The sequence below is a fragment of the uncultured Roseibium sp. genome (assembly GCF_947499295.1).
Lineage (GTDB): Bacteria > Pseudomonadota > Alphaproteobacteria > Rhizobiales > Stappiaceae > Roseibium.
The window spans coordinates 1-51,907 of the sequence record NZ_CANMNP010000025.1; the positions used below are offsets into that span (position 1 = coordinate 1).

Genomic DNA, 51,907 nt, shown 5'->3' on the forward strand with positions numbered 1-51,907 from the left:
CCACGAAGGATTTTAAAGCGGTATTTGGTCGACCAGACCAAGTGATAGCGATGATAGAAAACGCAGTGCTTTCCTTTGTCGTATTGCATGACCATACTCTCTGGAAAAAGGAGCCATAAGCCCCACCGGGCGGTTCCTTTTTCCAGAGAGTATGGTCATTCTTATTCACTTCACGCTAAAGCGGGCTCGTCTGAAGACGAGGGGTTTCCTCCAAGGCGTGGATACTAAAGTGTCGCTTCACGCCCACCACCGGGTTGTGGCGTTACCCAGAACAGCATTCAAGAGAATCCATGTCATCGCACAAATTCGCTTCGGCCCTTAAAGCCGACACCAAACTTGCCCATGCCGGTCGAGACCCCCTAGCATTTCACGGGTTCGTCAATCCCCCAGTGGTTCATGCTTCGACCGTTCTTTATCCCGACGCCAAAACTCTCGTAACAGGACAACAGACCTATTCCTACGCTCGAAGAGGAAATCCGACGACAGATGCCCTTGAAAGTGCACTCGCGGAGATCGAGGGAGCTGCGGGCGTAAAAATTGCCAACTCTGGGCTGAATGCCATCGCGCTTGCGATTCTTTCCTGCGTGAAGGCCGGTGATCATATCCTTATTGCCGACACCGCTTATGGACCGACACGGCATTTTGCAGACACTGTACTCCCCGGGCTCGGCGTCACCGTCGAATACTATGACCCTTCGGTGGGTGAAGAAATTAGCTCTCTGTTTCGAGCGGAAACAACAGCGATCTTTACAGAGTCTCCCGGTTCACTGACCTTCGAAATGCAGGACGTTCCAGTTCTCGTCGCCGCGGCAAGGACGATCGATGCAACTGTCCTGATGGACAACACCTGGGCAAGTCCACTGTTTTGCCAGCCCTTGTCGCTCGGTGTCGACCTGTCGATCCAGGCAGGCACCAAATATATCGTCGGTCACTCTGATGTCATGTTGGGCACTGTGGCTGCAAACGAGCGTGCATGGGACAAGCTCCACACTCTATATGGAGCCATGGGCTGCCACGCGGCACCAGACGACGTTTTCCTTGGTCTTCGCGGACTTCGTACGCTTTCAGTGCGGCTTGAGCGCCATCAGCGCAACACGATGGAAATATTGAATTGGTTGGATGGACGGCCTGAGATAGGCGTTCTCAAATACCCTGCCCTTGCGAGCGATCCAGGTCACGAAATCTGGCGCCGGGATTTCAGCGGCAGTTCAGGACTTTGCGCCTTTGATTTCGTAACAGGCACCAGTGAAGAGCAGGCGTTTAAGTTTCTGGACACGCTAACACTGTTCGGCCTCGGGTTTTCCTGGGGCGGATTTGAAAGCCTGGCCATTCCGGTTCGATTGAAAGGTCAAAGAACCGTTGCTTCGTTTGATCCGAACCTTCAATCGGTTCGTCTGCATATCGGATTGGAAGACCCGGAAGATCTCATCAAAGACCTGGAACAGGCTTTGACCCAGGCATTTGCCTGATCATTTGCATTGACCAAACGTCAAAGACGCCGTGAGCAAGTGCTCACGGTGTTTTCGCAATATTTTGCCTTCACTGGACACGCGCAGAAGCACCACTGATGCACTCGTGCTTCAGATCGTCGGGTCGTTGCGTTTTTCTTTGAAGATAAGCCAGAGATTTCGGAAATAGATCAGCAAGCCCAGCCCTTGCCCCGCAATGAAGACCGGGTCCTCACGCTGTATGGCGTAAACCAGGAGCAAGGAACCACCCGAAATGGAAAAGAACCAGAACGCGACCGGCACGATGGATCTCCCTACCCGCTCGGATGCGATCCATTGGATGACAAAGCGCATCATGAACATGAACTGGGCAACAAAACCCAGCACGATCCAGAAATCGAATTGCTCGACAAAAACGGCATTTAACCAGTCAACAAGAGCGTTCATGAGGCGGGTCCAGTCAGGTTCTTCATGCCGATTGCCCGGCAACTTGGTCTATTTGAAGCCAGAATGCGGTAAGGATCAGGTCAGGGGTCGGACTTGAGGAATTTTTTTCCTGCGGCGGCGCAACCACCAAACGCCAATGAGGTCCAGAACACCGACCAGAGCGCGATCGAAAATTCCATAATTTGAAGTTCCATGACGACGTTCACGGTCCTGAACATCGATATGCGTGACCCCATAACCTTCACGGATCACGAGGGCCGGCAGGAAACGGTGCCAACTGTCAAAATATGGAAGCTGCAGGAAGACTTCCCGACGCAGAGCCTTGAGGCCGCACCCGCTGTCGCGTGTGTTGTCCTTCAGAATGCCTCCACGCAGCTTGTTCGCAAACTTTGATGCGTAGCGCTTGGCAAGACTTGCCTTGCGGCCAAGTCTTTGTCCGGCTGCAAGAGCAACGGTTGGGCCTGCTTTTTTCAAGGCATCCAGAAGGTCAGGAATATAGGCCGGATTGTTTTCACCATCGCCATCAATGGTGGCGACGACATCTCCGCGTGCATGCAACACGCCCGTGCGGACGGCACAGCTTTGACCGCAGGACGTTTCGTGCCGAACGGGCCGCAGCCAATCATGGGTCGCTGCATAATCCTGTAGAACGATGTCTGTGCCGTCGGACGATCCGTCGTCGATGACGATCACCTCAAATGAATGGCCAGACAAGGCCGCTTCGATTTCATTTAACAGGATCGGCAGGTTCTCGGCTTCGTCCTTGGCAGGCACCACCACCGTTACGGCCAGCGCCCCCTTGTTGGCGGCGACGGCTTCCAGATAACTCTGTGTCATGCGTTTGTCCGTTCCGTCTGTTCTGCCGCCGGCTGCTCCATCAGAACGCGATCAGCTCCGCGTTGACCGCGCAGAACCTGCCACACCGCCCGCACGCAAGCCTTGGCAGACCTTACATTCATGTTAGGCTCAATTTTTCCGGCAGCAGAAAGATGAAAGCCAATCCTGCGCCGCGCCAAGGCCCGGACGGTGAAAAATGTGAACGTCATGCCGAGCAAGGTTCCCGCAATAACATCGCTTGGATAGTGAGCGCCAACCATGACACGGCTGAAAGCGAGCCAGAAGGCCGCAGCAATGATCAACCAGCGATAGGCTGGAAAAATGAAAGCCAATGAGGTTGCAAGAGCTGCGACCGTGGTCGAATGACCGGAAGGAAAACTCGTGAAGGTTCCATCGAACGCCAGGAAATCAAACCGGACCGGCCCAACTTCCTCATAAAGCTTTGGTCTTGCCCGTCCGAGCGACCATTTGAAGGCAATCGCCAATAGGCCGGTTGCGGCAACAGAATAAAATATGAAGGCGCTGTAGGTGAAAATCGACCCGATCGCCATTCGTAGCCGGAAGGCGTAGCGACCGGCTTCCAGAGCCAGGAGTAACAGACACGTCACGCCAGTGCTGATCAGGATCCAGTCTGCTTTGCCGAAGTCGGTAACAGCGCGGAATGCAGATCTGTATTCTCCGGGCAGAGATTGAAGCCAGGGATAGGTCGGAATATCAAACGCCACCACTGCGATCCCGACGGTCAGCAGCAAAACGGCCAATATATCCTGAGGCCTTTGTCCTGGTGGCAAGGGGTCGCGGTTCTGCATCGCCCGGCCCTTTCGACCGGAAAGCAGGATCGCAGCCCGACGCATGTTCCCCCGCATGCGCGCAAGAATATGCCGGACATGGTTACTGCTGTTCTGCATCGCTTTCTTCTACACCTGTGACCGCTTTGACATTCTGATAAAGCGCGATATCGACGTCATCGCCACCATTGATATTGAGGCCGTCTACCCTTTTTCGAACCTCGGGCACAAGACCAATCTCCTTGGAAGCCGCCAAAAACGTTGCTTCTTCCCGGCTTTCTATGACTGCGATCCGACAAGATCCCTTTTCGGCAGAGGCTGTTTCATTCAAAAACTCCGCTGCACTTTTGGGCGAGATGATCTGTGTCCCGGTACCCTCAAGGAAGATGAAACTTGGTTCGTGGAAGCCAGAAGTGACCACCTGTCGGCGAGAAGCGTCTGCGCAGCCCGGAATCTCGTCAAGCGCTGCCACAAGACGCGGGCTCACCCAGATCGGAGTGAGTGCCGGACCTACGAAGCCCCAAACACCGATGGCCGCACACACACCAGCCATTGTGACCGCCGGCAAAGAATAGAGCGCAGGACCACGAAGGATCCTCGAAGCCGCCGCAAAAGCGAACATTGCGCCAAGAGTGACAATCACGGCGCCAGGTGGCGACGGCCAGGTACCAAGCACGAAAGGTCCAGCAAATGCGGCAACTGCCAAGCCGATCGCGGGTGCTGCAAGCAGTACCGCCGCAATCCAGCGGACGGTTTTCCTGGAATTCGTCCCAGCCCCCTCAATCAAGGCTGCGGCAACCGGCAGGGCAAGTGCCGGCAAGAGCGGCATCGTGTAGTGAGGCAGCTTTGTCGCGACCAGCTCGAAGATCACCCAGCTTGGCAAAAACCATGCGGTTGCAAATACAACCAGCGGGCTTTTCCGTTCCTGCCAGATCAAGGGCAGTGCAATCAAAAAGAACGCGGGCAAGGGCCAAAACACGCCCAGCATCGCGCCAAGATGTGTTAGCGGTGGCGCTCCGTGGCTTTCCTGTCCTTCACGAACCTTGCCGAGAAGGTCCTTGCCGATCGCTTCGGTAAAGAACGCCCCGTCTGTCGCCATCCAGATGGCAACCAACCAGGGTGAAACGAGCAAGATGGTCCATACAATGCCGACAAGTGGAGAAGCAGCCTTGAACCAGGCGACCTGACGCTTCATGGCCATGAGACCGACAACCGTTAGCCCGACGACCATCGGGCCGACAGGCCCCTTGATCAAGATGCTGCCGGCAAATGCAGTCCAGAACACGAAACTCAAGGTCCACAGCCGTTCATTCTGCTGCTTCAGCCAAATCCGGGCAAGAGCCCCTTGCGCGATAATGACCGTTGCCAGCAGCACAGCGTCGGTCTTCGCCAGCCTGGCTTCAACGCCTACAATAATGGCAAGAGCTGTAAACCCTCCAACGAGCAATGCGCCGGCTGGTCCCATGAAGGCCCGTGCAAGCCAAAAGGCAGCGAGAACGCTCATCGTCGAACCGATAATCGACGGCAAACGATAGACCCACAGCGGGGCTTCGGCATCCTGTCCGGAAATCTTTGCAGCAGCGGCCTGTAACCAGTAGATGCCAACAGGTTTCTTGTGGCGGGCCTGCTCCTGAAAGCGAATATCGATATAGTCTTCGGTCTCAAGCATCTGCTTTGTTGCCTGAGTAAAGCGCGGCTCGTCACGATCAAGCGGCGGCACCGTCCACTGGCCAGGGACAAAAAGCACGAGAGACAGAAACAGAAACAGAAATGGCGCGGTGATATCGTGACCGAAAATGTGCAGCCAAACCGGCTTCTTCGGTTTTTGAAGCGTGGTTTGAGTGTCTTTTTCCAGGTTCTCGTTCACCGGCGGGTGTCCAGACGACACATCTTGCCCGTCAGAGGAGGCCTCGTCCTGGTCCTTCGGCTTTACAGTTTCATCTGCCATCTGGTTTCAATTCCGATGTCTCTCTCAAGCCACGCCCGCCTGCCCGTTGCCATAGAGCTTCTCCTACATGAGCTTTTCAAAAAGGGAAACAAGAGCTTGCTCTGAGCGGTGCGTTCGCTATCGTCCTTTTTGTTTTTTTCCTCACCTGAGTTCCAAGGTTTCCCATGACTTTGATTGCCCATATGACCGACCTGCACCTGAGACCAAGAGGCCTGGCCTGCTATCGGGTTTCAGATACGAACATGTTTGCCGAGCGTGCCATAAGATCCTTGAAATCTCTTGACCCGCAACCGGATGCTCTCGTCATCACCGGGGACCTGACCGACCGCAGCGATCCTCGGGAATATGCCGTTGCACGAGAGCTCCTTTCGCGTCTCGACATGCCGGTCTTCCTGTTGCCCGGAAATCATGACAGCACCAGCGGAATGCGGCGCGAAATGAGCAATTTTCCGGGTATTTCCGAAACAGGTGACGGCAAAATTTGCTACACGGCAAAAGTTTGCGATGTTCAACTGATCGCGCTGGACAGTCATTTGCCTGGCAGCCCGAAAGGTGAGCTCGGCCCCTGGCAACTGGCATGGCTGGATTCCCGATTGAAGGAAGCACAGGTTCCGACACTGCTTGCCCTGCACCACCCGCCCGCACTTTCCGGCATCGCTCACATGGACAACATGGGTCTGGTTGACGCGGACGCTCTGGCGGAGGTCATAGCGCCACATGCACATGTTGAAAGAATCATCTGTGGTCACCTTCACCGGCCAATCATTGCCAGTTTCGCCGGCAAGGTGATGACGCTTGCCCCCAGTACCGGCCATCAAGTTGTCCTCGACCTGACAGAAAACGGGCCCGCCTTGTTCAATTTCGAACCCCCGGCCTATTTTCTTCACTACCATTCTGAAGCGACGGGCGTGGTTTCTCACATGGCCTATGTTGAAGCGTTCCCCGGGCCCCATCATTTCTTTGCCGATGAGGGTGTCGTATGGCCGGGTGACGAAACATGATGAGAAATGCCCGTGCGAAAAAAAACAGCCTGTTGCCCGGCATGTTCATCGTTCTGGCTTTTGTTCTGACGGCATGCGGCGCTTTGCCAGGCGGCAACGAACTTGAAGACAAGACCGTTCTAACCGATCAGGCTGTCGACAAATCTCAGATACTGTCGATGATAAACGCCTACCGGCAACAGAACGGACGCCCTCCACTGCGTCACGATCCGGAACTTGATTCCGTGTCACAGGCCATGGCGCGCCACATTGCCGAGCGCGACAGCATGGACACATGGGCACACAGTGCTTTCGGCCTGTCTCAAAGACTGGATAAAGCCGGATACGCCAATTATGCGGGGGCAGAAAATCTCGGCGCTGGATATGCGGATCTGAATGCCGCCTTCCGCGGATGGCAAGGGTCTGAGGGGCACAACAAGAACTTGCTCAATCCATATGTGACCCGTGTCGGCATTGCGCGAACCAATCGCAACACCGGGAAATGGCGAAATTTCTGGGTCATGACACTGTCGCGCCCAAATGAGGATGGCCGACCAACGGCGCGTTAGGATTCAAGACCCTGAACCCTAATCCATGAAAGAAAAAAATGGCGGGGTTACCCCCACCATGAGTTTCTTCCAGAGATTGGACAACTAAGAAGCCGCCCTGACGCCGCACTAAACCTGAGTGCAAATGTCATATTTTAAATATCCTCAGTGCACTGCCCTGTCAATCGAGTATCTCAAGTCGGTTTAAAACGGAAAAGGTCGCGAGGCGAACTCTGCTTCAGTTGCCGGTACTGCCCGCAAACCACGCTCAACAACGCCTTCAAAGAGGCGCCTTTTGCCAAATCGTGGTTCCCACGTACACAGGTCTGGTGAAACGAGCTTCACACAGGGAATTTTCAGGTCCTCACGCGTGGCATCGAATTCGAAGATACGCAGATTACGGTCAAAGCAGCTTTGCAACAGGTCGTCGCTGGAAAAACTTAAAACGGCCTGGCTCTCATCTGCTATCGCTGCACTTTCCAGGGGCAGATCGTTGAAGATCGACCGATTGCGGGCATAGGCCAATTGGCGGGGCACTCGCGAAGCCGAGCCGATTTTTTCTGGTTGAACTGGATAAGCCCTATCCATCAGGGCAAGTGAATTCTCGGCCTGGAGCATTTCCTGCAGCGCGCTTTCGCTGGCTTCGACAAGCGTACCAGCTGCTGCCGAACCAATCACGCAGTGCTCACCCGAACCATTGTGCGAAACGGCCAAGGCGACGTGGACCTCCAAGTCGGTTTCAACCGAAAAGACACACCAATGCCGTGATCTTTGGTTTAAAAATTCGAGCAACGAACCACGCAAAATCTCACTCAAAAAACCTTCTCTCAAGAGAGTTATCCCCAGGCGGTTGTACCAAGCCTGAGCGATAGCATCTCTTTCCACCAACTCCTTCAAAGCCCTTTCGCGAGCGCCTTTCAAAGTCGGCCATACAGCGCAGCCAGCGCTGGAAGCGAAGGACAAGCTGCAACCAGTTATTTGCTCCAATTCCTTGAACAATATTCCGATACTGGGGAACGGAAATGTGTCGTTGTTTGCAAGGTTTCTAAGCAATACACGCTTCCGAGAAAGACCTTCCCAGCACATTGCGTCATGCGTCGAACCCCGCTCCTCCATTTGCAGTCTCTCCCTCGCCGCACGCTCCTGACTGTCACTGAGCCCGATCACGTCCACAAACGCTACTTTTGGTTGCTCTTCATCTCCTAAAAAAACTCTTCCGTCTTTATACCCACGAGTCCAAAGACTTACCCTCTCAGCCAATTCACCAATGCAACCCATGGCTGCATCTTGATGCGTCCAGCCTTGACCGCCACCGGGGAGAGCTAGAGATGCCGCCTTCTCCTCACCTTCAACATCTTCAATCAAATTCAACAGTCCTGTGCAGAACGCTACAGGACAGGACTCTATGTCCATCGGGACGAGTTTGACGTCGTGAGAAATCAGAAACGGAAAGAATAGGGAGAGGCTTTGGTTGGCAATTTGGAAATCGGCATTTTCAGCACCAGACCCGCGACGCAACAACCCGACCCGCAGGAGACCGGAGAGAATTTCCTCCGGCATGTCTCGCCACTCAGGCGGGTTTTTGGACCCGTCCAACTTTCCTTCCATACACACCCACCATCTAAATTTAAGTATCCGAAGGATACTTTGCTTCACCCTATAATTGCAGCACTTGTAGATTATTTGAGTTACTATTGAGCCATTTCTTAAAATCGAATTTAGTAATTCTCGAAATCAGTCAAGCGTTAGTAAAGTTAAATTACCCACCAACTTTTACTAAAGTTTGACTGATTTTCAAATAGCCGCGTGACCATCCCACCATTTAACGAAACGCGGTGCAATTTTAACTTCAGGAGGCTCACTATGCACGCCAAAACTACTTTTCACAGAGACCTGGAATTCGGTGCTAAACTTGGTGCAATCATTCAAAATGCCGATGAACGCGCCAAGTTGATTGATGATCCGAAGGCCGTTCTTAGCGAACTGGGTGCCGCTTCAGACGTGCAGCTGTTTGCGGACACCGCCGACACGGTTCACCTGGTCATTCCGGCTGAAATCGACGCCGCCCGAGTTGCTGCAGGCGACGAAACCTATTTCGAAGAGCTCGGCAAAGCTGCGTTGGGCAGCTGCTACTATGAAGATTTGCCTGAGTAATATTTAGTCCAACAGCGCTGTTACCCGGGCAATAGTGTCCGGGTGGCTGCTGGCAAAAGGTTAGTCTAATGGCCAGGTTTCCACACTATAAAAGAAATGCGAAGGCTTTGGGTGAGTTGCTTGCAAAGGCGTCACTGGACCCAACTCTCAAAAAGAAATTATTTGAAAATCCTAACAAAATGCTTTCGGAAATCGGGCTTCCTGCACAAGCAACTGAACTTCTAAACTTCAAAGTCGTGGAAGGCAAAGCCGACCTGCCGACAATTGCGCTGCCTTTCCGATTAAACAGCAAAAAACTGGCGCAATCCAATCCTCAATATCTTTCTGACCTGGGCAGATTGCTGCAGTAGGTTTTTCTACCCTGTTCCTTCAAATAGAAACTTTTGAACAAGAGCCGCCCCCTTGTCAAAATTTTGGCGAACAGTTTTGTCCTGGAAAAAATTTACTCTTGTTCGCCATGTGACTGGGTCTGCTGTGAATTCAGGCGCACTGTCCAGCAAGGCAGATCTCTGGTCTGTGAAACGTTGAAGTGTCTGTAACGCTTCTTCCTCTCTTCCAGAGCAAATCAGCGCCGCAACACGAGTCGTCAAACCACCGACACTGATGCCAGCACCGCGTTCAATTTGCGTGATTGCGCTCTCAAAGTCATCCGACGCAAAGTAGATGTTAGCGAGATACTCATAGAAGACACGAGGCACAAACGAGAACAGGTTAAAGGCCCGTTCAGCAGTCGCGCGCGCCTCGTCCACGTCACCAGAAAACGCCAGGCCCTCGGCCACCGACATAAGATTGGCGGGGTCAGAAGACCGCAAACGACCTGCGTTTTGGAATGCACGCCGTGCTTCAGCGGGCATGTTGGACAATATCAAGGCCCACCCGTAGACTCGTTGGTTCGCAGCCTGCCAAGGATCCAGGACGATTGCCTTTTCAGCCAAGTTCAGCAGACCACCCATTCCATCTTGTGTTGTTCTGTCATTTAGCGGGAAATGCAATTCCTGCTTCATGATAATTGACGCCTTACCAGAATAGATCAGCGAGAATGAACTATTTGACCGTTCCAAATCATTGAGCAAGCGCATTGCCTTCTCATCAGATTGAGGCGTGAAATCCCAAAGCAATGCTTCAGCTTGGCACCAGCGCGCAAAAATTGAAGTGTTTGTAGGGTTTCTCAGTCTCATCGTTGCGACGGAATGGACCCTGCTCACAACCTGACTAGCTGCCGGAGCAATACCGTCCCAGAGACCGAGGTCAATGATTTCATTGAAGACAATCTGCCCATTGCCGCGATCTTCGAACTGGATTGCTATTTTACCACTGCGTTCGTCATGCCTGAATCGCAGTAGGTAACTGCCCAATTCATGACCACGAACCAGTGTCGGTTTTGGAAAGTTTTCTTCGCCAAAATACTCTGATTCATAAAGGTCGAAAGACTTGAAGGAAGACAGGCCTGAAACAATCTCCTCGCGAAGATGAACTGCGTCGTTCAGACCCTTTTTATGAAGCGATGAGGAAATGATTGAGATCTCTGGAAGCCTGACGATCTCTTCGTTGTTAGAGAGTACGCTATGGGTCGCGCCTATGTCCCCAGGACGGTGCGAAAATCCGGCTCTTTGACCATCGGGTTCTTCCGCGACCAAAAGCGCTCTGGTTTCTTCATCCGGCTCCGCATCTAGATGAAGGCGCATTTCGCGTTCACAGGTCTTGAACTGCTGTTCTGCGCGTTCAGGCTGTCCGAGCTTCTTGTACAGCCGGATGAGCAAACGGTGAGCAGCTTCAAACGCAGGGTCTATGGTAAGGAGGAACTTGCCTCCAGCCTCGATTTTCTGTCCACCGTCGTCAACGGACAACTCGTCGAGATGCCGAAAAGCGGCTGTCGAAACTTCAGAACGAACGCGTTCGCGTTCGACTTGGATCCAGTCGTTAAGTTCCGGATCAATGTCCTCAAAACCTGCCAGAAACTCGCCTCGCCACAAATCTGTGGCTTCACGAAAATCAGAAGCGCGCCCCTTTTCGAGCAGGCCCATGACTTCATCCAAATCGGTGTAGAAAGCGGAAGGCTCAAGCTGAACATGCCCAGGCGAAGAACGCACAACATCGACGCCTGCGGCTTCCTCAGCGGTTTTGAGCTGTCTCAACGCCTGGCGCATGGACTGCATGGCCTTGTGCCTGTCGGTGCCACTCCACAACAGATCGGCCAGGGTTTCACGGGGTGCAGTGAGGCCACTCATTCGGCTCAGGTAAGCCATGATTGCCAAGGCTTTACGGGTCTTGACTGCAACCGGCTCCAAGTCCTTGCTCATCAGCAAGGGCCGTCCTAGGCAAGCGAAACAATACGCCTTTGCCATCAATTCCCCGTATTTGATCATCAGCATCGGTTTTGTCGTGGCCACGCAACCGCGGATAATACGCAACCGCAAACACAGTAATAGCTTATCACGCTTATTTCACGCCGCAACAGCATGATTTATATGGATGGTCACCGCAGCGCGAAGCTGCAAACGGCGAATCGAATACTGGTGGGTAGTAAAATGTCAAAGACAGTCAGCAAACCGGACCTTACCGAATCCCAACAGGAACCGGCAGTTGAAGCGATTAAACGCATGATCCGGTACACCAAGAAGGAATCGGACAAGGACGGGCGGACTTTCTGCTCCTACTTCCTCGACATGGCTCTGCAGTCGCTGGAAGATGGAACTGAGGATCTCGACAGCCTCCTGAAGACGAAGATCACACCGCTTATGGTGGGGCAACAAAGTGTGGAAACGTCCAAGTCGGAAAACGCCTGACGGGTCCACCTTGGAAGCAGCAACATCTTGCCGCGCGCCTTTTCGGCGTGCGGCATTTTTTTTTGGTAAAATTGTTCTAAAAACAAAGATTGGGACCGGAGCGGAATACCGCCTGGCATGTCCCTTAAAAGTAGAATGAAAAGTGGCGACCCCGGCAGGTATGTAAATGCCATTGATTTTATTGCACTTTTCCTCCCCGCACCTTGGTCAGATCCAAAAATACGGGTATTGATTCTGCAATAGAATTTCGTCGGTGCCCCGCACCCTAAACGGGCTTGCGTCTTTTCATTTTGGTTTTTCTAAGTCTTTTTGTTTCCGTTCCCGCTCATGCATACGACAAGCGCATCGACGGTGCCCGATGGGACCCGCCTGCAAGGTTCGTCGGAACCTACAAAGGGGCTCTCTATGTAAAAACCGTCCATCCTGACAAGGTGGGTGAGGAATGCAGAAAAATAGATATGCCGCCTAAAACGGATAAACCGCGCGGCTGTGCCAGATGGTGGCCCAATCCTCTCCGATGCACTGTCGTGGTGATTGACCGCCCTGCATATGGGACATACCCTGAGGCTGTCCTATTCCATGAAGTTGCGCATTGCGGTCCTACCGGTTGGCCAAGTCATCACCCCCACTAGATCCGATCTCCATCGCCTGGGCGCGTGAAAACTGCACTAGAATCGAAATTCACTGCCTTGTGTGTCAGAACATATCGCCAGTGAGCTTTGATAGGTTCCGGGATATCGATCTGGTTCCAGAGCTTCCGAAGCTCTACAGGTTCAAATGTGCGCGGTGCGGAAATTCAAACCGATCCTACATTCAGGCAAGACCAGTCTATCCTTATAGAAATCACAGAGAGCAGTATTTAGGGCTTATGAAGAAAAAGGATTAGTCGCACCAATCGGCTTTGTATCCAGGCGTCCAGATACGGGCATGACCTTCTGCAATAAGAATTTCACCGGCTGTTCGCCCATCAGGCAATTCAACCCAAACCAGAGGGCGTTTGTACCTCGGAGTGTCGATCTCTCCAGAATCCCAGACCTTCACACCTGAGGTTTCCAGAAGCTCTTGCATGCGGGCTTTTGCTGCCCTGGCAAGTTCAAGCTCTTGCTGACATTTGGGTCTGTTCATTTCCGGCGTATCAAAACCGGATACATGCGGAGCACCTGGGCCCATTGCTCGCATGTTCACGCCGTCACATTTCACAGAGTCGCCGTCCACGGCCACCAGTGAAGCACACATCAATAAAACTGCGCCGTTCATCTCTGTAAGTTACCCCTTGCCCCAAAATTTCGGGGATCTTTCTCCCCAACGCCAGTACTGCCACCATTTCGGAGGCTCGTAGCCACTGGCCTTTAGCATTTTTCTCAAAGCTTGGTTTGCCTCTTCCATGGTTGAGTGTGGGCCTGACCCGAACGCACTATAACCGCCTGGAACCGGTGCCCAATGGTATCCATTGTAATAGCGGGGGCTACTATCTGCCATCACATCCGCTCCTTCGTTTCAGTACAGATTTTCCGAATACAACTCTACACCCCACTCTCCCGCGTGCAGCATAGGTTGTCCGGTGGTCGCCATAATCTCGAAAGCCTGGAGCCTGCTCCACCAGCGGTCATATTGGTCAATGAAACCATCTTCCGTCTCGTGGTATTGAACACCAGCAGCTTGCATCTGGGAGAACATCGCATTGGATGCATGCCGGGAGCCGCAGAAGATTGTGCCGTCTGCCGCCTTGTTGGCAGCACATACGATCCGAACCGGGTTTTCCGGGTCCGGCACCCAGCCATGAGCGTCGGGAGTTTCGCGCCAGTTTTCCGGCAAATGGCTCATGCATCGGCTCCTTATGAGTCACGCTCTGTAGGTGACTTCCCTCTCAAGGTTTGCAATCACTTCATCTGCATGTTCTTGGTCACGGATACCAGCTTCCTCTGCAAAGTAAGTCTCGAAAACGGGGTTCCATTTTTCCAGCATGTAGGTCCCGTCCGCCCTCGGAGTAAGCCGCCATTTCTTCGGCTTCTCGAACATGGATTTGAACCAATCAAACACTGTTCTGGCTCCTTATGAGTCACAGTTTTTCGGCTCGAAGGCGTACACATCAGCCGGTTTATCGAGCGGTTTCCATGCCACCATGTAAGGCCACTCGTGCTTGATCTTTTGCTTATGGGAATAGTCCCGGAACTCGTCACCATCCCACCAACAGATATCAATCTGCGGCCCTGCGGTCGTGATCAAGAACGCCTCACCGGTTTTTGGTGCGGTCGATATGTCTTGCCAATCACTCACGGCGTCCGCTCCTTTGTTAAAGCCCCAATTTCCGAAGTCTATCCTCGCGTAGATTGAAATCTATCTTTACTCCTTCCGACATGATCGCCTCTTTGTTCAACTCAAGAAACGCCGGGACCCAATCGTTACCGACGGACGCGCCGGGGTGCCGTTCACGGTAGGCAATCAACCATTGAGCGGCCCGTCGCTCCCATCCATAGAACCACGTTCGCGGGCCAAGAGGGTTTTCATAGGCGCGCTGCATTTCTGTCGTAAGCATTTCGCCCAGGGCCTCAGCAGCCTGTTTTTCAATCTCAAATTCCACGCATCCGCTCCTTACTTTTTCTTTCGTCTACCACCTTGGCGACCAGATCCGCCGAACCGTTCATTGGCCTCAGCTAGGTTCCAATCACCACCCGGCATCGCTGCAACCGCCTCTTGATTGGAAGCATATTTGTTGCTTTCCCAAATCGCTTTAGCGGCTGCAATGTCCTCGTCAGAACGGGCTTTCTTCGGCCTGCCCCGCTTCCGGCTAGTGCCTGTATTCCCTGCCAACCGGTCAACCGCATCAGCATAGATCAGATAGACGCCGTTTTCGTCTTTGCATGTCCTGCCGCTGTCGATTTCCTCAAGGAACACGCCGATTTCAAGCAGACGGTCAGTTGCTTCCTTGAGCACCTTGCGCGGTGTCCGGTCATATTTCTCAGACCGGAGCGGCGCGATCAGATCGTATCGGTAGATACCAAGCTGATACCCTCGTCTGAGCAGTGGCGACGCACCGTCTGGACCAGCAGGTCCAATCAGCGCCTCAACGCCATCCTTGTCCAGGCGAACGAAGAAGTCAGGGTCATAACCCTTGGCCCTTCCCGCCTGTTCTTGTGTCTTCACCTTCACCCGTCGATCCATACGAATGGCGAAATATTTTGGCCTGTCAGTGTTCTCCATTCGCTCACAATGCCGAATTTCCAAATTGAATGTCAAATTATTTGCATTCGTTAACGAAGTGTGTATATTAATAGTGTGAAAAATACAAGTTAAGTTTTTCAAGGACTTTATGATGCGGGTTTTGATCGGAGGCGAATTCACTGGAAAAATCAGGGATGCATTCATTCGTTACGGTCACGATGCGATGTCCTGCGACATGAAGCCGTCACTTGTTCCCGGCCCGCACTACGAGGGTAATTGGGAAGACATCCAGCACGATGGTTTTGACCTCGCAATATTCCATCGGACCTGCACATACATGGCGAATTCAGGCGCAAAGCACCTGTTTCTCAACATGTCGAAGAATGGCGGACTGAACGAGGATCGCTGGCTGAAAATGGGCCGGGATGCATGGGCTTTCTGGCAACACATGGAAACCTGCCCGATCCCGTTTGTCGCTTGGGAAAACCCGGTGATGTTGGGCTATGCGCAACTCATGATCGGCAAGCCAAACCAGACTGTGCAGCCTTGGCATTTTGGCACTGATGAGAATGGTCGAGACAACACCAAGAAGGCAACTTGCTGGTGGCTCAAAGGACTTCCTAAGCTGGAACGCACCGGCACGCTGGACGGCTCAACAGCACGCCCGGAAGTCCACCATGCCAGACCAACGAAAGACCCTGAAGAGCGCAGAATGAAACGCTCTGAAATGACGCCGGGAATGGCCGATGCAATCGCCTCTCAATGGGGCAGATACGTCAAGGAACAGATCGCGGCGAAAGCTGCGTGACAAAACCGGGATCTGATCGAATTCAGACCCATGAACTGTAACAGCAATTAGAGGCCCCTCGGGCGGAAAGGTTATTGATATGGTTACGAAATATGACATCAGCGTGTTTGAAGCCAAGCTCAACATGACGCTCTACGCTCACACGTATTACTACGCTGAGCCGCAAGACGCCGAGTATGTCAAAGATCGCTTCATCACCAACAATCCACGTTACAAAGCGATACCGCAGCACGTGCATGTAGACCAACGCACAGACTGAACACGGAGACCCGTCATGCGCGAAGGCTATGCAGTGACCGTCATGAAATGGGGTGAGCCGATCCTGACCATTGAGCACGAATGCCTCTCTGGTGAGCCAAACCTCACGACCGAAGACGAAGACGCAATTCGCTCAGCTGGCGAGCACCTGAAAAGCTTTGTAGGCGATGGTGCGCCTGGAGACTTTGACCCTTGGTTCGAACGGAGGCGTTGCGAGACCGGAGACGGTGATCCGCAGAACATGGAATGCATGACTTGTGGTGCTGCTCTTGGTGAGCAATGCCGTCAACCGAAAGCGTAAGCGAAAAGGCCCGTTGAACGATGCAGCGCACAGACCGTCAGCAGATAGCTAACAAGCTCGACCTCGACATGTTCAACCTTGCAGGCCGCTTGCGGTCATTCGGCGAGAAGGCGAAAGACCGCTCAATCATTGCAGCTGCAAACCGGCTGGAAGCAAATCGAAATTCGGTGCGTGAATACATGCACCGGAAGGATAGAGACGAAACCCCAAACTGAGGCCCGCTATGGAAATCCTTAAACGCGGCGTGAAACCCGAAGATCAGTTCTATCTCGGCACCTGTCACAAGTGCGGAACCGAGGTCAAATTTCAGCGTTCTGAGGGCGTCGTTACGCAAGACCAGCGAGACGGTAATTTCATTTCAGTTAATTGCCCCGTCTGCGGGAACAAGATCCACGCCAATCTCTGACTCGAAAGGCCCGGCAGATGAGTGAAGAGCAGAAGAATTCAATCCGGCTGGTGAGTGACATTCGAGACAACACTCGGGTTCACGTCCGTCGTGTAGCGGAGCTTGAGGCTAAAATTCTCTACCTTGAAAGGGAACGAGATCACGCTTCGCAAGCGATCACCGAAGCTGTCAAAGAGCTACAGAACGGTCAGCCTATCCAGCTACGTGATGAATGGGGCGACACCGCAGTCGCCTATCCCTCAAAACAGTGACTCAATAGGCCCGGTTGATCATGAGCATTGCAGCAAAAAAGCACGATTGCCCAACCTGCCGGTGCACAGAGCCGGTCGACATTGATGCGATGATCAAAGATGCCAAGCTGCTTGAACGGGCACGCGACATCCTTGCGACGCATCACAAGTGGCAGTGCGAGGCCGAAGGGCTGACTATGGAATATGAGCACGAGGGAAAAACAGAGCGCGTCGATATCTCTCAAGAATACGGGGACAGCACGCTTTGCGAAGAGACTGCCGAAGTGCTTTCCGCCCTCAATCGCAAACTCAACAATTAGAGGACCCTTGCCATGAAAACATGCACTGGAACGGACCGAGCGAATAGCGCTGCTGACCCGGATTGGTGGGCGCAACTCGAAATCCAATTGCAGGCGGTATCCGATACCGTGAGCGAGATAAACGACCCGGATTTGGAAGAGGCTTTCGAAGAATTTGACAAGCTTGCCGGGGGCCGTTTTCGCGCTTCCCGAAAAATCGAAAACTGAGGCCGTCATGTCCGACATCGACTTAGAAGAGGCACCGGCCACGACACGGCGCGCGCTGCTTGACCAAGCCTACAAAGAGCTTGGTGCGGTGGTCTGGTACGGGCTTCACGACATCAAAGACAATATCGACCGCGAGCATCTGAAGAAGGCGCATGACCTGCTTGCACTCGCGCTTAAATAGGAGGCTGTGATGGATTGGCGAACTGACATGGAGAATGCGCCGATAGAAGAAAAGGTTCTTGTGATGCATCACTCCGATAACCATTGGCGCGGCAAGGTCGTGATTGCGTATCATCATTCTGACTACAACGGGCACGGACGACGGTTCACCGAGAATGGGCAAGCTGGCTGGGTCATTGACTCCATGCCGTCCCACTGGATGCCGCTTCCCGCCCCTCCCTCAAAACAGTGACTCGAAAGGCCCCTCATGCTTTGGAAGCCCAAAGAGGACGTGCCGAAAACAGATTTCGTGCAGCGTCTCCACAATTGGACAACGAAGAAGCTTATTGACCGGCTTTTAAAGCGTTGGGGGATGATCCGCCGTTGCCCGTGGTGTCATCAGTGCGTTGAAACTGACGGCAAACACGAAATGAAAACGTGCGAGGAAAACCCATTCTTCGACACCTTCACCTGCGGCGTTTGCGGCGGTGAAAGCCACTGGGAATTTGGCCCTGCGCCGCTCTATCGCGGACACGGCAAACCACCCGAACCGAAACAGTAAGCGGAAAGGCCCGTCACACCGTGAACACAAGAGGGGAATGTGTCGAACATCTGGAAATTAGTTGCAGAAGATACGCAACTTATTACGGGTTTTGTTCTCGTGCTTTTCTCTCACGATGCTGCCGTAAGTTTGCACGCGCTTCCTTGCTGCCAAATTCAATCCCGGTTCCGCTCTTCAAAATCCCGTAGAATGCTGATTCAGCCAGTACATGTCTGTGTGGACCAACTGTCAGCTCATATGTCTTCGTACCGGAGATTTTGCGGATAGTGCCAAATTCGTGTGGCTCGCTCATAGTATTTCGACCTCACTGCGGCCTGTAGATCCCTTATCCTTATGGAAATGAAAGCCATACATAGACCTGCCAGACAGGTAACCTTCTGCGCTGTGCCAAGCGTCTGAGGGTATCGGCGCTCTCAGGGAATAAACCCTTGTTCCGTCCTTTTCCGTGCACAGCTCATGATGCACATGGCCGGTGAAGGCGTGGCATGACTTACTCGAGCCCCACATCTCCCGTTTGTAGCTTGCCATGATGCCTGGAAGGTCTTTGATCTTCGCTCCGTCTCCATGTGTGCCACACAGCATATTCACGCCGAACCCATGCCACCAAAAGGGCGATGGCGATGTGTTTACGGTCATATGCTTGTCATTGCGGTAATAGAGATCGAGACCCGTTCTGATGGCAACGGTTGAGGCTGGGTCGTGATTGCCCGCCTTAAACTCGGCCTCCACTTCAGCATGCTTGTGACGGACGAACTCGGTGCATTGGATGATGATATCGCAGAGTTTCGGCAAAACCTTCTGGTAGCGCGTATCCACGTCCATGATGTTGCCTGAGCCTGGGGTTTGGTTTTTGTGGCTATCAGCATGCATTAGGTCGCCAAGACCCAGGATGACAGCCTTGCGGCTTTTGGGCGCTCGTTCCACAAGCTCTTGAAACGTTTCTGTCAGTACTCTCTCTGCAATCTTGAGATCCCAATCCGGCCCTTCAGTTTCCTTCGACCAAGCGAACATACCGAGATGGAAATCCGCGAGAGGGTACACGGTCAGAGAGTCCTCATCGTGGTCTTTCAAACGCCAGATGTTGGGAGATTTAGCTACGAACCCCTCAAATGCTCCGCGAACCACTGATGCGACTTGGAGCGGATCTTCTTCGCCTTCTTTAGTCTTTACCCATCTTGCGCGAATTTGGCCGTCAGCATCCGTGAGGACGCTTTCGCCTTTGATCTTGTATCCGTCGGGAACTTCAAACTGACCGCCGCCCTCAGGGGAGTATTTGGTCGAGCGGCTTTTTACCTCTCCATTCTTACCAATCTGTTCGGAATATTCTTTGACCTCAAAGCCATCCAGAGCTTTAGGCATTGGACCAAGCATGCCTCGACGCTTGGCGACCTTCAATCGGTGTTCGAGTGTTGATCTGGCGATGCCTAGTTTCTTGGCTGAATCTGTCCAGCTACGCATAGATGCAATGTAGACATCGATAGTTTTCTGAAGGACTTCATTTGATAGAGGGCGTGTCGGCATCAAGCGCTCTCCTGATCTGCAAGGAGACGTAAGGCCATCCTGGGCGCGATAGAAAGCGATATGAGACAGCAACTATCTGAGTGCCTCAGCATGACGCCACCGCCATCACGAACGCCAAATAAAACAAAATTCGAGTCACTTAAATAACGACCGGTAGAGAATGGATGATGCTGGGCAATTCGGAGAGCTTTTGCAGAATCCCAGAACGTAACGCAGCCTTTAGGCTGAGGGATTGGGAACCCGAGTGCATTGGCTGGGTGAATCCATAGGCCAATGATTGCGCCAGCGATGATTGCGGCGCAGAAACGCAGGAATAGCGGGGGCATGGTCAGCCTCCTATTTTGGAATATGGGAAAGCAGTGGGGCTAGTTTGACCAGAACGCCACCAAACAGACCTGAGATACCGGCTAATATCGCAAGTGTTTTCCATCCTCCCTTTGTCTGCATCATCAGATCGTACATTTCAGTCTGCCTGCGGGACATTTTCTCCATGTTTTCGCGCAGGTGTTTGATTTCGTTTTCCAGCACAGCAATGCGGGACTGCTCGTTGTCCGTCATCGGCGCATAACCCTCCGCACCACAGTGTCAACGAAGTAGCCGCCAATTACGATCATCATGATTTGTGTGAGGTCAGCAGAGAGTGGGTCAGTCGCACCAAGTCCTAGCACCTTGTCCCAGAGAACTAGCTTGTTGATGTAGACAACAAAGGGGAAGGCAAAGCCGATGCGAACCCATCTCTCATACGGGTCTTTTTGGGCTTGGAGAATACTCTCCTTTCGAGCCTCAAGCTTTCGCACCCGTTCGTCCCAACGAATGCGTTCCCGCTCAGTCTTAGCGGACTCCCTGGCCGCGTAGGCATCGGCCAACGCACCCGGAATATCAATCAGGCTCTTAAGCCACCACATCAATCCACCTCACGACCCAGAAGCTTGTTGAGGCGAGCGGCGATAAGATCGCGGTTGCGCCAACCAAAATACAGAAGAACCATCACAAAAACAGTTGGAACAACCCATTGCCAAGGGGGCCCGGAGAAGAAGGACAGCACCCCGGAGCCGATGACAGTTCCGCCGCCCTTCTGCATCGTGTCCTTAACCACCAGAGCGTCACGACGGAGCTGCGCCATTGTGGCCGGGCCAAGAATGCCGTCATTGGTCAAATGCGGGTGTGTCTTCTGATATTCGAGAAGTGCACCCTTAGTATTCCTTCCCCACCAGCCGTCGATTGCGCCTGGGTTGAACCCGCGAGCAGTTAGAAGCTCCTGCGCCTCTTTCACCATCGGGTCCTGTTCTCTAGGTAGGATGTCGAGCGGCTCAGATCGGCGCTGGCCTTCTGCATGTTTTATGTGGCCATAGTCTCCATAGAAGATCAGCCGACGCTCCGCGTTACGGCGATTGACAAGCCCGCGAATTTTGCGGCCACCAGCTTTCACCCATAGCATTATGGATTCTTCAGCTCTAGTTAGCTCACCTTCACGGAAACGCTTCACCCAAGTCGCGTTGTGAATGCGCCCGGTGTTGAAGTCGAACGAAGTCGCGCCGTCGAATGAATGTTGGTTATCAAAGCAAGCCTGCTTTCGCACGCGTCCTTCAAATTTCCTAAGATCCGCTTCGAGCTGATCCATGGCCTGCTCATGGGTGATCTTCATTCCTGGCTTGGGCTTTATGCCCCCTGCTCGCGCTGTGTGCCCTACGCCGATGGTCCAGATGCCAACCACATCCTTGTATGCGCGCAGAACAACGCCTTCGTGCGTGGCAATAAAGTCTCTGCCACGCTTACTGGTCGTAAGCATGTTTCACCTATTTCCGGCATTTGCGCCGGTTGTCAGATATGAAAAAACCGCCTCAAAGGGCGTATTGGGGAGATTTAATTCAACGCAACTAAGCTTGACGTTCTAGGACTTCTATTCGGTCCTTTAGGTGCTGCGCATATTTTATGAGATGAACAACTAAACGGTCGTACATCACACCTTCAGCAAAATGTTTTTCGCCTTCCTCCCGCCATTGAACTAGTCGAGGGTCAAGTTCGGCTAGTTCTTCAGCAATTAATCCCCAGAAAGACCAGTCCGGCTTATCCGCTTGACATTTTGATCGATAGTAAACTGGCCGCGCCTCCTCAACTACTCTCTTGGAGTAGCCAAATTCGATATCTTCAATTTCTCTTTTGTACCGTTTTGAGGAAGTCGAACGCTGTAGCTCGTTGCCGGACCCGGACGCGACGTAAACATTCGCTGACTGGCTTGTTGTTTTGTCATAGACAGGTGGTGCCCTGAATGAAGTGGAGCCATCCAAATCCACAACACCAGACGTGCTAATGTTCAAATACTCTGTAAAAACTCCAGAAACCCACTTTCCAACACGAAGGGCGTTGTTGTTGGCACCAATTAAAGCTGCGTTGTTGCCATCGTTCCCAAAAATCAGACAGTTCGTGGGGCTGTTCTGACGTGTAATTGAGGAAACAACATTTCCTGTTGAGCCCGATGTAGTGTGATCATCACGAACCCGAAAAACTTCTTGCTCAGCAGCGATGCTGTCTTTCTGGATGAACACGTTGTTCGAAAAAGAGTTTGTGCCGGAGTGGGTGTTGTCGCCATCTAGAAGCGGTATCTTTGTTCCAGAAGTTCCGGTGTCTTTTGTTGCAGCAGTACCAAGAGCTAAGGTTCCCCAAGTCGCTCCGTTTCCAACAATAGCGCTTCCGTTTGTAGGAGTGAGAGCGAGTATATCGTCAAGAATGGGCGGTAGAGAAATCGAAATGAACGCAGACCCATTACAGTAAACGAATGCATATGACCCATCTGGCAACACTTTAGTATCTGCGTCATCAATTTGCTCCGAACTTGCCGGATCAATCGTCACATCGCCGCCATTCGCCTTTACAATACACATCCAACCGCTTGTTAGCGTTGATGCGGTGGTGAGGCTTAGAGTTGCCGTAGCAGTGAACTCAATGAGCTGACGATAATCAGCCTTCACGGCAGTGTATGCCGCTGCCTTCGTTACATAGCGGGTGATTGAAGATGCCGTGTCCGCCATTATCTGGCGGAGGGCATCATCGAAATTCTGAACAGCGTTAGAGCCCGAAATTCCTATACCATCAATCGCGGTATTGGAACTTCGCGTTTCTGAATAATCAAGGACGCTCATTCACGACCCTCCATAGAAAAAGGCCGCTCCGAAGAACGGCCTTCATTTATTGACACTGCACCCCTAATGCGTGTGTAGTAACGCTATTATAATCAACTTAAAGGAGTAAAACTGTGTCAGATCATAACACGGGAAATTTTGTCGCCCTCAGGTGTATGTACACTCAGTTATTGATTTACGTCGCTGAACGCCACGATGACCCTATCGGCTTCCTCAAGGAGCAGAAAGAAAAGTCAATCATTATGGCGTCCAACTACACCATCAGCATCGACGGTATGGAAACGGACGCGGGTAGAAAGGAAGCGATACAAGCGATAGAAACTTTGTTTGAAGGCATTAAAGCCACACCTATCAATAGCTAATTCACCTGAATTGGCTTCGAGCTTAACTTTCATGTCTGCTCTCCTTGAAACTCTGCGTTGATTCCGGTAGTTTTCTGCGGCGGCAGATCTGAGGACTTATGAGCGAAAAACCAACCGAAGAGCAAAAGCGTCAAACAATCTTTTGGGACTTTATAGGAGCCTTAATCGTCGGCGCTGGTTTTCTTATCTACAAGTACGTTACTGGCTAGCCGCCACTAATCCGACAGTCGCATTTCTCTGGAAACCTGGGCTTTCCAATGCACTACGAATAGCTGCTTCCAATTGCCGATGGGCTGAATGATCGCCGGATTGAGCCTTTGAGAGCAACGCCTGAACTTTTGTCGGATCTGTCTCCACCAATATCTCAGCCATACGCTTAAGCTGCTGCGGCGGTAGTCCTTTCGCAGGATTTACAAATCGACCGCTAAACGAGATTAGAGCATCAACGGCGGCACCTTTGACATTCCCGACCATAAGGTTTCGAGCAGCCCCACCTAGTCCACCACCCAATGCGCCACTATCAGCTAAGTCTTGCTGCGTCCGGCTGTTGCCCTGGACATTCTGTCGGAAAGCGGAAAATTCTGAAGCGTTTTCCATCTGCTTTCTGAACTTCTCAAAGCCAGCTTTGGAAGGCCATAGGGCTTGCAGGGCACGCCGCTGCCGCTCTGAGCCGAATACCTGCCTAACCGCGTCTCGATTTAGATGCCCTCGTTCAATTCGATGCTTTAGATCGCTGGCAAGACCCATTCGGAGCGCTTCGATTTCGTGCTTTGATTTTGTCGAAACAATGTATTCAATTTCATCTGCGGATTTATTCAGCAGACCAAGCCCTTCATCTGCCGCCTCTTGAATCTGGGACGCAGTTGCATACGATTTACGAACGCTCTTCAATGCCGGTGAGGCATCATCGAGAATACCCCTTATTTCTTGCTCAAGGTTCCGGTAAGCAGCTCCTACACTGCCGTCTCCAGATCGGAAGTTCTTGGAGGCGGCTGAGGCAAGACCTCTTCGGATTAGTTCAGTTTCTTCTAGAGACGGAAGGCGAGAGAAAGTTGCCGCGCCGGTCGCATCGTCTATCGACGCGACTAACTGCTTGCCGAAGGGGCGTCCCTCAGCCTGCGCAATTTTCTGAGCGGATCGAAGTGCTTCAGCCGGGATGCGGCCTGATTGAACAATACCATCAAGCGCAAAAGGAGGGCCTTTCGAGCCCCAATTTTGTTTAAAAGCCGAACCGTAAGCAGCCTTAGCGTTTTTACTCTTCGACCGTGCAAAGCCATCGCGCCATTTATAAAAATTATCAGCCGCATTAAGGCCAGACATGGCGCTGTCTTTAGTGGCTTCGTTATTTGCCGTATATCCTTTATTCAGCGCGTCATTGATGACCTTTCGGCCCTCTCCTGGTTGGCGTTTCACTGCCCTTGTTAGATCCCCGAGCATCACATCTTGCTGCCCGATTGATCGCCCCTCTCTCACACCTTGGATAAGATCATCTGCCTGTAAGCCCGCTTTATTGGCATCAGACATAATTCTTTCCGCCGCCGCACTGTTTTGCGCGCTGATAGGATTACGGGCTTTGCCGATTTTATTTGCGATAGGAGCGGCAAGCTTCCTCGCCCCAGCCCCAGCGACAGGAATAGTTCCCCCGAGGACAGCGCCGGTTGCTGCGCCGCTCAAAGCTCCTTCAATACGGGAATTTTCATCGGCGTTTCCAGTGCCGTATGCCGCGCCATAAGCACCGCCCTCTACGACACCCGCGCCAATACGCCTCTTGAGTGGCTGGCCTGCCATCCGGCCTACAATCGTCGCGCCACCCTTTGCCGCCCCGACGCCTGTGGCAAGCCCCCCAGCCAACTCCGCCGCAGTTGCGGTTATCGGATTCTCTCTCCTAAAATCGTCTTGCTGACCTCTTTCCGCCTTAAGTGCGTCGTCGTAACGCTCGCCAAAGGACTTGGAATAGTCAAACCAACCACCATCTGGCGTTCTTCCTAAGACCCCCGCCTCGATTGCTGTCAGCTCATCGCCAAATCCAAACGTCACGCCTTGCGTGAATGAATCCGCAGCGCCTGACACACGAGATTGGTCACTGTCCTTACCTGGCTGAGCACCACCCCCGGAAAGATGGCTCTGAAGTGCTTTAAAGGCACCTTCTGCATTCTCACCCGTGACCCGATATTTCTTACCATCAGGAGCCGTGATTTCGAATGATGCCATTACTCCACCTGCTGGATGGTATACCCGTCAACAGTCACCTGCTGCGTGGCAGTGGACTGAGGAATTGCGGGTTGATTTGGAGACACCCCTAACCGACTTTCCAAGGCCTGTAGGTCACGTTCCTTCTGCTGGATAAATGCCTTCAGGAGAGCTTGCTTTTCTACTGGGCTCTTGTTTGGGTCGCCTAGAGTCGCACGGAGAGTTTCGCCCTCTTTCTGAGTGAATTGAGCGCCGAAGGTATCTCTGAGAAGAGGTAGGATCTGGTTATCTACAACCGCAATGTACTCCGCGCGCGCGACAGCCGATTCACGAGGCTCCATACCAGTCTGCCTCATGCCCTCGTCTAGTGCGCGACCGGCAAGGGTGTATGTCGCGTCTTCGGCCAATTTATCGAGCCTGTCAACGACTTCATAAAGCCCAGGCATTTTGGAGGATATGCTGTCATAGGAAGACTGAGCTTCTGCTTGAGACTTTCCGCTCGCCGCTCCTAGCGCCTTTTGCTCCGAAGCACCGAAATTGTCCTTCGGCGTCACACTGATAACTTGGCCGTTTTTCTTGTCTCTGAGAATGATTTCTGTGCCGGTATCAAGTTTCTCAAAGCCGCTGGAAACATTGAAATCACCGGTATCAATCTGTTTGAATGAACCGTCATCCCCGAGAGTGCCGAGCACAGTATTGCCTTCAGCGTCCGTGCCATAAACGGGAGATTTGCTGTAAGTAGGCGTACCCGGAGTTTGAGCCCTCCTCTGAGCCAAATATGACTTCCAAGCCTCATTGACAGGCATACCACTCTCGACAGCCTGCGCCATCTCCGGGGAATTCTGACGCAGAAATTCCAGCGTGCGATTGCGTTGCTGCAACTGCTTTCGTTGACCAGCCTGTCGACCAAGTGCAGGGCCTGCCATCATCAGCGCATTTGCAACGTTTTGTGTATTGCCCTGATTGCCCATCAGTCCAGCGGCGACAGGAAGGGCCACTTCAGGCGCAAGAAAGTTCCTGAGCTGACTTTGACGCGCTTCGCCTGGAGCCTGTGCTTCATTCCGACCGCCGAAAAATCCAAGCATTAGAAGAACCCTCCACTAAGCAAAGAGGCACCTGTTAGCCCTAATCCAAGAGCATTCGAGAAGCCGTTATTTTGCACTGGCACCTGAGCTTGTGCGGTGCTCGTGCCATATCCGCCAGCACCACTCGCTATGCCAAGCAGAGCCTGCATGTTTGCAAGTTCCTCATTGTCCTGTTCGGACTGAATACGCAGATCATCATTCAACTCACGTCCTGCGAGGTCCTCATATGCACCACCAAGTGACGTGAGTGTTTGTGCGGGTGCCTGCATATTCTGGAACGCAGTTGGCAGATTGCCAAAGCCTGTTTGACCCATATTAAACATCTGTGATGCGCCCTGCATCTGTCGCCCAACATTCCCTGCCTCAATGTTGGCATCTGCAAGTCTGTTCTGGTCGAGAAGCTGAGTTGCCGCAACTTGGGCCGCGCGTTCCTGATTGTACTGGCCAGATCGAGCGCGGGTTTGCAGATCTGTTATTTCACTCGCAACATTTCCTGAATGATCTTCAGATCCATATCGACCGGCAGCCTGAGCGCCGCGATCAACCGCAAAGCGAGCCTCTTCCCCTGCCCGGTTCAACACCTCTTCAAAATACGGATCACCGCCACCAAGCATCTTTCCACTGGCGATGTCTGAGAGATTTTGAGATGCAAAGGACTGACCGGCATCCACATCGCGGTTACCAGCGGTCACATCGCCAAAGTATCCAACAGCGGTGCTCTGGGGAGCTGTGAAGCCACCGCTATTGATAACGCCTTGCATCTGCCCCGAAAGGCCCTTTGAGCCGATATTCTGGTTTGCGGCTGCTTCAAGAGCATTCATGCCCTGAGTTGTTCTCTTGTCGAACGGAACAACGGTAGACATGGTGTTCGGCTTGATAAGCCCATCATCATTGTACGCTTTGAGCGCATCACCCATAGCCGTGTTCAGCAATGGCTTTGCAGCGCTATAAGGCTCGTTCACCGTCTTCTGAGTTTGCTGTTGAGTTTTCTTAGAACTGCCGCCCATTATACCTTTTCCTCATAGAGGCATCTTATCCGCCGCGCCTTTGGAAATAGCCGCTTGAACAACGGCTCCCATCGCTCAAGCCCTTCCGCTACAAGGCTTGTTGCTCCACATTGATTTTTGAGTTGAATGACCGCCTCGCGAAGTGGCCTGATCCACTTCAGGAGCCTCACTCCATACAAAGCAAGGCACCGTAATTTCGGGCCGGTTGACCAATTTTCAGGACGCCAAACAGAAGCCCCGCAAGGGTTTTTCCCTTCATGGACAACAAGTAAAAATGCTGAACCACGCCTACATTCCTGCCAAAGCTCAGCGACTGTAATATCCCCACCCGTCGCCACACTAGCGCGTTTCAAACCTTCAGATATCAAAGGCCATACGTCATCAATCTGATGAACCGGAACAAGCGTGATATTCAACCGCCCTGGCCTTGCTGGCCGTAATCAGACACTGCGATGACTGTTACGGTGATCTGGTTTGCAGTCCCGGCTGTAGCCTTGATTTTTTGTCCCGAAACTTCGTTCGAGAAATAGAGCGGGATGTCCAAAAAGTTCGCAGTCGTTTCTTTCGGAATCGTCCCGACGAAGAACGTTTCATCAGCCGACCCATCAAACCACTCAAGCGTAACCTTGATGTCATTCGACGTGTCCTCATTGACCAAAATAAGGTTCTTGATGGTCTGAGAGTATTGCGCAGAATTCTCAAATACGTCGGTTTGCCCGGTAGTTGTTAGCTTCGTAGATACGGGAGGGTCTACCTGACCGAAGACAGAAGGCGTGCCTCTCATATTTTCCCCGTCCGTTTTCCACGCTCTTCGATGCCAACAGCATGATTCCAGGCAGCGCCCTCCGCGATTTTCAGGCGCAAGCGATGCAGGCGACCTTCATTGTTAAACCAACAAGCCTTCGTTGCTGCATATGGCGTGATTTCGGAACTCCAAGTGCGGTCCCCGCCATGAAATTCAGAAGTTCCGACCTGAAGTGTAAAGTCTGTTGCATCGGTATAGACACGCGCCTCTTGAAAGAGGGTCTTCCAACCCGGATTGAACTCAATGTCGGCAGTTTCCAGCGTTGCTTCACGCGCTGCCCCGGTGAACAGCCCAAGCTTATTATCGGTGTCAAAGGCCCCAAAGCGCGGAATTCCACCAGCAAACAACGGAGAGTCGAAAGGCTCCGTTACCTCGTCAATAGTCGTATAGAGCGTTGCCAAGCCGTCCCAGGAAACATCAGGCGTGGCCAAAGCAAGCATTTCCGTGACATCGATGTCAGCCGGACACCAACGATCAAGCTGCCAATTGTACCCAACCAAAATCTTGGATGACCCGACCTGATCAGCCTGCACCCACACAATTTTATTGAACGGATCTGCGACGGCGCGGATTGCGGTCAACTGCGAAGTGTCGACCTGATCCTTGAACCACTTATCAACGCGCTCAGCACCGATTGGGCGACCCTCCACACCAACCATGAAGCCGTCTGTTGAATAATAAAAGAACTGACCGGGACCAATCTGAACCAGCGAGCGCGGGGCAAAGACGCCTCTGTCAGGGTTTATCTCTCTAGTAGTGTAAGAATAGCCCCCGGAAACCGCGATGCTGAGCTGACGCCACTTGTTCAACTGAGCAATAATTGCCCCGTTCTCGGCACCAATAAGCCCCTGAACATCGCCCCCGTCTGCAAAAGTTTGACGGCTACAGCCACGCTTGCCACGCGTCCAAAACGTTGAGTCGCCCAGGCCGGAAGTCTGCACAGCACGCGGCGCACCATCCAAGTGACCTAGCAGAAGATATTCACCAGCGACGACAGCATATTTTGACCTGGGAGGAGAACCAGCCAAATCAGCGAATGCAGTACCGGAATTGATATTTATTACTTGCGTGTCAGTGCCGAGATTGCCGCAAATAAGAGTGTCGCCAAAGAGCACAAACCACCATGAGTCCCCTGATGGCACAGCAGGCGTTGTCGTACCTGTGCGGTCCGTCCAAGTGTAGTCCGTGTTATTGAGTTCATACAGCGCTGTCTCGGTGCCTGCGAATATCTTATAGGCACCAGTGTTTGTCCTAACAGAAACCGCACCCCGGCAAGCTGAAGGCAATGCCGACGTGAAAATCGAAAGATCCGCGAAAGGGCCCCAACCATCTCTCACAGGCAAAGCATTGAACACAGATGGGGAAGCAGATGGAGCGAAAGAAGCTCTATCCGGCTCAAATGGCGGCAACTGAATTGTCATCAGCCAACGCCGTTGAAGCTGTCGGAGTTAATGTTGTAGCCACCCGTCGTTGAAAGTGCTGGATCTACCCTTAAGGGTGCAACGGACTTAGACCGGCTTTCATTCCACGAGATACGTTTCTCCGCATCCATGTAGAGACTTTCATAAGCATCGGCGTCTTGAAAGTCACGGGACCAAACCGCCGCCTCTTTCAAACAGCCATATAGGTATGTGTTGGGATGATTGGTCAGAAGCCAATTTGGATCAGTCGTCGCAAGATCCAGCGACGTCATGCGATAGCGAAATTTGAAAGTGTGCTCCTGGTCGCAAGGAACATCGAAATCGAGCTTCGATCCGTTGATCATCCAAGCACGTGGAGTACCGTTTGTTGTTCCAAGTTCGTAATTCCCCGCGATAATTGGAGAGAGAAAATCCTCTGTGCCATAAGTCGTCAGGAAAACGGCAATAGGCGATGAGAAGTCGGCAGGTAAATCTATCGAGCGCGATCCAATCGCACCCGTCAGTGTCGTGTTTACTTCCGCCGTTCTAATTGGCAGATCGATATTGGCGCGAGACTCGAAAAGTGCAACAAAGCCATCAAGACGCTCCATGAATTCCGTGTCTGAACGACCGCGGTATTTTTGAAGCTCAGTCTTTAGATCTGCAAGATTGTCAAAAGCCATGCTTACCTCAGATCCTCACGCAGAAAGGAAAAGGGCGGCTGAAGCCGCCCCAATCCGTTAGTTATTGGCCCAACGGCAAGCGAGCTGCGGGCGAATTGCCTTGTAGCCGTACAAGACATCCAACCGGCAAGGGAACTGATCGTTGTTGATGTCGTAGGCGCGGACGATACGCATAGAAATCCCGTCCAGAACCTCACGGGCGCAGAAATCAACACCCTTAGGCTTGAGAAGGTCCGCAGTTGCAAAGGCAAAGGCATCACGATGGAAGCCCATCGAAATGTTGTGCACGGCAGAAGCGCCGCCCACCTTGGTCACAGCAGCGTTGTTTGCAGCGCCATTGGTGACGTTCTGAGAACCGCCAGTTGCCACAATCGCAGGAGAGATGCTGAGGGATGTTGCACTCGCACCCGCATCAGCCGTGATGACGAACTGCATCAACTGACCCGTGTCCACCTTCGTTTCAGGATGGACACGATTCACGCCATCAATGGTGATGATATCACCTTGCTTGAGGGTGCCAGTACCAGTGCCAACTGTCAGCGTTGAGCCGGTTTGCGCCGACGCGTCATTGGTCAGATAATCGCCAGTGCCGTCATCTGAGCCGGTCGTATGGGTCGGCAGAAGCGTGTTCTCCATGAAGGAGAAGCCGCCAGTGCGACCGATGTAGCCCTCTTTGTACTGTTTCGAGACTTCTTTGGAGTCATTGAACAGTCCTTTCAGAGCGTCAACCAGATCGACGTTGTCCTCCGTGTTGATCAACATTGAGAGATCATCCTGAGGGGTCAGGCTGTCTACCAACTTTTTGCGGACATTGGCCACACCGGCAAAGGTCGCGGACGAACCAAGGTTGCTAACCTGCTGGTAAACGTCCTTGTACATCGAGAGAGCATCAGCTTCGATGTTCGCAGCCAACACGGACATGGCAGGAGCAAGAATTCGCTCGCTGAAATCGTCCATATCCATTGTCAGATCAACGGACGTGAAATTCAGGTCAACACCTTTCTGGGTGGCAACCTGGAGCGTTGTGCTCGTTTCCGCAGTATCCTGGGAACTTAGCGCCGAACCAGTCCGCACTGTATATTCGTTCGGCAGGCGGATTGTCAGCGTGTCGCCAATTTTCGCGCCTGTCTTAGCAAAGCGATCATCGTATTGGCGGTTCACATTGCCAACAAAGTTCAGCTTCTGGTGAAGAATGCGCAACGCCTCTCGCGTTACGGCAGTACTCGTAAGAAGGGTATTAGCCATAATAAGGCTCCATCAGGCCGCAGTGCTCTCAGGCACTCGGCACGGGGACTGGGCGTCTCCCGACGCTCATGTCTGTTGAGATTAGTAGCCGCGCCTTGCAGCTACCTGCTTGTTTCGAGCTGCGACCCAAGCTTCTGGAGACATGTCATCGCTCAAGCCTTTCGGCGCAGAAGTGCGACCCTTCGCTTGCTTCTTGAGCGGCTTCACATCCTGTTTCGGCTTGGGTTTCTTTGCAGCTTTACGCTTCTCTTGAAGCTTGGTCTTCAACTGGCGTCCATCCATCGCCTCTCTGAGGATTTGCAACATGCGGGGATCACGCAGCGAGCCAACGTCGTCCTGCGTAAAGCCGTATGTTTTTGCAAAGTCCGTCAGTTGGAGGTTGAGTTGTTCCGACCAGTCGGGAATTACTTTATTGCGAGCCTGAACGTATTCCTCATCGCGCTTGGCGGCTTCCCGCTGCGCTGCCTGAGAACACTCGTGCTCTTTGTGGCGAATGCCTGCAGCAAGCTGCTGCTGACTGTCTTTCATTTGCTGAAAGGATCGCCAATGCCTGCCCGCTTCAATCGGGTCTTGTTCTTCGAGCGCGTTCCAGTCTACGTTTTTGTATTGGTCAATTTGACCTTGGATTGCCTCGAATTTTGCATACTCAGATCGCAGCTCCTGATAAACCTGAACTTGCTGCTCAAACGCTTCTTCGCGCTGTTCCAGTGTTCGCCTATCTTCAGCCACACCCTGAGATTTCTGGGTGTAATCAGCGTTCCTCATGAGCGCCAATTTCAGATCAGGGTGAACCTTGTAGTTCTTGCCCTCAAATTCGACCTCTTCGACTTCCGAAACTCCTTCGTCATCGTCATCAAGGTTAAATTCGTCTTCTTCATCCTCTGCGTCTTCCGTTTCCGCCTCTTCATCGGCTTCAACGTCATCGACTTCGGTTTCAGACGATTGCTCGTCCTCTTCGCTTGCTGAATCCTGAATGTCTTCAGTTTCCAGTGCTTCAATTTCGAGCATTTCTTCGTCTTGCATTTTGATCACTCCGATATTCGGTTGGTGACAATAAAAAAGCGCCCCGAAATGGGGCGCTGGTTAGCCGGTCAATGCCGGTATTTCTGATGTTTGGTTTAAGTTTTGGGTTGCCGCTTGCTCTTGTAGAGCTTGCACCAGCCCGTTGGTCCAATCCTGCCCTTAATCGCTTTGCAGGATATCAATGGCTCAAAGTGACAGCAGATATCGCACTTCATGCGCTTGTTTGGAGTTGCCTGATGACTGGCTTCAGCTTTTGTCTTTCGCGGATCAATCAAAGCAACACCTATGTGTGAGTTATGGCGGCAATTCTGCCGTTTTTCGGGACTTGAATTGCTAAAAAGCCACCATCCGCAACAGAAATCGAATTCGATGCGGAAGCGTCCTCGATATGTCCCTTGTTCGTCACGTAGTGAGCACTATCCAGGCAGCGAACGAAGGCATGCGTTGCTTTGTCCGGGCGAATTCCTGAAATGGCTGACGACAGAGAGGTTGTGACTTCCTCAGCCGAAACAATCTCGTTGACTATTGCTCCTGGATCTCTTCCAGCGGCAGCTTGAGCAGTAATCCAGGCGACATGCAAAGTTGCCATTCGGCGCTACCTCGCGAAACCATTCTGAAAATGAGGTTGCGCAGGAGTGGCACTGTACTGCATTTGAGGCTGAAGCGATCCCGTCGCCTGCATTCGATCTGTTATCGCCTCAAACTGACTCGTGCGTGCGCCCATCAAATCCACGATTTTCTTTAGCTCAAGTTCTTGCTCTTCAATCTTGAGCTTCATCGCATCGAGCGACTTATCAGCCTTGAGGGACGCATTCTCTTCCTCGAGCTGCTTAATGCGGCTCATACCTTCTTCGATCTGCTTCTGAATCTCAGGCGGAATAGCTTGCTCCTGAAGCTGCTGAGGCAGCATTTTCTGAAGGCGCTTAGCGATCTCATCGGCTCCGGGCCAATCCATGTTCTTCGCGATCAAATCACCAATGACAGGTGCGATATCAGGATAGGCCCTGATCATCTCTGTCATTTGCGTTGCAGCTTCTTCACGTCGCGACGTGAATGATGGGCCTGCGTTGACAACCAAATCGTACTTGCCCACGGTCAGGTCGAAGACCCGTGTCAACGGCTGCATGACTGGTTGGCCTGCGTCGTTAAGCACCTCTTCCATCATTGGGTTGCCATCCGTATCGATTTTCGGAACAGCCTGGTTGATTGCCTGCTGGCTTTCTGTGCCATCCTCACCAAGAACACGAATAATCCGCTCTTCATTGTAGACGTGCGGAATGAGATCCAGAACGACAGTGCCAGTGTGACGAATTGAACGTGTCAAATTGTCCAGGAAGTGAAATGTTGATACGTCCCCTTCCCTCTGCCGGGCCATAATTGCTCGACCGCTGGTTTCATTGGACCGCGCACCGAGTGAAGCATCGTAAAGGCCGATAATTGATTTCATGTCATCGGCAGCATTCAGGGATTCCTGCAAAGCGCCAGCAGCAACGCCAGAATCAAGCGGCTGGCGCTGAGGGGGCGGCATAATGTTCTGCCCCTCCTTCACAACATCATATTCGATGTGTGAATAGCTGACAGAGTTAGCTGACTGCCACTTATTGGCGTCGGTTACAAACGAGCCAACAGGCCCGATGAACGGAACACGAGGAGCAAGTGCGACCAATTCAGCCCCGGCAGTGCGCCAGAAGTTGAACATCTGCTGAGCGTCTTTGCCGTTATGGATCAAAGACCGGCGGTATACTTTCCCCCCAATGTCGAACTCTTCGCCATACACCGGAATAATCGGGATGTATTTGCCGGGCCACTCATCGACAGAAAGCACCTCAGCGCCAGTCAGTTTGTTGCGAGTTACCTTATGACTTTTAACGACGCGGCTTTTAATTGGGGTGATGTTTCCAGCGACAATCCAATCCCAGTTGTCCTCTAGATCATTCTCGTCTAGCACCGTTCCGTCCGACAAAAGCAGGATAGTCTTATCTACCTGCTCACGTCGCCACCAGTCTGCAACCATGACGTAGTCGCCATCAAACCAGGACTGCGAAACGTCTTGAAAATCAAACTTCCAATCAACCCGATCAGCTTCAGGATAAAGCTCTTTGAATTTATCTTTCTTCAGTCGTTCAATTCGAAAGGCTGTATTCCAGTCGGAGGACTCTGCAGCTGTTGAATTTGGATCGCCGTAAACGGTCAGTGGGTTTGTAATTCGTTCAATCAAAATATCTAGATCAAACGTATCATCGAAAGCGTAATCGATATCGACTTGCCAATAGCCGAAACCGCCGCCAACTGCACACTCTACGCCTGTGTCGTACGCGACATCAGCATTGGAGATATGTTCAATGTTACGGATAAGTCCGTTGATGACCTTTGCTGTATCTGGGTCAGCGCTACTATCTACCGCGCCAACCTTCATTGACGGCTTATTCTGGCGAGCGTCATTAACAACCTGCCGCAAAAAAGCAGGCATCTTGTTGATTGTCAGACAGGGGCGACCATCAGCTTGACGCTGCTCTTTAATCTTTTCCGGCCACTGCTCACCCAAACGGGCGAACTTGTTGTCCTCAATGTAAGTATCTCGATTGTGCTTCTCGAATTCTTCCGCCTCTTCAAAGGCGTCTTGCGCCTCCCTTAGAAGGCCGGAATCGTCTGACATGTATTGGTTATCCCATCCAAGAAGTAACAGAGCGTGGAGCAGCTTTGCGGGGCTGCTTGTTTGGCTTGATTAAATCCGGGAAAAGCTCTGAGAAGCCCCAGACCAAAGCGTCAACGCGATCCGGCGAGCCGTCGCCCTCGTATCCCGCGTTTGTCATGTCCGTCATTTGCGTTTCAAGTTCCGGGAACGCGCCAATGTGATGCACTCGGCCTGTCTCATAAATCGCCGCTATAGGCTCTGCCCGAACGTGCTTTCCACGGCTGGCTCTGACTTCAATGATATTCAGCGTGTCACGAACACCGCGAAGAGTGTGCGCCACCATGTCGCCACCCTGGTTGGTCTCAACAACAATCCCATCAGCTTGATGTTTATCATGCAGGGCCACAGCGCGACGTGCCCATTGAAGCGGCGAGCCTTCCGTCGAACCATCTTCGATTACGAACCCTGTATCGCCTCGCATCCCAACAACAACGATTCCATGATCATTGCTGTCTTCGTTGTTTGTCGTCGCCGGGTCGACTGCGACTAAAATGCGCTCGATGTCATCTGGCGCTTCGGTTAAGCGTGATGCATCAAGATCTGCCTGACGCCAAATTGCACCGGGCCTATCTCCAAGAATTTCGGCGTGAAGCTCTTGGCGACCTAACCGGGTTCCTTCATACTTTTTCTGAATCTTCTTCAAAAACGCAGGGGCAAGATTCGACTTGTTATCAAGCGTTCGACCGCGAGTGACCGCAACCGCGCCCTCCTGCCCCGCCACAATCGCTTTGACCAACTCAATTGGCCGCGGTGTCGTAGTGACGATTTGCTTAGGATGATCACCAAGCCTCAAACCAAATTGAAGCTGATCCCACGTTTCGCGAGCGTATCTCCATTTCGCTAACTCATCTGACCAAGCTATTTCATGCTGCGGTCCACGTAGCTGGTCCGGTTCCGTCGCATTGTAAAGCTTAGCAATCGCCCCATTTGGCCAAGTGACCTGACGCTTCGATGATTCATAGAGCGGGCGTTCTGACTTTGGATAAACCGATAGTAACCCACTTTCGCCTTCGACCATCACATCACGAGTATCAGCCGCCGTTTCTCCAATCAGTGCAATACGGCTGATACCTGAAGCTACTTGCTCCTTAACCCATTCAGCGCCAATCCGTGTCTTTCCAAAGCCTCGACCGGCCAAGACCATCCAGATATCCCAATCGCCATCAGGAGCAATTTGATTTGGTCGAGCAAGAAAGCCGCGCCAGTCGAACAGAAGCTCTTCACAGTCTTCTTCGGATAAATCCGCGAGTGCGACCTCTCTATCCTCCTGTGAGAGCGACCCTAACCGCTCAGCCGGACTCAGCATCGCCACTGACTGATGATAACTTATCCAGCATTGCGTTCAGTCGCACGGAAGCGGGTGTTTCTACGACCTCAAGCGGCCCACCGTCAGGGCCAGAGATTTCCTTTTTCTCTGGCGCGTACAAACCGAGATGCTTACTCAGCTTCTCAAGTGCCGCGTTCTTATCCCAAGTTTTAATCTTATGGGTGTATTCAACCGGCGTTTTACCGTCTGCGTCTTTCTCGCTGGTGCGATTGGTGACAACTTCAAGCGAGCTGATTGCCGCCGCCGTATCATCATCCCAGTCTTGCGGATCAACTAGGTGCCCCGATGGTGTGAGACATTTACGTAGATCGCTAAAACTCAAACGCGCCAGTTCCAACAGCACTCTGTCTTGGGTAATTTGAGTGCGCTCTGAGCGTTCTTTCTGTGCTTCGGCGATAGCGTCAGACACCTTAACATTTGCTAACAGACGCGATCCTTGCTCGTTTGCCGTCTTTTCGCTGTATCCAGCTCTGATAGCTGCCTGTGTGGCATTTAGGTCCACAAGGTATTCTTCAATAAACCTCGCCTGCTTATCGGTCAGCGCCATCACAATTCGCGGAGTGGAATTTCACCTTGCTCCGCCTCCTATCGTGTACGATATAATCTCTAGCGACAATATCCGTTACATTCCCATCCCGATTGCCGCTCTTAGTGGAGCTTGTTGCCAGCTCCTTAGTTCAGCTTCAGGATTTGATGCTGCCGGAGTTAGCGCAATGTAGGCTGATATCCAAAAGCTGTTACCGCCAGTTATCGTGACGGTTTCGCTTGTGACCGCTCCAGCAGTTGACTGCTCAAATGTTGCTGCTGCACATGAAGCAGATGCAGAGCCATTCCCTGGTGGCCCGTTTTCATTGTCGTATCGTTCGGTCCAATCTGCTGGCCAACTCGGAACAATCGGATTGCCGCTATTGCCTGACTCATTTGAGATCGCCGCAACAACTACGCAGTCAGCCGCTGATGTCGTTATCCCGGAAGGAAAAATGACGGAGGTGTTAGATCCACCTGAATTTGTTCCACTCGCATTGATCGGGTTTGTATTGTCGACACCTGAGAACCTAAGTAACGCGCACGCAACACGCTCAGACCCCGAAATCATCGATATCGTGTAGGACGACGGTTCTGCTCCATCGCAAACCCGGTACTGATAACTCCCTCGAAATGTCCCGCCCGATCCCGCAACAGGGCCGCCAAAGAGATTTGTAAACCCCGTTAAGGCAGCGATTCCATTTGTGCCGTCTGTGTCAGCAACGAACACGAGCACGTCACCGGACGTTGTCCCGGTTGGTAGGTTTAGCGTTCCTGTCGCTGTATTGTCTAAATTGGTGCTGGCAAAGCTCTCGAAGGCAATTGCCATTAGTGAATTGCCTCATACCTGCCGCCCTCTATAAAATCCCAGTCGTCGTAGGAGATGGCGTAAATGAAAACGCCCTTGCGATAGAGGTGAATTTCAGTCTCTTGCTCTTCGAAATCATCAACCAGCCACTCTTGTGAAAACCCGTCTTCGTCAGAGGCTCTGAAGAGATAGCTGTCAGGCCCTGTCAATTGGACCGCTCCGGCTTTGTCGCCTTGCCTTGCTTGAAGTCCAGGGCAATCAATTCCAAAAGAGCGCCGAATTGCTGTTCAGTCATTTCAGACTGTTTGTAAGCCTCGACAATCAGATTAACTGCTGTTTCAGCCGGGTCACTTGCCATCAGTCTTTCCAGTGAAATCCAATACGCTCAGGGAGCCGCATGAACTCGTTTCCGTCCGCGTCCAATACACCTATTGGCACTGCCTCATGATCCGATACCGTCAATGCCGGAAGCAGAGTCTCATCCTCATGAATGCGGTCATCGTCAGTAAGACAAGACCTCTGAGTGAGCGCTTCGCCTCTGGCGATTTTCGCAGCCTTCGATCTGCGTGGATCTCGAAGTATCTCTGATGCGATACGCTTGGTGTAGCGAGGCATGTGACTTCACCAGTACCTTGACTTTGCCTTGACGCGAACGCGGGGCTTCCATTGTATTGGAACTATGGAGACCTCTGGCAGAGGCGCTTGATACACTGGGTTGTTCGGACAAGGGCACGGGCTTGAGCCGCCCCAGCCACAAACACACCCACCCATCCCGATAAGCGGGTTATTCTGGTGCAAACCAATGACGCGGCTGTTGTCGATTAGGCACATGAGATGCCTCCAATAGAAAAAACCCCGCCAATCCGAAGACTGACAGGGTTGAGATGCGGGATCCTAGTGAAGCAGTGCCCGCTTGCCACCCGCGCTTGTTTATAGACGTTGGGGCTTAACCGCCTTTCGGCTCGTCTTGGCTCCCCATAAGGGATGTTTCAGGCGGGGCGCACGGTCTCAATCATAAGCCGCCGCCTGATTGTGTTCGGTGCGCCCGAGTCGAACGGGAACAAACGCCATGCAGGAACGACCCGATTGCATCTAACGCCTAGGTGCCGTGCAAAACACCGAATTCCTGAATCAAAAGAGCGCTCCCATTCGCGAAGCGCCCATTGTGTTAAAAATGACATTCGCACACATTTTCTGCGCCGTCAATGTCTATGCTGCACGTTTTGTGGAGTTTATGCGGAATTTATGCACAGCATTGAGTGCACACCTCAAATCACCAAGTTGATGCTCCAATATCTGACCACGCTCCAGGCTATCCAATGCGCCAAACAGGTTTGCCGTGTTCCCTAGAAGACTTTGTGAATCCATGACCTGATTGCGCATACCTTCCCACTGCTGAATTGCACCAGCGCAGAAACGCTCAAAAGCCTCTTCATCACCACCTTGCGACGGCCCGCGCGGTTCGCGAGGTGCATGAGGCTCATCAATCGCGCTGAGATATTTGATACGAACCGTGTTGTAGAAAACCGCCGCCTCGTATTGGTCCCTGCTCAGTGCGTTGCTGGCAAACAATGCTGCTTCGATAGTCCCGACAGATTGGGCAAGGTTTTGTGGTATTCCCGCCCTAAGCCGAGCGGCCATCGCTGTTTCCATGGCCTCACGTTCGGTTTCCTCGCGTTCCTGGTTCCGCAGATTACGCTGATACTCTTTCCTGCGGGACAGTCTGCCGTTCGGCTCACGATTTACGTTTTGCCTGCGCTTCTTGTGTCCGCCCCGTCTTGCCATGCCGCCTATTCCTTCACCAGTTTTAAAACGTGACCTGTACTCTTCACCCTTGTGTCGTCATCAAGCTTTGGTAGAGGCCCGCCCAGCTCCCATGCCTTAACTTTGGCCTTGAGGTTGTCTGCAGACGGGGAACCGCCAGGATTCCCGACAAGCTGAACACGACGAATGCCGAACAGTCCGGTAAATAGAATCCAGCGCCCTAATTGCTGATATTTCTCTTTCCCATCGTCATCTGTAACTATCGTTCTTCCTGTGACGGTTCCGATGTACTCGCGCTGGTACCAGGCCATAGCCCCTACCCTTCTAATCGCCTGCTGCTTTTTTGATGATGGACATGAGGGATTCTTCAGAGAGACCAACCCATTTAAGACCCCTCTCTCTGAGGAAGCTGTCGATCATAAATGCCAATTCCCGATCCAAATGCTTGTCGTGCTGCATTCGAGCCTTTGCAGATGGGGAGATCGACTTAAGCGCTTCTATGTCAGCAAACAGATTATTGTGCCGAGATATTTCAGGCTCACCTTTCTTCCGCTCCAGGTTTCTGAGAATGTCTCTGGCAATATATATTGCGGCAGTGTTGGGGTTGTTATCACCACCTTGCGGAATACCAACGCTAGCTGTTGGAAAGCCCATTTCACTTGCGCTAGCCAAGGCCCCTTTCAGCGCTCCCGGACCAGCAGTCGCACCGCCTGCGATCAATCCAAGAAATCCGCGTCTTGAGCTTTTCATTTCGTGTCTCCTTAGAAAATCCAAGCGCCCAAACCAAACGCAACAGCGCACCAAAACAGAACTGCGAGAAGCGGGAAAATCCACCAACCTGTTGGGAACATGTCCATGTTAGCCCCTCCATTCCGGTGCGAACGGAATTTCGTCGTCTTGCGGTCCAAATCCCCCACCCTGGTCATTTGACCCGGTGTTTGAGTTTGTTTGACCTGATGATTGGCCGGATTGAGGGCTGTCCAACATCGTGAGATTACTGTTGAATCCCTGAAGGACAATCTCTGTCGAGTAGCGATCCTGGCCGGATTGGTCCTGCCATTTTCTCGTCTGTAGCTGACCTTCCAGATAGACCTTAGAGCCCTTGCGCAGATAGTTTTCTGCAACACCCGCCAGCCCTTCGTTGTAGATGACGATGCGGTGCCATTCTGTGCGCTCCTGGCGCTCGCCAGATGATTTGTTCCGCCAGCTCTCTGTTGTGGCAATGCGAAGATTGGCTATGGGGCGACCATCCTGTGAACGGCGAATTTCCGGGTCTGCTCCCAGGTTTCCAACCAAAGTTACCTTGTTGACGCTTCCACTCATGCTGCGTACTCCCAATTAAATCCGGTGCTAGCTGTTTGATATCCCTTCGCTGCATCTTCAAAACGTTGGGCGTTCAGAAGAGCTGCGGCTGTGTCGAAAGGCTCTTCGACATGATCAATCTTCTTGGCTTTGAGGTGCGCAATACCGCGTGAACGATGATGCTTGAGTAGCCTGCGGAGAAACTCCTTGTTGGCCTTTTTAAGCTCCTGAATTTGTGCCTGGGTGCGGTCATTCAAAGGCGCGACCAACTCCAGCCCCCGCGCACCGCGAGCCCATCGTTCTCGGACGATACAGTCATCAAGGCAGTACTTCTCTGCAAGCATGGTGACTGTCCAGATATCGCCTTCGAAAAGTATCGGATTGGGAACAGGAGCGAATATCTCGTCACCAATGCGGCCCTTTGAAATGCGCCAAAGGACAATCCGTTCTGAAAGTCCAAGATCTCTGCAATGATCTTTGGCTGTAGCTGCTCTACCGCGATAAACAAAAACATCATCAAGCATGGCTCTTATCCTGTCGCTTTGAGTTGAAGGGGCTTGAGAAGGTCGGCTTTGGTGGCCTCCCGCTTTGCGGCGATATCCTTGAGCTTCCAACGCTCCTGCATTTCCGGGCTCATCTGGGAAAACCGAAGATCAAATTCGTTGTGGTCACGGATCATCGCTTGGACCTGCTCACCGGTCGGCTTGCAGTGACGACGCTGAATGAAGCCGATGAGCTGCTGTTGCCAACCTTCCGCACAGGCGCGCTGGACAAGATCCGGCATTGCTGAACGGGCAAACCTGATTGCGTTGTCGCGCGGCATGAGTTCCTTGCCAATGTCCCAATCACTGAACTGTGGCATTGGCTTTCTCCATCCGCTTCAAAGTGGTTTTGAGGGATTGCCCCCAGAACTGGCGAGCGTCCAAAGCCTCCCTCACCTCTGCGATAGACGGCGGAAACTTGTTGGTGCTCGGAAGACCATTGACCGGATCAACCACGATGCGCCCCACTGCCTCCGGGTATTGCTGGAAGGTTGCCGACAGAGCCGCTGCAAAGGTCTTGGCGTTAGCGAAATCCTTCGCCCGAAAACACCCGGCCAGGGTCGTAGCCATCTCCAAGGCTGATTTCGCCTCCGGCTTCTCGCCCGCCGTAAGTTCTTCCGCCAACTGCCGTAAGCTCGATAATTTCTGCTCCGTCATCTCCGGCTTGTCGGGACGAAACAGGCTCGACCCCGCGTTCAGCGCGTTCGATATCGTCGCGGAGTTCGTCAAATGCTTGCGCCAGGGGGTTTTGAGGTTGCTGGTAGCTACGGCTTGGCTTCCGTTCGGCTGCTTTGCGGCACCAGTTCCGCCACGTGGCGTCCCAATCCCGTTTGATAGCGTTTTGCCCACTTGCTCCAATCCAGTAGTCTCGGAATTTATCTGCTTCATGGCGCACCTCATCTGTTGTCAGGCTGAGAGCCTGAGCGTCTTGGATGTTTTTTTCTGAAGGGGTCCAGTTTTCAGGAAGCCGCGTTCCCTTTTTTTGGGAACCTTTAGGTTCCTTTTTTACTCTTGGTTCTGGTTCTGGTTCTGGTATGCTTGCGTTTGGGTTTAGCGAATTTGAAGCGTTCGCTTCACCTAAGCTCTTGTTTTTATTCGATCTAGACCGCCCACCCTTGGCACCGTTTTGCGAATTTTTCTCGATTTTTTCTTGCGTTTTTTTCCATATTTTTTGCAAGTTTCTTTGCGAAATATGGCCGCTTTCGAAGGTCAAAAATTCGCTGAGGCGGGCTTTGATCTTGCGCCATTTAGCGGCTGTCAAACCCAAGATTCGGGCATTGTCCTTATCATCATCGGGAACACTTCCATCCCTACGCCACATGGCAGCAAGCAGCAAAAGATAAGCGCCATGCTCCTCAGTGGTGAGGTGTGTCGTATCTGCGAGATATGCATCCCAGAACATGGGCATGGAGGGTGCCTTGCTCATATTGAGACTACCCCGCGCCGCCGCCCCTGAACATTCCAAGGGGGATCAAATTCTTGAATGTAAGAAAGCTCTACTTCTCTCAAGTATTCGACAAGCGTAGGCTTGAACCACGTTTGTACGTAATTGAAGGTTTTTGAGATTTCCGCCAACGCTGGATGGCTCGCGAGGCGCTGAGACAGCTTCTCAGACATTCCAACGTAAGAAACGACCACATCTTGCTCAGGGTGGTCCAGAAATCCGATGAACATGTAAACCGCAGGCTCAAGCTTCGGCTCCATAAACAAGTTGCAGTAGGTATTGGGTGTCCGCCAATTGTCACCCGCCAACCTCTTAGAGAGTTTCTCGTAGTCTGCGCGTTCACCCATAGTGGATTACCCTTTGTAACGCCGGTCCATAACCGGCTGATCAATCTTTTGCAGGAAGGTTTCACGCGCGCACTGGTCTGCCGCTTCCCAAGCTCTCAGGAGGTTATTGAGCCATCTTTCACGCTTCTCATCTTCGGACATGATGGTGCGTGTTGCCTTGGCTTGGGCAATTGAATGAATGACGGCTTCTTGCTGCTCTGCTGGTGCTTTGGCAGCCTTTAGGAGCGCGCTGCGGTTATCATCTAGGCCCGCCTGTCGAGCGGCCTCTTTGGCACGCTCTGAGATGCTGGCAACTTTGACGGAGCGTTGAGCGTCAGTACGCTCTATGCCTAGCTCTCGACTGGCGGCATTGACCCCACCCTCTGACCTATGCCCTCTTCCGTCAATTCGTTTGCTTTCAATCGGCGCAACTTGCGCCGAATGTGCTTCTGACAACTCTACCCAACGTGCAATCTGCTCTGAGCGCTCAAGCTGTGTCAGCTCTGACCGGTGTAGGTTCTCCGATATTTCAACAAGCTCAGCGTCGATGTCGTCAACCTCGTGCACAACGCACTCGACCTTTTCGAGGCCTAGCTTCTTGCAAGCCTCAAGGCGGTGCGCTCCGGCGATCAGGAGGAGTTTCTGACCTCCAACTTCCAAATCGACAACGCGGATAGCGATAGGATTTAGGAGTCCGAACCGCTCTATAGACTGCGCAAGTTCGTTCACCTTTTCCGGGCCGATGGGTCGGCGGGTGCCGACCACATCAATTTCTTCCGGATGAAAGTAAAAGATCTCCATCATCGTACTCGATGGAGATTTGAGCCGATAGGCATGGCCCTGTAGTGATGGAAAGTCTCTCCGAGAAGATACTTCTCCCACGTGCGCAAAAAGTGATTGACCTGCTGCACCTTTGCCGAGGCTGAACTGCCTGAAATCCTTCCGGAGTTCAACATATTGCGAAGAGTGTAGACCGGATCGCCCCTTTTGATGTTTTCACCAAATGCAACGCCGTCAACAAAACTTGGCAATTTGTCTGCGTGACTGCTCTCTGTGAGAACCAGATAGCAAAACGTCGAATATGCAGCCTGAGAGCCCTTCAGGTGCTTGCAGATCTTTGCACCGAACAAAACCGCCTCATGTAGGGGTTCGTAATGCTCCGCCGTGAAGTCCGAAATCTCCGAAGTGGACACTTGTGCGCTCATGTTCCCCCGTTTCAGGGCGAGAATGAACGCGACCAGGGCGGCCATGTTTTTTGGGTTCACCACTCCATCGATGGAAAGCACGTCAGCCGCCTGGCGCTTGCGACCAGTATCGAGGACCTTAAAGCCTTCGGGATCGGCTCCAACGACTACAAGCATCTTCGCCGCCGTCCCTGTGGCAACGATGGCGTGCATGCGATGCTGCCCATCATCTAAATCGCCGTCGCTATTAATCGACACGCCTTGCGATGTAAGCCGCCAATGCCCATTGTCCATCTCACGAACAATCTTCTTGAAATTGTTGACGATGAACTTTCTGTTCTTGTTGTGGTACTTTTGCAGGATGTGCTCGGCCAGCGCCGGAGTGACATTCCAGACTTCGGCCAAAAGCTCATCTTTCGGAAGCGTCAGACCGTGCATCACAAACCCATCAAATAGCTGTATTGGATCAGGTTTCAGTTGCGAGATGGGCTGTGATTTGGTACTTAGTTCCTGAAGCATTTTTGAGTTTCCTTTCCAAGGTAAGCCCCCGCACATCCCTGCTTTGCAAATGGCGGGGGTAAGCTTTTTCAGGCGCGATTACTCAAACTTCTGCGCGCACCTTGCGCAGCTTCTCAATCTGCCCATGAGCACGCTTGTGCTCGTCCCTGATCGTGGTCGTCAGGTAGTAGAGGGCTTTGAGATTTGGGTGGTCGAAGCCTTCTTCGAACAGCTCGCTTATGACGCTGCGCAGGGCACCTTGAAGGCCCTCCTGACGGTCATGGGTAAGCTCGAGGTCGATAAGGACTTCGTTTAAGCGTATGCGAATGGGTGTAACTTGGGTGTGGCTTGTCGTGGTCATGACAGCGCTCCGTGATCTATCCGCAACCCGGTGTCCTAATCCCGAGTGGCGGAGTGGACGAAACAGGTTAGGACTACCTGAGACGCACCTCACGGCAATGCGCCCAGGTCCGCTTGCGCGGCCTGTTTGCCCACTCCATACGGATCTAGCGTTACGCCAGATACAGAAACCCCGCACACATGAAAGGGCGCGGGTGGAGCGCCGTGAAGACAACAGGGTCCTAATCCTGGTGGGTGAATTTGCACCCGACACAGGAATCATGCGCTCACTTGTTTGATTTGTCAAATATGGGGTCATGCTCCCCTCCCATGATTGGGATGAAAGCCGAGAATTTTTTCAGCGGCCTTCCGGGCTGCCGCTGCCTCTTGAATTGTCTCGAAGTAGCCAAGGTGCTTATTTACGTCACCGCATTTGATGCGCGCTTGCCACGCGCCTAGCGCTTCGTACCAATGAACGCCTGTTACCCCGCTTTTGTTACGAGCTGACTTCTTTCGATTTTGGGCGTTCAGGGTGTTTGTGACAGACCGTAAGTTACACAGACGGTTGTTGTCTTTCTGCCCGTCAATGTGGTCTACCTGCTCGGGCCACTGACCATATTCCCAAAGCCAAACAACTCTGTGTGCGAGAACAAATTGACCAAGGACTTTTCCTTGGCGGTATCCTGCCTTGTCATGCGACGTGAACGCTTCTTCACCTGAAAACTTCTTATTCCAGCGCTTCCAAGATCCTGTGTTTGCGAACCACTTTAGTTCTCTATTGCGCCAAGTTAGCTTCCCTGTGGCTGCGTCGTAGTCCAGGAATTCGCGGACTAATTGGAACGTGATTTCAACGCTCATCGCACACCTCCGAAAGGCTCAGTCGATCCTGCGATTTATGAATGGTGGTGACGCCTGTTTTCGGTTGAGTGGCGCTGTAGACCTGCAATGCGACTATGCCGACGATGAAGATGGCCATGAAAGCAAAGACGCATAACAATTGGCGTCCGAAGATATCCATCAGCCGATCTCCTGTGCCAGTTTTTCGCGGACAATTCTCGGGAGATCGGAAACGCCATTCGCTTCCATCAGAAATGAACCAGCGCCGCCACGGACAAATTCATCCATGTAGTCTGTGAGAGACATTCCGCACGTGCCGGAGTTCTGACCGCCAACAATCGGCAAGGCGTTTATGACGACTTCACGCCATCCGTTTTCCGCCGATGGCGTTGTCAGCTCGTCTCTGGCGATCTGAACAGCGTTGTGAGTGTGTTTGCCGTTGGTGCAGCCGTTTTCGATGTTATCGCCACCGTCAGCGGATACATCCATGACCGATCGGTCTGCTGTGATACCGTTGGCGTCCAGGCTTTCACCAGCAAAGCGTATCGCTCGAGCTAAGCCTGTGAGAGTGCCACTCGGACCGGTCTTGAGAGTTTCGGCAGCTTCAATTTCCTGCGCGAAATACTCCGCGTCTTCATCGGTCTGGATGACAAACCAATCTGCGATGATATGGGGGGTTGAGCCAAACTCGATATAGGCAACAGCAATTGCGCCGCAGTATGAGTTTTGAATAGCGTCAAAAACCTCACCAGAGCGGAATGCAGAAGCATACCCTGCCCTTTGAATTTCACGCTCACCACTGCTCATGGATGAAGAGACATCAGCAACAAGAGCAAGTTCTGTGGAGATACAGTCTTGAGCTAGAGCCGGTGTTGATATGGCCGTTGCTAATAGAATTGTCGGGAGAAATCTCATGCCGCACTCTCCTCTGTTGGGAGAACCTGACCGGCTTCAGCCTGTAACTCGCAGAAGTCTTTCAAACGCAGAACAACAAGAGCCTCCTGCCTGTCAGCGCCAAGCACTAATAGGTCAGCCTCTTCAATCCATTTTCTGATTTGTTTCTGACCGTCTGCGCGCTTCTTGCACTCAACAGTCAATGCCACTTCGTTGTGGTCGATCAGGCGAACATCTTTTCCGAAGCCATCAACAGCACCAGAAAGAGGAACGCGATCGGCCCTTAGGCCATGTGCTCGGAGAATGTTGACAACATCACGTTCAAAACGAGCGCCTTTGTCTCGGGAGAACTTGCCCATCAGTCTCTAGCCCCCTCTTTGTTAAGCCAGGGCAGAGCACTTCTACTCTTGCAGTTTCGAAGAGATTGCCTGAAGGTTGGAGCTTGCGGGTCTTGCAACCGAGAAAGTGTCACCGAATGCGTTTTGCTCTTTTTTTGATGGCAGTACTCTGGCCAACCATCACCTTCCCTCAAAGTTTCACAGGGAACGACCTGCTCCGCTCTTGCCGGGAAGACCCCGAATCTTTCTGTCTGGGCTACGTCGCCGGAGTCACCGAGGGTGTAAAAGTTGGAGCCCTCGGCGGAACAGTCGCTGCTATGATTGAATTTCAGACCGGTCTTGCAGACGCCAAAAAGGCACAAGGTTTCTGCCTCCCTGCCGGTGTTACCTATTCCCAACTCCGAGATGTCGTTGTGAAATACCTTATTGCCAATCCGGAAATTCGCCATAATTTGGCTGCGCCGTATTCGGTGACAGCACTCGGTGAAGCATTCCCCTGCCACTAATACCGTCATCGCCACCTCCCCCAATTATCCCGTTGATTGGCTTTCTCGGATCTCACGAACCAAAGCCTCAACCTGTTCCACCAACTTCGGATCAATCTCATCGCTCACGGCCCTCGTGATTGTGAGTTCGTGCTCTAGAAGAGCAGCCTGACGTGCACATTCGGCCTGATACGCGGCCCTAATTTTGGTGAAGACACCGAGAAGGATGTCCTTCGGCTGGCGGTAGCGGAGCGACCAAAGCACCGAATAAGGAACGCCGTATTTTGCTTCGACACGACGCATTGCATTATCCAAATCGCCGGGCCCCCTGCTCTCTCGCTGGACAAGTCCCGTTGCCATTTCCCGCGCTGCCGCTACGCTCATTTTTTGATCCTCACGCAAAGACTTTTTGATCATGTGCAAATTCTCCTGAGTGATATTCAGTTTCAGGAGATCGGGGATCTTCCCCGGTTACTCAAAGGCAACGGCTCCGCTCTCACACACAGCCAATGCCTACAGAATTCGAAATGTCGCGGCTGTCCCTCTGTCCCTAGAGTCGCGATGTACGTGAGGGCCTGCGTAATTGCCGCAACTCGGCAGGCCCTCACGCCCCTTGTTTGACTCTTACCTCTCTCCGGTGTCGGATTGAAAAATCACAATCAAGGAGTGCGGCTATGATCAACGACGTGCCGGAAGAGGAAGAAGTCCCCCTATTTATTGCTCCCGGAAACTACGCAGTGAGGATCGGAGAGAATGGACGAGACGTTTGGCTACGTATCGGGCGACTTCCGCCAGAGGTACATCCAGACCCCAGAATTGTGTTTGCGATGTCAATGGCACCTGAAGAAGCTCTCCATCTGGGCCACGCGTTAGTAGAAACGGCGCGCGAGGCGCTAAAGGATGAAAATCCTCATTAGGCCATACATTCTTTACGGGCTTGATTTCTTGAATGTTTTTCATGAAGGCTGCCCAACGATTAAACCGTGAGCTTCACCTTTCAGGTTGTTAAGATTAAGCTCGCTTAGTTCAGATATTGGATCTGAAGGACGGCGCAAAGTCTTCGCAAGGCGGAGCGCTGTCTTCTCATCACAGTCAAGTCCGATAACCGTCCCGCCGATAAGAAGACCTGACCCCGAAGATGTTTTTACGATCTTCGCAAAACGCGCATCGTCACGAAAAATGTCATCAGGTGATCTTGTCATTACCTGCTCGCTTAGTTGGAGGTTTCGCTTAGTTGTTTTTGAAGGAAGGTTTTGAAGCGCTCAGCCGTGCCAAAGGTCGGCCCATATTTGCCGTTGTTGATGGTGTTCAAAATGCCTGGGCTCCCAAATGCCTTTTCCAAGGTGCTAGGAGCCCATGATTTTTTGAGCATCACTTCATCGGCTAAATCTTTGAGTTCTTCTCTCATAACCAAAGAGAATACCAGATATTTCGTGTATCGCAAGTACCAGTTTTATCTGGCGTGCAAATTTATGCCAGATTGCTATTTTGAGGCATGGAAGATTTGTGGCTTGTTCGATTTAAAGAGGCGGTTCAAAAAGCCTTGGATTCAGGAGAATTCAGTATGCGTGCGCTCTCGCTCGCATCTGGCTTAAATCCGAATTACGTGGGCGACATGATGGATGGTGCGCAGCCGACCGTCAAAAAATTCTTAGCTATATGCGATGCCTTGGGAATTAGCCCAATTGAGATCCTATATGGCGAGGTACTTACCCAAGAAGTGAGAGAACTGGCTAGCCGCCCAGAGGTCATCAAACTTCTTCGTGATCCTGACGGCGTTGAGTTTGTGACCTACTACAGCAAGGTGAGTGAGAAAGATCAAAAGAGGATACGTGATTTCCTGCGGCCAGATGATCTCGAAGAAGCCGCCAACGACGAAGTGTCTCTTCAGCCCCTAAGCGATCAATCGAAGTAAGTAATTCCACTAATCCTTGCACAGCGCGGCCTGTTATTTAACTTCACCTTGTTGAATTATCGTTTCTTGTTGTAACCCTTTCCGGCATATAGCAAAAAGCAAGACCGATAAAGAATGCTGGTGGTTCACACCTTGCGTGAACTTCTCTTTTTGGGTGAGTAAATCTAACAACGCAATCTGCGTGACTTGATATTATTACCAATAAAATGAACCAACTTTCATTCTAGAGTTGTGATCTCGGTTGCGCTCTAGGTAGCATTTCACGCTTTATCGCAGACAATATTTCATCAGAATCAATCGCTTAGCGTCTTGGCCACAGGCAAAAGCCCTAAAACTGGCGTGAAGCGTGATATTTGCAAGCATTTTTTTTCAAAAAAATGTCGCATTAAAGATTGTTAATGATTAATTTCAGTATTTACCCCTAATCAACACACAACCACTGCGGAAGTTGTAAATAATCTCTAATCAACACAAGGTTATGTTGAGTTGTTACTTATTGCATGAGTAATAGCCACAGCTTTTTATTCGCTTGAAATAGTTACATTTATCGTTCGTAATCAATTACGGCGAAGTAGTAAAAGTGAAGAAGCCCAATAAGAGCCCCATAGCGGCAGGGAATGTCGCAGAGTACCGAAAACACATATGTGCACATGTCTTCAGTCAACTGAAAAGGAAAGGTCGCCATCCGGCTCCGACCTTGACCGAGTATCTTTATTCACTCACTGGCAAGGCGGACCCTAGCTCACTCAGCAATAATGACTGGAACCTTGCCATGAGCAAGCTGGGGGAGCTAAATCGCCTCAGCGCTAAGGACACATATCAATTGGACGAACGCAGCGTGGAGGAATTCTACGAGGTTTTTGGAGAGGCCGTCCTGGGCCGTAAAATCGCACAAAAGGACTTGGCGGATCTGACGGATGATGAGCGTGAAAAACTAACTAAAACAATCGCGGGTGTCTCTGGAGACTATTCTGAATAGGGCAAGGTGGTGGCTGTGCATAAGCAACAGCTATTTATTAAAGCACAAAACCCCGCACAAGGCGGGGTTAAGGGACGTTGACAGTTCGAGGCTACTCAGGGCTTGTCATCACCAAGTCGAGTAGCCTGCCTAGTAGTCTAGGTCTTAAAGCCCGACATCCGGGGTACGCAATATATGTACTATAAGTGACCTCATTTTTCAATGATTTTGTCGAGCCCCAAACCAGCTAGTACCGCCCTACGCACTCCCAGAAGGTCTTCAGGTGTAAGCTGAGGGTACTCGTATCTACGTCTACCAACCTTAATACAATCCATGCGTCCAAGACTTATATTCATTACAAGGTCCGCTTTAGCCCAGCAGTCTAAATCGTCCGGCTCTCGCGGGTGGTAATTCCTTGATAGTTTATAGACATAAGGGACTTCCCTGACAGGAGCGCTCAGACTTATCGGAACAATCGCAGCAAGGTTGCTTCTCCCAGGGAGTTTAGGAGAAATAACAATCACTGGTCGTTTCTTACATATCTCTGGCGGACTCAAATCGCTGAAATCCGCATAGTATATTTGGCCCGCCTTTGGGAAAAACTTGAGCGCCATCAGGTTTCAATACCTCGTTTTCAACGCCCAATTTTATCAAACGAAAATTCACTCGGATAGATTGGCCCAGTGTTTAACCCCAGCGGAAACCGCATTTCGTAAAAATCGCAAGATTCGGTTCATGGCGGCGGCTCTGCAGCTGGTTGGACTGGAGGGAGAATAACACACCATACAAGTTTTTTCTGGTATTGTTATTGACATACCAGACATATCTGTTACTTTAGTCCTCAACACAGAGGACAGACCGATGACCCGCACACACCTGATTGAGTTCTACGATTCAGACGGAGAAGTAATGTCGC

At 52.1% G+C, this 51,907-nt stretch carries 75 protein-coding genes (1 of these 75 cut by a window edge); 22 read left to right on the top strand and 53 right to left on the bottom strand.

Features of this window, described 5'->3' with window-relative positions; all coding sequences use genetic code 11:
- The first annotated feature begins 290 nt into the window (after positions 1–290).
- Positions 291–1,469 (top strand): cystathionine beta-lyase, encoded by a 1,179-nt coding sequence (gene metC, locus Q0835_RS26740; RefSeq protein ID WP_298966061.1) that lies wholly within the window; start codon positions 291–293, stop codon positions 1,467–1,469.
- A 111-nt stretch (positions 1,470–1,580) separates the two neighbouring features.
- Here the strand turns inward: metC and Q0835_RS26745 are convergent, their stop codons facing one another.
- The 4 genes from Q0835_RS26745 to Q0835_RS26760 all read right to left on the bottom strand — a co-directional run bounded on the left by Q0835_RS26745 (position 1,581) and on the right by Q0835_RS26760 (position 5,468).
- Positions 1,581–1,895 (bottom strand): lipid-A-disaccharide synthase N-terminal domain-containing protein, encoded by a 315-nt coding sequence (locus tag Q0835_RS26745; RefSeq protein WP_298820652.1) that lies wholly within the window; start codon positions 1,893–1,895, stop codon positions 1,581–1,583.
- A gap of 75 nt (positions 1,896–1,970) precedes the next feature.
- Complete coding sequence (locus tag Q0835_RS26750) at positions 1,971–2,732, bottom strand: glycosyltransferase family 2 protein (RefSeq protein WP_298966064.1); 762 nt, start codon at positions 2,730–2,732, stop codon at positions 1,971–1,973.
- Complete coding sequence (locus tag Q0835_RS26755; protein ID WP_298966066.1) at positions 2,729–3,640, bottom strand: phosphatase PAP2 family protein; 912 nt, start codon at positions 3,638–3,640, stop codon at positions 2,729–2,731. Before Q0835_RS26755 ends, Q0835_RS26750 begins: the two co-directional genes overlap by 4 nt.
- Positions 3,624–5,468 (bottom strand): glycosyltransferase family 39 protein, encoded by a 1,845-nt coding sequence (locus tag Q0835_RS26760; RefSeq protein ID WP_298966068.1) that lies wholly within the window; start codon positions 5,466–5,468, stop codon positions 3,624–3,626. Before Q0835_RS26760 ends, Q0835_RS26755 begins: the two co-directional genes overlap by 17 nt.
- A 182-nt stretch (positions 5,469–5,650) precedes the next feature.
- On the opposite strand from Q0835_RS26760, the gene Q0835_RS26765 reads away from it, so the two are divergent.
- Complete coding sequence (locus Q0835_RS26765; RefSeq protein ID WP_298966070.1) at positions 5,651–6,469, top strand: phosphodiesterase; 819 nt, start codon at positions 5,651–5,653, stop codon at positions 6,467–6,469.
- Positions 6,466–7,017 carry a CAP domain-containing protein gene (locus tag Q0835_RS26770; RefSeq protein WP_298966072.1) on the top strand — a complete coding sequence of 184 codons (552 nt, stop codon included), beginning with the start codon at positions 6,466–6,468 and terminating at the stop codon, positions 7,015–7,017. The genes Q0835_RS26765 and Q0835_RS26770 overlap by 4 nt, the downstream gene beginning before the upstream one ends.
- Before the next feature lie 183 nt (positions 7,018–7,200).
- On the opposite strand, the gene Q0835_RS26775 is transcribed toward Q0835_RS26770, so the two are convergent.
- Positions 7,201–8,604 carry a YcaO-like family protein gene (locus tag Q0835_RS26775; RefSeq protein WP_298966077.1) on the bottom strand — a complete coding sequence of 468 codons (1,404 nt, stop codon included), beginning with the start codon at positions 8,602–8,604 and terminating at the stop codon, positions 7,201–7,203.
- Between the two features lie 255 nt (positions 8,605–8,859).
- Here Q0835_RS26775 and Q0835_RS26780 point away from each other — a divergent pair, with 255 nt between their 5' ends.
- Positions 8,860–9,150 carry a hypothetical protein gene (locus Q0835_RS26780; RefSeq protein WP_298966080.1) on the top strand — a complete coding sequence of 97 codons (291 nt, stop codon included), beginning with the start codon at positions 8,860–8,862 and terminating at the stop codon, positions 9,148–9,150.
- Positions 9,151–9,218: 68 nt separating this feature from the next.
- Positions 9,219–9,500 carry a hypothetical protein gene (locus Q0835_RS26785; protein WP_298966083.1) on the top strand — a complete coding sequence of 94 codons (282 nt, stop codon included), beginning with the start codon at positions 9,219–9,221 and terminating at the stop codon, positions 9,498–9,500.
- A 6-nt stretch (positions 9,501–9,506) separates the two neighbouring features.
- Here the strand turns inward: Q0835_RS26785 and Q0835_RS26790 are convergent, their stop codons facing one another.
- Positions 9,507–11,450: a BTAD domain-containing putative transcriptional regulator gene (locus tag Q0835_RS26790; RefSeq protein ID WP_298966086.1), complete on the bottom strand. Its 1,944-nt coding sequence runs from the start codon at positions 11,448–11,450 to the stop codon at positions 9,507–9,509.
- Positions 11,451–11,678: 228 nt separating this feature from the next.
- On the opposite strand from Q0835_RS26790, the gene Q0835_RS26795 reads away from it, so the two are divergent.
- Positions 11,679–11,936, top strand: coding sequence for a hypothetical protein (locus tag Q0835_RS26795; protein ID WP_298820671.1), 258 nt, complete (start codon positions 11,679–11,681; stop codon positions 11,934–11,936).
- 882 nt (positions 11,937–12,818) lie between these two features.
- Here Q0835_RS26795 and Q0835_RS26800 read toward each other — a convergent pair.
- The 6 genes from Q0835_RS26800 to Q0835_RS26825 form a co-directional block, all read right to left on the bottom strand.
- Positions 12,819–13,115 (bottom strand): thermonuclease family protein, encoded by a 297-nt coding sequence (locus Q0835_RS26800; protein WP_298966089.1) that lies wholly within the window; start codon positions 13,113–13,115, stop codon positions 12,819–12,821.
- A 318-nt stretch (positions 13,116–13,433) separates the two neighbouring features.
- Positions 13,434–13,760, bottom strand: a complete 327-nt coding sequence (locus tag Q0835_RS26805; protein WP_298966092.1) for a hypothetical protein — start codon at positions 13,758–13,760, stop codon at positions 13,434–13,436.
- A gap of 18 nt (positions 13,761–13,778) precedes the next feature.
- The gene (locus Q0835_RS26810; protein ID WP_298966094.1) at positions 13,779–13,976 is read right to left on the bottom strand and encodes a hypothetical protein; all 198 of its coding nucleotides are present in this window, start codon (positions 13,974–13,976) and stop codon (positions 13,779–13,781) included.
- Between the two features lie 12 nt (positions 13,977–13,988).
- Positions 13,989–14,213, bottom strand: a complete 225-nt coding sequence (locus tag Q0835_RS26815; protein ID WP_298958340.1) for a hypothetical protein — start codon at positions 14,211–14,213, stop codon at positions 13,989–13,991.
- Between the two features lie 16 nt (positions 14,214–14,229).
- The gene (locus tag Q0835_RS26820) at positions 14,230–14,517 is read right to left on the bottom strand and encodes a hypothetical protein (protein WP_298958338.1); all 288 of its coding nucleotides are present in this window, start codon (positions 14,515–14,517) and stop codon (positions 14,230–14,232) included.
- An 11-nt stretch (positions 14,518–14,528) separates the two neighbouring features.
- Entirely contained in the window at positions 14,529–15,137 is a 609-nt protein-coding gene (locus tag Q0835_RS26825) for a hypothetical protein (RefSeq protein ID WP_298966097.1), read from the bottom strand.
- 112 nt (positions 15,138–15,249) lie between these two features.
- Between Q0835_RS26825 and Q0835_RS26830 the strand changes: the two genes are divergently transcribed.
- From Q0835_RS26830 to Q0835_RS26870, 9 genes are all read left to right on the top strand, one after another.
- Positions 15,250–15,906 carry a hypothetical protein gene (locus tag Q0835_RS26830; RefSeq protein WP_298966099.1) on the top strand — a complete coding sequence of 219 codons (657 nt, stop codon included), beginning with the start codon at positions 15,250–15,252 and terminating at the stop codon, positions 15,904–15,906.
- A gap of 79 nt (positions 15,907–15,985) precedes the next feature.
- A complete protein-coding gene (locus Q0835_RS26835) occupies positions 15,986–16,165 on the top strand; it encodes a hypothetical protein (protein ID WP_298966101.1) in 180 nt (59 codons plus the stop codon).
- A gap of 15 nt (positions 16,166–16,180) precedes the next feature.
- Positions 16,181–16,465 carry a hypothetical protein gene (locus Q0835_RS26840; protein WP_298966103.1) on the top strand — a complete coding sequence of 95 codons (285 nt, stop codon included), beginning with the start codon at positions 16,181–16,183 and terminating at the stop codon, positions 16,463–16,465.
- Between the two features lie 20 nt (positions 16,466–16,485).
- Positions 16,486–16,680, top strand: a complete 195-nt coding sequence (locus Q0835_RS26845) for a hypothetical protein (protein ID WP_298966105.1) — start codon at positions 16,486–16,488, stop codon at positions 16,678–16,680.
- Positions 16,681–16,888: 208 nt separating this feature from the next.
- Positions 16,889–17,122, top strand: coding sequence for a hypothetical protein (locus tag Q0835_RS26850; RefSeq protein ID WP_298966107.1), 234 nt, complete (start codon positions 16,889–16,891; stop codon positions 17,120–17,122).
- A 20-nt stretch (positions 17,123–17,142) separates the two neighbouring features.
- The gene (locus Q0835_RS26855; RefSeq protein WP_298958345.1) at positions 17,143–17,421 is read left to right on the top strand and encodes a hypothetical protein; all 279 of its coding nucleotides are present in this window, start codon (positions 17,143–17,145) and stop codon (positions 17,419–17,421) included.
- A gap of 12 nt (positions 17,422–17,433) precedes the next feature.
- On the top strand, positions 17,434–17,628 hold the full coding sequence (locus tag Q0835_RS26860) for a hypothetical protein (RefSeq protein ID WP_298966108.1): 195 nt from the start codon (positions 17,434–17,436) through the stop codon (positions 17,626–17,628).
- 7 nt (positions 17,629–17,635) lie between these two features.
- Complete coding sequence (locus tag Q0835_RS26865; protein ID WP_298966110.1) at positions 17,636–17,809, top strand: hypothetical protein; 174 nt, start codon at positions 17,636–17,638, stop codon at positions 17,807–17,809.
- A 9-nt stretch (positions 17,810–17,818) separates the two neighbouring features.
- The gene (locus tag Q0835_RS26870; RefSeq protein WP_298966113.1) at positions 17,819–18,040 is read left to right on the top strand and encodes a DUF551 domain-containing protein; all 222 of its coding nucleotides are present in this window, start codon (positions 17,819–17,821) and stop codon (positions 18,038–18,040) included.
- Between the two features lie 105 nt (positions 18,041–18,145).
- Here the strand turns inward: Q0835_RS26870 and Q0835_RS26875 are convergent, their stop codons facing one another.
- From Q0835_RS26875 to Q0835_RS26945, 15 genes are all read right to left on the bottom strand, one after another.
- Entirely contained in the window at positions 18,146–18,322 is a 177-nt protein-coding gene (locus Q0835_RS26875; RefSeq protein ID WP_298966116.1) for a hypothetical protein, read from the bottom strand.
- Positions 18,323–18,637: 315 nt separating this feature from the next.
- Positions 18,638–19,870 carry a hypothetical protein gene (locus tag Q0835_RS26880; RefSeq protein ID WP_298966118.1) on the bottom strand — a complete coding sequence of 411 codons (1,233 nt, stop codon included), beginning with the start codon at positions 19,868–19,870 and terminating at the stop codon, positions 18,638–18,640.
- 336 nt (positions 19,871–20,206) lie between these two features.
- Entirely contained in the window at positions 20,207–20,428 is a 222-nt protein-coding gene (locus tag Q0835_RS26885; RefSeq protein ID WP_298966120.1) for a hypothetical protein, read from the bottom strand.
- Complete coding sequence (locus tag Q0835_RS26890; RefSeq protein ID WP_298966123.1) at positions 20,425–20,775, bottom strand: hypothetical protein; 351 nt, start codon at positions 20,773–20,775, stop codon at positions 20,425–20,427. The genes Q0835_RS26885 and Q0835_RS26890 overlap by 4 nt, the downstream gene beginning before the upstream one ends.
- On the bottom strand, positions 20,775–21,659 hold the full coding sequence (locus Q0835_RS26895) for a peptidoglycan-binding protein (RefSeq protein ID WP_298966126.1): 885 nt from the start codon (positions 21,657–21,659) through the stop codon (positions 20,775–20,777). Before Q0835_RS26895 ends, Q0835_RS26890 begins: the two co-directional genes overlap by 1 nt.
- 88 nt (positions 21,660–21,747) lie before the next feature.
- Positions 21,748–23,010 carry a tail fiber domain-containing protein gene (locus tag Q0835_RS26900; protein ID WP_298966129.1) on the bottom strand — a complete coding sequence of 421 codons (1,263 nt, stop codon included), beginning with the start codon at positions 23,008–23,010 and terminating at the stop codon, positions 21,748–21,750.
- Positions 23,011–23,243: 233 nt separating this feature from the next.
- The gene (locus tag Q0835_RS26905) at positions 23,244–23,405 is read right to left on the bottom strand and encodes a hypothetical protein (protein ID WP_298966132.1); all 162 of its coding nucleotides are present in this window, start codon (positions 23,403–23,405) and stop codon (positions 23,244–23,246) included.
- Positions 23,406–23,570: 165 nt separating this feature from the next.
- On the bottom strand, positions 23,571–25,583 hold the full coding sequence (locus tag Q0835_RS26910; protein WP_298966134.1) for a hypothetical protein: 2,013 nt from the start codon (positions 25,581–25,583) through the stop codon (positions 23,571–23,573).
- The gene (locus Q0835_RS26915; protein WP_298966137.1) at positions 25,583–26,533 is read right to left on the bottom strand and encodes a hypothetical protein; all 951 of its coding nucleotides are present in this window, start codon (positions 26,531–26,533) and stop codon (positions 25,583–25,585) included. The genes Q0835_RS26910 and Q0835_RS26915 overlap by 1 nt, the downstream gene beginning before the upstream one ends.
- Before the next feature lie 113 nt (positions 26,534–26,646).
- Positions 26,647–27,654 (bottom strand): hypothetical protein, encoded by a 1,008-nt coding sequence (locus Q0835_RS26920; RefSeq protein ID WP_298966140.1) that lies wholly within the window; start codon positions 27,652–27,654, stop codon positions 26,647–26,649.
- 412 nt (positions 27,655–28,066) lie between these two features.
- Complete coding sequence (locus tag Q0835_RS26925; RefSeq protein ID WP_298966144.1) at positions 28,067–28,438, bottom strand: hypothetical protein; 372 nt, start codon at positions 28,436–28,438, stop codon at positions 28,067–28,069.
- Positions 28,435–29,880: a hypothetical protein gene (locus Q0835_RS26930; RefSeq protein WP_298966146.1), complete on the bottom strand. Its 1,446-nt coding sequence runs from the start codon at positions 29,878–29,880 to the stop codon at positions 28,435–28,437. Before Q0835_RS26930 ends, Q0835_RS26925 begins: the two co-directional genes overlap by 4 nt.
- Entirely contained in the window at positions 29,880–30,542 is a 663-nt protein-coding gene (locus Q0835_RS26935) for a hypothetical protein (protein ID WP_298966149.1), read from the bottom strand. Before Q0835_RS26935 ends, Q0835_RS26930 begins: the two co-directional genes overlap by 1 nt.
- A gap of 57 nt (positions 30,543–30,599) precedes the next feature.
- On the bottom strand, positions 30,600–31,787 hold the full coding sequence (locus Q0835_RS26940; RefSeq protein WP_298966151.1) for a P22 phage major capsid protein family protein: 1,188 nt from the start codon (positions 31,785–31,787) through the stop codon (positions 30,600–30,602).
- 81 nt (positions 31,788–31,868) lie between these two features.
- The gene (locus Q0835_RS26945; RefSeq protein ID WP_298966153.1) at positions 31,869–32,810 is read right to left on the bottom strand and encodes a hypothetical protein; all 942 of its coding nucleotides are present in this window, start codon (positions 32,808–32,810) and stop codon (positions 31,869–31,871) included.
- Positions 32,811–32,881: 71 nt separating this feature from the next.
- Between Q0835_RS26945 and Q0835_RS26950 the strand changes: the two genes are divergently transcribed.
- Positions 32,882–33,103 carry a hypothetical protein gene (locus Q0835_RS26950; protein WP_298966154.1) on the top strand — a complete coding sequence of 74 codons (222 nt, stop codon included), beginning with the start codon at positions 32,882–32,884 and terminating at the stop codon, positions 33,101–33,103.
- On the opposite strand, the gene Q0835_RS26955 is transcribed toward Q0835_RS26950, so the two are convergent.
- From Q0835_RS26955 to Q0835_RS26970, 4 genes are read right to left on the bottom strand one after another with little or no spacing between them, the layout of a single operon-like run.
- Positions 33,094–33,399: a hypothetical protein gene (locus Q0835_RS26955; RefSeq protein WP_298966155.1), complete on the bottom strand. Its 306-nt coding sequence runs from the start codon at positions 33,397–33,399 to the stop codon at positions 33,094–33,096. The genes Q0835_RS26950 and Q0835_RS26955 overlap by 10 nt on opposite strands.
- Before the next feature lie 6 nt (positions 33,400–33,405).
- On the bottom strand, positions 33,406–35,466 hold the full coding sequence (locus tag Q0835_RS26960) for a portal protein (protein ID WP_298966157.1): 2,061 nt from the start codon (positions 35,464–35,466) through the stop codon (positions 33,406–33,408).
- A gap of 7 nt (positions 35,467–35,473) precedes the next feature.
- Entirely contained in the window at positions 35,474–36,811 is a 1,338-nt protein-coding gene (locus Q0835_RS26965; RefSeq protein WP_298966223.1) for a terminase family protein, read from the bottom strand.
- Positions 36,795–37,379, bottom strand: a complete 585-nt coding sequence (locus Q0835_RS26970; protein WP_298966159.1) for a terminase small subunit — start codon at positions 37,377–37,379, stop codon at positions 36,795–36,797. Before Q0835_RS26970 ends, Q0835_RS26965 begins: the two co-directional genes overlap by 17 nt.
- A gap of 433 nt (positions 37,380–37,812) precedes the next feature.
- Here Q0835_RS26970 and Q0835_RS26975 point away from each other — a divergent pair, with 433 nt between their 5' ends.
- Positions 37,813–37,941, top strand: a complete 129-nt coding sequence (locus Q0835_RS26975; RefSeq protein WP_298966162.1) for a hypothetical protein — start codon at positions 37,813–37,815, stop codon at positions 37,939–37,941.
- 244 nt (positions 37,942–38,185) lie between these two features.
- On the opposite strand, the gene Q0835_RS26980 is transcribed toward Q0835_RS26975, so the two are convergent.
- From Q0835_RS26980 to Q0835_RS27070, 19 genes are all read right to left on the bottom strand, one after another.
- Positions 38,186–38,374, bottom strand: coding sequence for a hypothetical protein (locus Q0835_RS26980; RefSeq protein WP_298966164.1), 189 nt, complete (start codon positions 38,372–38,374; stop codon positions 38,186–38,188).
- The gene (locus Q0835_RS26985; RefSeq protein WP_298966166.1) at positions 38,371–38,523 is read right to left on the bottom strand and encodes a hypothetical protein; all 153 of its coding nucleotides are present in this window, start codon (positions 38,521–38,523) and stop codon (positions 38,371–38,373) included. Before Q0835_RS26985 ends, Q0835_RS26980 begins: the two co-directional genes overlap by 4 nt.
- Entirely contained in the window at positions 38,523–38,780 is a 258-nt protein-coding gene (locus Q0835_RS26990) for a hypothetical protein (protein ID WP_298966167.1), read from the bottom strand. Before Q0835_RS26990 ends, Q0835_RS26985 begins: the two co-directional genes overlap by 1 nt.
- Before the next feature lie 594 nt (positions 38,781–39,374).
- Positions 39,375–39,950, bottom strand: coding sequence for a hypothetical protein (locus Q0835_RS26995; RefSeq protein WP_298966168.1), 576 nt, complete (start codon positions 39,948–39,950; stop codon positions 39,375–39,377).
- A 5-nt stretch (positions 39,951–39,955) separates the two neighbouring features.
- Entirely contained in the window at positions 39,956–40,240 is a 285-nt protein-coding gene (locus tag Q0835_RS27000; protein WP_298966170.1) for a hypothetical protein, read from the bottom strand.
- Between the two features lie 13 nt (positions 40,241–40,253).
- Positions 40,254–40,679 carry a hypothetical protein gene (locus Q0835_RS27005; RefSeq protein ID WP_298966171.1) on the bottom strand — a complete coding sequence of 142 codons (426 nt, stop codon included), beginning with the start codon at positions 40,677–40,679 and terminating at the stop codon, positions 40,254–40,256.
- A gap of 108 nt (positions 40,680–40,787) precedes the next feature.
- Complete coding sequence (gene ssb / locus Q0835_RS27010; RefSeq protein WP_298966173.1) at positions 40,788–41,252, bottom strand: single-stranded DNA-binding protein; 465 nt, start codon at positions 41,250–41,252, stop codon at positions 40,788–40,790.
- Positions 41,249–41,755, bottom strand: a complete 507-nt coding sequence (locus Q0835_RS27015; protein WP_298966176.1) for a hypothetical protein — start codon at positions 41,753–41,755, stop codon at positions 41,249–41,251. Before Q0835_RS27015 ends, ssb begins: the two co-directional genes overlap by 4 nt.
- A 5-nt stretch (positions 41,756–41,760) precedes the next feature.
- On the bottom strand, positions 41,761–42,093 hold the full coding sequence (locus Q0835_RS27020; RefSeq protein ID WP_298966179.1) for a hypothetical protein: 333 nt from the start codon (positions 42,091–42,093) through the stop codon (positions 41,761–41,763).
- Positions 42,077–42,343, bottom strand: coding sequence for a hypothetical protein (locus tag Q0835_RS27025; RefSeq protein ID WP_298966182.1), 267 nt, complete (start codon positions 42,341–42,343; stop codon positions 42,077–42,079). Before Q0835_RS27025 ends, Q0835_RS27020 begins: the two co-directional genes overlap by 17 nt.
- Positions 42,297–43,181, bottom strand: coding sequence for a DUF1376 domain-containing protein (locus tag Q0835_RS27030; RefSeq protein WP_298966185.1), 885 nt, complete (start codon positions 43,179–43,181; stop codon positions 42,297–42,299). Before Q0835_RS27030 ends, Q0835_RS27025 begins: the two co-directional genes overlap by 47 nt.
- Positions 43,182–43,195: 14 nt before the next feature.
- Positions 43,196–43,564, bottom strand: coding sequence for a GIY-YIG nuclease family protein (locus tag Q0835_RS27035; RefSeq protein ID WP_298966187.1), 369 nt, complete (start codon positions 43,562–43,564; stop codon positions 43,196–43,198).
- A gap of 6 nt (positions 43,565–43,570) precedes the next feature.
- Complete coding sequence (locus tag Q0835_RS27040) at positions 43,571–44,347, bottom strand: ParB N-terminal domain-containing protein (RefSeq protein WP_298966189.1); 777 nt, start codon at positions 44,345–44,347, stop codon at positions 43,571–43,573.
- The gene (locus Q0835_RS27045) at positions 44,344–45,246 is read right to left on the bottom strand and encodes a hypothetical protein (RefSeq protein ID WP_298966192.1); all 903 of its coding nucleotides are present in this window, start codon (positions 45,244–45,246) and stop codon (positions 44,344–44,346) included. Before Q0835_RS27045 ends, Q0835_RS27040 begins: the two co-directional genes overlap by 4 nt.
- A gap of 82 nt (positions 45,247–45,328) precedes the next feature.
- Entirely contained in the window at positions 45,329–45,586 is a 258-nt protein-coding gene (locus Q0835_RS27050) for a hypothetical protein (RefSeq protein ID WP_298966195.1), read from the bottom strand.
- A 293-nt stretch (positions 45,587–45,879) separates the two neighbouring features.
- Positions 45,880–46,422, bottom strand: a complete 543-nt coding sequence (locus tag Q0835_RS27055) for an HNH endonuclease signature motif containing protein (protein WP_298966198.1) — start codon at positions 46,420–46,422, stop codon at positions 45,880–45,882.
- Positions 46,412–46,582: a hypothetical protein gene (locus Q0835_RS27060; protein ID WP_298966200.1), complete on the bottom strand. Its 171-nt coding sequence runs from the start codon at positions 46,580–46,582 to the stop codon at positions 46,412–46,414. Before Q0835_RS27060 ends, Q0835_RS27055 begins: the two co-directional genes overlap by 11 nt.
- On the bottom strand, positions 46,582–47,316 hold the full coding sequence (locus Q0835_RS27065) for a DUF1194 domain-containing protein (protein ID WP_298966203.1): 735 nt from the start codon (positions 47,314–47,316) through the stop codon (positions 46,582–46,584). The genes Q0835_RS27060 and Q0835_RS27065 overlap by 1 nt, the downstream gene beginning before the upstream one ends.
- Positions 47,313–47,654: a hypothetical protein gene (locus Q0835_RS27070; protein ID WP_298966206.1), complete on the bottom strand. Its 342-nt coding sequence runs from the start codon at positions 47,652–47,654 to the stop codon at positions 47,313–47,315. The genes Q0835_RS27065 and Q0835_RS27070 overlap by 4 nt, the downstream gene beginning before the upstream one ends.
- Before the next feature lie 137 nt (positions 47,655–47,791).
- Here Q0835_RS27070 and Q0835_RS27075 point away from each other — a divergent pair, with 137 nt between their 5' ends.
- Positions 47,792–48,139, top strand: a complete 348-nt coding sequence (locus tag Q0835_RS27075; RefSeq protein ID WP_298966224.1) for a Rap1a/Tai family immunity protein — start codon at positions 47,792–47,794, stop codon at positions 48,137–48,139.
- A 24-nt stretch (positions 48,140–48,163) separates the two neighbouring features.
- Here Q0835_RS27075 and Q0835_RS27080 read toward each other — a convergent pair whose 3' ends face one another.
- Positions 48,164–48,535 (bottom strand): hypothetical protein, encoded by a 372-nt coding sequence (locus Q0835_RS27080; RefSeq protein WP_298966208.1) that lies wholly within the window; start codon positions 48,533–48,535, stop codon positions 48,164–48,166.
- Between the two features lie 257 nt (positions 48,536–48,792).
- On the opposite strand from Q0835_RS27080, the gene Q0835_RS27085 reads away from it, so the two are divergent.
- A complete protein-coding gene (locus Q0835_RS27085; protein ID WP_298966210.1) occupies positions 48,793–49,035 on the top strand; it encodes a hypothetical protein in 243 nt (80 codons plus the stop codon).
- Positions 49,036–49,331: 296 nt separating this feature from the next.
- Here Q0835_RS27085 and Q0835_RS27090 read toward each other — a convergent pair whose 3' ends face one another.
- The gene (locus tag Q0835_RS27090) at positions 49,332–49,526 is read right to left on the bottom strand and encodes a hypothetical protein (RefSeq protein ID WP_298966212.1); all 195 of its coding nucleotides are present in this window, start codon (positions 49,524–49,526) and stop codon (positions 49,332–49,334) included.
- An 87-nt stretch (positions 49,527–49,613) separates the two neighbouring features.
- Between Q0835_RS27090 and Q0835_RS27095 the strand changes: the two genes are divergently transcribed.
- Together Q0835_RS27095 and Q0835_RS27100 are read left to right on the top strand one after the other, a co-directional pair.
- On the top strand, positions 49,614–50,033 hold the full coding sequence (locus Q0835_RS27095; RefSeq protein ID WP_298966214.1) for a hypothetical protein: 420 nt from the start codon (positions 49,614–49,616) through the stop codon (positions 50,031–50,033).
- A gap of 772 nt (positions 50,034–50,805) precedes the next feature.
- Complete coding sequence (locus tag Q0835_RS27100) at positions 50,806–51,012, top strand: hypothetical protein (protein ID WP_298966216.1); 207 nt, start codon at positions 50,806–50,808, stop codon at positions 51,010–51,012.
- 191 nt (positions 51,013–51,203) lie between these two features.
- Here Q0835_RS27100 and Q0835_RS30410 read toward each other — a convergent pair whose 3' ends face one another.
- Positions 51,204–51,605, bottom strand: a complete 402-nt coding sequence (locus tag Q0835_RS30410; protein ID WP_366142413.1) for a type II toxin-antitoxin system PemK/MazF family toxin — start codon at positions 51,603–51,605, stop codon at positions 51,204–51,206.
- Between the two features lie 247 nt (positions 51,606–51,852).
- On the opposite strand from Q0835_RS30410, the gene Q0835_RS27105 reads away from it, so the two are divergent.
- Positions 51,853–51,907, top strand: partial view of a hypothetical protein gene (locus Q0835_RS27105; protein ID WP_298966218.1) — the 5' end (the start) only. 149 nt of this gene lie beyond the right edge of the window; the window shows 55 of its 204 coding nt (coding positions 1–55); the start codon lies at positions 51,853–51,855; its stop codon lies beyond the right edge, outside the window.

Bases quoted from the DNA above. Each gene is read 5' to 3' on its own strand.
- Q0835_RS26745 (WP_298820652.1), bottom strand. From the start codon at position 1,895: ATGAACGCTCTTGTTGACTGGTTAAATGCCGTTTTTGTCGAGCAATTC.
- Q0835_RS26830 (WP_298966099.1), top strand. From the start codon at position 15,250: ATGCGGGTTTTGATCGGAGGCGAATTCACTGGAAAAATCAGGGATGCA.
- Q0835_RS26960 (WP_298966157.1), bottom strand. From the start codon at position 35,466: ATGTCAGACGATTCCGGCCTTCTAAGGGAGGCGCAAGACGCCTTTGAA.
- Q0835_RS27055 (WP_298966198.1), bottom strand. From the start codon at position 46,422: ATGAGCGTTGAAATCACGTTCCAATTAGTCCGCGAATTCCTGGACTAC.
- Q0835_RS26905 (WP_298966132.1), bottom strand. From the start codon at position 23,405: ATGAAAGTTAAGCTCGAAGCCAATTCAGGTGAATTAGCTATTGATAGG.
- Q0835_RS27080 (WP_298966208.1), bottom strand. From the start codon at position 48,535: ATGATCAAAAAGTCTTTGCGTGAGGATCAAAAAATGAGCGTAGCGGCA.
- Q0835_RS26930 (WP_298966146.1), bottom strand. From the start codon at position 29,880: ATGACAATTCAGTTGCCGCCATTTGAGCCGGATAGAGCTTCTTTCGCT.
- Q0835_RS26910 (WP_298966134.1), bottom strand. From the start codon at position 25,583: ATGGCATCATTCGAAATCACGGCTCCTGATGGTAAGAAATATCGGGTC.
- Q0835_RS26990 (WP_298966167.1), bottom strand. From the start codon at position 38,780: ATGCCTCGCTACACCAAGCGTATCGCATCAGAGATACTTCGAGATCCA.
- Q0835_RS26900 (WP_298966129.1), bottom strand. From the start codon at position 23,010: ATGAGCGTCCTTGATTATTCAGAAACGCGAAGTTCCAATACCGCGATT.
- Q0835_RS26770 (WP_298966072.1), top strand. From the start codon at position 6,466: ATGATGAGAAATGCCCGTGCGAAAAAAAACAGCCTGTTGCCCGGCATG.
- Q0835_RS26995 (WP_298966168.1), bottom strand. From the start codon at position 39,950: ATGGCAAGACGGGGCGGACACAAGAAGCGCAGGCAAAACGTAAATCGT.
- Q0835_RS26940 (WP_298966151.1), bottom strand. From the start codon at position 31,787: ATGGCTAATACCCTTCTTACGAGTACTGCCGTAACGCGAGAGGCGTTG.
- Q0835_RS26775 (WP_298966077.1), bottom strand. From the start codon at position 8,604: ATGGAAGGAAAGTTGGACGGGTCCAAAAACCCGCCTGAGTGGCGAGAC.
- Q0835_RS26765 (WP_298966070.1), top strand. From the start codon at position 5,651: ATGACCGACCTGCACCTGAGACCAAGAGGCCTGGCCTGCTATCGGGTT.
- Q0835_RS27090 (WP_298966212.1), bottom strand. From the start codon at position 49,526: ATGAGAGAAGAACTCAAAGATTTAGCCGATGAAGTGATGCTCAAAAAA.
- Q0835_RS26880 (WP_298966118.1), bottom strand. From the start codon at position 19,870: ATGCCGACACGCCCTCTATCAAATGAAGTCCTTCAGAAAACTATCGAT.
- Q0835_RS26890 (WP_298966123.1), bottom strand. From the start codon at position 20,775: ATGTGGTGGCTTAAGAGCCTGATTGATATTCCGGGTGCGTTGGCCGAT.
- Q0835_RS27035 (WP_298966187.1), bottom strand. From the start codon at position 43,564: ATGGGTGAACGCGCAGACTACGAGAAACTCTCTAAGAGGTTGGCGGGT.
- Q0835_RS26920 (WP_298966140.1), bottom strand. From the start codon at position 27,654: ATGGGCGGCAGTTCTAAGAAAACTCAACAGCAAACTCAGAAGACGGTG.
- Q0835_RS26840 (WP_298966103.1), top strand. From the start codon at position 16,181: ATGCGCGAAGGCTATGCAGTGACCGTCATGAAATGGGGTGAGCCGATC.
- Q0835_RS30410 (WP_366142413.1), bottom strand. From the start codon at position 51,605: ATGGCGCTCAAGTTTTTCCCAAAGGCGGGCCAAATATACTATGCGGAT.
- Q0835_RS26795 (WP_298820671.1), top strand. From the start codon at position 11,679: ATGTCAAAGACAGTCAGCAAACCGGACCTTACCGAATCCCAACAGGAA.
- Q0835_RS26915 (WP_298966137.1), bottom strand. From the start codon at position 26,533: ATGGGCAATCAGGGCAATACACAAAACGTTGCAAATGCGCTGATGATG.
- Q0835_RS27020 (WP_298966179.1), bottom strand. From the start codon at position 42,093: ATGCCACAGTTCAGTGATTGGGACATTGGCAAGGAACTCATGCCGCGC.
- metC (WP_298966061.1), top strand. From the start codon at position 291: ATGTCATCGCACAAATTCGCTTCGGCCCTTAAAGCCGACACCAAACTT.
- Q0835_RS26860 (WP_298966108.1), top strand. From the start codon at position 17,434: ATGAAAACATGCACTGGAACGGACCGAGCGAATAGCGCTGCTGACCCG.
- Q0835_RS26965 (WP_298966223.1), bottom strand. From the start codon at position 36,811: ATGCTGAGTCCGGCTGAGCGGTTAGGGTCGCTCTCACAGGAGGATAGA.
- Q0835_RS27065 (WP_298966203.1), bottom strand. From the start codon at position 47,316: ATGAGATTTCTCCCGACAATTCTATTAGCAACGGCCATATCAACACCG.
- Q0835_RS26825 (WP_298966097.1), bottom strand. From the start codon at position 15,137: ATGGAGAACACTGACAGGCCAAAATATTTCGCCATTCGTATGGATCGA.
- Q0835_RS26790 (WP_298966086.1), bottom strand. From the start codon at position 11,450: ATGAGCAAGGACTTGGAGCCGGTTGCAGTCAAGACCCGTAAAGCCTTG.
- Q0835_RS26985 (WP_298966166.1), bottom strand. From the start codon at position 38,523: ATGGCAAGTGACCCGGCTGAAACAGCAGTTAATCTGATTGTCGAGGCT.
- Q0835_RS26925 (WP_298966144.1), bottom strand. From the start codon at position 28,438: ATGAGAGGCACGCCTTCTGTCTTCGGTCAGGTAGACCCTCCCGTATCT.
- Q0835_RS26855 (WP_298958345.1), top strand. From the start codon at position 17,143: ATGAGCATTGCAGCAAAAAAGCACGATTGCCCAACCTGCCGGTGCACA.
- Q0835_RS26845 (WP_298966105.1), top strand. From the start codon at position 16,486: ATGCAGCGCACAGACCGTCAGCAGATAGCTAACAAGCTCGACCTCGAC.
- Q0835_RS26945 (WP_298966153.1), bottom strand. From the start codon at position 32,810: ATGCAAGACGAAGAAATGCTCGAAATTGAAGCACTGGAAACTGAAGAC.
- Q0835_RS26755 (WP_298966066.1), bottom strand. From the start codon at position 3,640: ATGCAGAACAGCAGTAACCATGTCCGGCATATTCTTGCGCGCATGCGG.
- Q0835_RS26865 (WP_298966110.1), top strand. From the start codon at position 17,636: ATGTCCGACATCGACTTAGAAGAGGCACCGGCCACGACACGGCGCGCG.
- Q0835_RS26885 (WP_298966120.1), bottom strand. From the start codon at position 20,428: ATGACGGACAACGAGCAGTCCCGCATTGCTGTGCTGGAAAACGAAATC.
- Q0835_RS26780 (WP_298966080.1), top strand. From the start codon at position 8,860: ATGCACGCCAAAACTACTTTTCACAGAGACCTGGAATTCGGTGCTAAA.
- Q0835_RS27045 (WP_298966192.1), bottom strand. From the start codon at position 45,246: ATGCTTCAGGAACTAAGTACCAAATCACAGCCCATCTCGCAACTGAAA.
- Q0835_RS27085 (WP_298966210.1), top strand. From the start codon at position 48,793: ATGATCAACGACGTGCCGGAAGAGGAAGAAGTCCCCCTATTTATTGCT.
- Q0835_RS26750 (WP_298966064.1), bottom strand. From the start codon at position 2,732: ATGACACAGAGTTATCTGGAAGCCGTCGCCGCCAACAAGGGGGCGCTG.
- Q0835_RS27095 (WP_298966214.1), top strand. From the start codon at position 49,614: ATGGAAGATTTGTGGCTTGTTCGATTTAAAGAGGCGGTTCAAAAAGCC.
- Q0835_RS26970 (WP_298966159.1), bottom strand. From the start codon at position 37,379: ATGGCGCTGACCGATAAGCAGGCGAGGTTTATTGAAGAATACCTTGTG.
- Q0835_RS27050 (WP_298966195.1), bottom strand. From the start codon at position 45,586: ATGACCACGACAAGCCACACCCAAGTTACACCCATTCGCATACGCTTA.
- Q0835_RS26800 (WP_298966089.1), bottom strand. From the start codon at position 13,115: ATGCGAGCAATGGGCCCAGGTGCTCCGCATGTATCCGGTTTTGATACG.
- Q0835_RS26955 (WP_298966155.1), bottom strand. From the start codon at position 33,399: ATGGCAACTTTGCATGTCGCCTGGATTACTGCTCAAGCTGCCGCTGGA.
- Q0835_RS27030 (WP_298966185.1), bottom strand. From the start codon at position 43,181: ATGCCCATGTTCTGGGATGCATATCTCGCAGATACGACACACCTCACC.
- Q0835_RS26850 (WP_298966107.1), top strand. From the start codon at position 16,889: ATGAGTGAAGAGCAGAAGAATTCAATCCGGCTGGTGAGTGACATTCGA.
- Q0835_RS26760 (WP_298966068.1), bottom strand. From the start codon at position 5,468: ATGGCAGATGAAACTGTAAAGCCGAAGGACCAGGACGAGGCCTCCTCT.
- Q0835_RS26975 (WP_298966162.1), top strand. From the start codon at position 37,813: ATGACGGAGGTGTTAGATCCACCTGAATTTGTTCCACTCGCATTGATC.
- Q0835_RS27025 (WP_298966182.1), bottom strand. From the start codon at position 42,343: ATGGCTACGACCCTGGCCGGGTGTTTTCGGGCGAAGGATTTCGCTAAC.
- Q0835_RS27000 (WP_298966170.1), bottom strand. From the start codon at position 40,240: ATGGCCTGGTACCAGCGCGAGTACATCGGAACCGTCACAGGAAGAACG.
- Q0835_RS27100 (WP_298966216.1), top strand. From the start codon at position 50,806: ATGAGCAAGCTGGGGGAGCTAAATCGCCTCAGCGCTAAGGACACATAT.
- Q0835_RS27060 (WP_298966200.1), bottom strand. From the start codon at position 46,582: ATGGATATCTTCGGACGCCAATTGTTATGCGTCTTTGCTTTCATGGCC.
- Q0835_RS26835 (WP_298966101.1), top strand. From the start codon at position 15,986: ATGGTTACGAAATATGACATCAGCGTGTTTGAAGCCAAGCTCAACATG.
- Q0835_RS26935 (WP_298966149.1), bottom strand. From the start codon at position 30,542: ATGGCTTTTGACAATCTTGCAGATCTAAAGACTGAGCTTCAAAAATAC.
- Q0835_RS27015 (WP_298966176.1), bottom strand. From the start codon at position 41,755: ATGCTTGATGATGTTTTTGTTTATCGCGGTAGAGCAGCTACAGCCAAA.
- Q0835_RS27005 (WP_298966171.1), bottom strand. From the start codon at position 40,679: ATGAAAAGCTCAAGACGCGGATTTCTTGGATTGATCGCAGGCGGTGCG.
- Q0835_RS26805 (WP_298966092.1), bottom strand. From the start codon at position 13,760: ATGAGCCATTTGCCGGAAAACTGGCGCGAAACTCCCGACGCTCATGGC.
- Q0835_RS26950 (WP_298966154.1), top strand. From the start codon at position 32,882: ATGCCGGTATTTCTGATGTTTGGTTTAAGTTTTGGGTTGCCGCTTGCT.
- Q0835_RS27070 (WP_298966206.1), bottom strand. From the start codon at position 47,654: ATGGGCAAGTTCTCCCGAGACAAAGGCGCTCGTTTTGAACGTGATGTT.
- Q0835_RS26785 (WP_298966083.1), top strand. From the start codon at position 9,219: ATGGCCAGGTTTCCACACTATAAAAGAAATGCGAAGGCTTTGGGTGAG.
- Q0835_RS27075 (WP_298966224.1), top strand. From the start codon at position 47,792: ATGGCAGTACTCTGGCCAACCATCACCTTCCCTCAAAGTTTCACAGGG.
- Q0835_RS27040 (WP_298966189.1), bottom strand. From the start codon at position 44,347: ATGATGGAGATCTTTTACTTTCATCCGGAAGAAATTGATGTGGTCGGC.
- Q0835_RS26870 (WP_298966113.1), top strand. From the start codon at position 17,819: ATGGATTGGCGAACTGACATGGAGAATGCGCCGATAGAAGAAAAGGTT.
- ssb (WP_298966173.1), bottom strand. From the start codon at position 41,252: ATGAGTGGAAGCGTCAACAAGGTAACTTTGGTTGGAAACCTGGGAGCA.
- Q0835_RS26895 (WP_298966126.1), bottom strand. From the start codon at position 21,659: ATGCTTACGACCAGTAAGCGTGGCAGAGACTTTATTGCCACGCACGAA.